The organism is Amycolatopsis sp. NPDC031561 (assembly GCF_055580625.1).
The window spans coordinates 75,669-130,760 of the sequence record NZ_JBVILA010000016.1 but is presented as its reverse complement, the minus strand read 5'-3'; the positions used below and the strand labels follow the sequence as shown (position 1 = coordinate 130,760).

The 55,092-nt window shown below is 68.5% G+C and carries 57 protein-coding genes and 2 pseudogenes (1 of these 59 cut by a window edge); 27 read left to right on the top strand and 32 right to left on the bottom strand.

What is annotated here, in order from left to right:
- The 5 genes from ACZ5IK_RS27880 to ACZ5IK_RS27860 all read right to left on the bottom strand — a co-directional run.
- Positions 1-305 carry the 5' portion of an ester cyclase gene (locus ACZ5IK_RS27880; RefSeq protein WP_465490386.1) on the bottom strand. Its footprint begins 130 nt before the window's first position, so the window shows 305 of its 435 coding nt (coding positions 1-305); the start codon lies at positions 303-305; the stop codon falls past the left edge of the window.
- Positions 306-331: 26 nt separating this feature from the next.
- Positions 332-802: a carboxymuconolactone decarboxylase family protein gene (locus ACZ5IK_RS27875; RefSeq protein ID WP_465490385.1), complete on the bottom strand. Its 471-nt coding sequence runs from the start codon at positions 800-802 to the stop codon at positions 332-334.
- 123 nt (positions 803-925) lie between these two features.
- On the bottom strand, positions 926-1,741 hold the full coding sequence (locus ACZ5IK_RS27870) for a serine hydrolase (protein WP_101607932.1): 816 nt from the start codon (positions 1,739-1,741) through the stop codon (positions 926-928).
- A 155-nt stretch (positions 1,742-1,896) separates the two neighbouring features.
- Entirely contained in the window at positions 1,897-2,358 is a 462-nt protein-coding gene (locus ACZ5IK_RS27865) for a hypothetical protein (RefSeq protein WP_465490384.1), read from the bottom strand.
- Positions 2,348-4,507 carry a DUF6461 domain-containing protein gene (locus tag ACZ5IK_RS27860; protein ID WP_465490383.1) on the bottom strand — a complete coding sequence of 720 codons (2,160 nt, stop codon included), beginning with the start codon at positions 4,505-4,507 and terminating at the stop codon, positions 2,348-2,350. Before ACZ5IK_RS27860 ends, ACZ5IK_RS27865 begins: the two co-directional genes overlap by 11 nt.
- A 123-nt stretch (positions 4,508-4,630) precedes the next feature.
- Between ACZ5IK_RS27860 and ACZ5IK_RS27855 the strand changes: the two genes are divergently transcribed.
- Positions 4,631-5,014 carry a hypothetical protein gene (locus ACZ5IK_RS27855; RefSeq protein WP_465490382.1) on the top strand — a complete coding sequence of 128 codons (384 nt, stop codon included), beginning with the start codon at positions 4,631-4,633 and terminating at the stop codon, positions 5,012-5,014.
- A 65-nt stretch (positions 5,015-5,079) separates the two neighbouring features.
- On the opposite strand, the gene ACZ5IK_RS27850 is transcribed toward ACZ5IK_RS27855, so the two are convergent.
- Positions 5,080-6,237, bottom strand: coding sequence for an HAF repeat-containing protein (locus ACZ5IK_RS27850; protein ID WP_465490381.1), 1,158 nt, complete (start codon positions 6,235-6,237; stop codon positions 5,080-5,082).
- Positions 6,238-6,770: 533 nt separating this feature from the next.
- Entirely contained in the window at positions 6,771-6,902 is a 132-nt protein-coding gene (locus ACZ5IK_RS27845) for a hypothetical protein (protein ID WP_465490380.1), read from the bottom strand.
- A gap of 200 nt (positions 6,903-7,102) precedes the next feature.
- Here ACZ5IK_RS27845 and ACZ5IK_RS27840 point away from each other — a divergent pair, with 200 nt between their 5' ends.
- A complete protein-coding gene (locus ACZ5IK_RS27840; protein ID WP_465490379.1) occupies positions 7,103-7,273 on the top strand; it encodes a hypothetical protein in 171 nt (56 codons plus the stop codon).
- A 90-nt stretch (positions 7,274-7,363) separates the two neighbouring features.
- Here the strand turns inward: ACZ5IK_RS27840 and ACZ5IK_RS27835 are convergent, their stop codons facing one another.
- Positions 7,364-8,047 carry an ABC transporter ATP-binding protein gene (locus tag ACZ5IK_RS27835; protein WP_465490378.1) on the bottom strand — a complete coding sequence of 228 codons (684 nt, stop codon included), beginning with the start codon at positions 8,045-8,047 and terminating at the stop codon, positions 7,364-7,366.
- Entirely contained in the window at positions 8,044-9,126 is a 1,083-nt protein-coding gene (locus ACZ5IK_RS27830; protein WP_465490377.1) for an ABC transporter permease, read from the bottom strand. Before ACZ5IK_RS27830 ends, ACZ5IK_RS27835 begins: the two co-directional genes overlap by 4 nt.
- A gap of 171 nt (positions 9,127-9,297) precedes the next feature.
- Here ACZ5IK_RS27830 and ACZ5IK_RS27825 point away from each other — a divergent pair, with 171 nt between their 5' ends.
- Positions 9,298-10,473 carry a sensor histidine kinase gene (locus ACZ5IK_RS27825; protein WP_465490376.1) on the top strand — a complete coding sequence of 392 codons (1,176 nt, stop codon included), beginning with the start codon at positions 9,298-9,300 and terminating at the stop codon, positions 10,471-10,473.
- Positions 10,470-11,105: a response regulator gene (locus tag ACZ5IK_RS27820; RefSeq protein ID WP_465490375.1), complete on the top strand. Its 636-nt coding sequence runs from the start codon at positions 10,470-10,472 to the stop codon at positions 11,103-11,105. Before ACZ5IK_RS27825 ends, ACZ5IK_RS27820 begins: the two co-directional genes overlap by 4 nt.
- Positions 11,106-11,647: 542 nt before the next feature.
- Here the strand turns inward: ACZ5IK_RS27820 and ACZ5IK_RS27815 are convergent.
- The gene (locus tag ACZ5IK_RS27815) at positions 11,648-12,229 is read right to left on the bottom strand and encodes a TetR/AcrR family transcriptional regulator (protein ID WP_465490374.1); all 582 of its coding nucleotides are present in this window, start codon (positions 12,227-12,229) and stop codon (positions 11,648-11,650) included.
- A gap of 87 nt (positions 12,230-12,316) precedes the next feature.
- On the opposite strand from ACZ5IK_RS27815, the gene ACZ5IK_RS27810 reads away from it, so the two are divergent.
- The gene (locus ACZ5IK_RS27810) at positions 12,317-12,778 is read left to right on the top strand and encodes a nuclear transport factor 2 family protein (RefSeq protein WP_465490373.1); all 462 of its coding nucleotides are present in this window, start codon (positions 12,317-12,319) and stop codon (positions 12,776-12,778) included.
- Between the two features lies 1 nt (position 12,779).
- On the opposite strand, the gene ACZ5IK_RS27805 is transcribed toward ACZ5IK_RS27810, so the two are convergent.
- The 4 genes from ACZ5IK_RS27805 to ACZ5IK_RS27790 form a co-directional block, all read right to left on the bottom strand.
- The gene (locus ACZ5IK_RS27805; protein ID WP_465490372.1) at positions 12,780-13,538 is read right to left on the bottom strand and encodes an ABC transporter ATP-binding protein; all 759 of its coding nucleotides are present in this window, start codon (positions 13,536-13,538) and stop codon (positions 12,780-12,782) included.
- Positions 13,535-14,557, bottom strand: coding sequence for a taurine ABC transporter substrate-binding protein (locus ACZ5IK_RS27800; protein ID WP_465490371.1), 1,023 nt, complete (start codon positions 14,555-14,557; stop codon positions 13,535-13,537). Before ACZ5IK_RS27800 ends, ACZ5IK_RS27805 begins: the two co-directional genes overlap by 4 nt.
- A gap of 17 nt (positions 14,558-14,574) precedes the next feature.
- Positions 14,575-15,378 carry an ABC transporter permease gene (locus ACZ5IK_RS27795; RefSeq protein WP_410663691.1) on the bottom strand — a complete coding sequence of 268 codons (804 nt, stop codon included), beginning with the start codon at positions 15,376-15,378 and terminating at the stop codon, positions 14,575-14,577.
- 75 nt (positions 15,379-15,453) lie between these two features.
- Entirely contained in the window at positions 15,454-16,146 is a 693-nt protein-coding gene (locus ACZ5IK_RS27790; RefSeq protein WP_465490370.1) for a class I SAM-dependent methyltransferase, read from the bottom strand.
- 51 nt (positions 16,147-16,197) lie between these two features.
- Here ACZ5IK_RS27790 and ACZ5IK_RS27785 point away from each other — a divergent pair, with 51 nt between their 5' ends.
- Together ACZ5IK_RS27785 and ACZ5IK_RS27780 are read left to right on the top strand one after the other, a co-directional pair.
- Complete coding sequence (locus tag ACZ5IK_RS27785) at positions 16,198-17,238, top strand: DUF2891 domain-containing protein (protein WP_465490369.1); 1,041 nt, start codon at positions 16,198-16,200, stop codon at positions 17,236-17,238.
- Positions 17,239-17,266: 28 nt separating this feature from the next.
- The gene (locus ACZ5IK_RS27780) at positions 17,267-17,761 is read left to right on the top strand and encodes a DinB family protein (protein ID WP_465490368.1); all 495 of its coding nucleotides are present in this window, start codon (positions 17,267-17,269) and stop codon (positions 17,759-17,761) included.
- On the opposite strand, the gene ACZ5IK_RS27775 is transcribed toward ACZ5IK_RS27780, so the two are convergent.
- Both ACZ5IK_RS27775 and ACZ5IK_RS27770 read right to left on the bottom strand, forming a co-directional pair.
- Positions 17,748-18,491 (bottom strand): SDR family NAD(P)-dependent oxidoreductase, encoded by a 744-nt coding sequence (locus ACZ5IK_RS27775; protein WP_465490457.1) that lies wholly within the window; start codon positions 18,489-18,491, stop codon positions 17,748-17,750. The two genes, ACZ5IK_RS27780 and ACZ5IK_RS27775, sit on opposite strands and share 14 nt — an antisense overlap.
- A gap of 45 nt (positions 18,492-18,536) precedes the next feature.
- A pseudogene (locus ACZ5IK_RS27770) lies at positions 18,537-18,758 on the bottom strand (Atu4866 domain-containing protein); the annotation flags it as partial.
- Between the two features lie 101 nt (positions 18,759-18,859).
- On the opposite strand from ACZ5IK_RS27770, the gene ACZ5IK_RS27765 reads away from it, so the two are divergent.
- From ACZ5IK_RS27765 to ACZ5IK_RS27755, 3 genes are all read left to right on the top strand, one after another.
- Complete coding sequence (locus ACZ5IK_RS27765; RefSeq protein ID WP_465490367.1) at positions 18,860-19,717, top strand: helix-turn-helix transcriptional regulator; 858 nt, start codon at positions 18,860-18,862, stop codon at positions 19,715-19,717.
- A 543-nt stretch (positions 19,718-20,260) separates the two neighbouring features.
- Positions 20,261-20,662, top strand: a complete 402-nt coding sequence (locus ACZ5IK_RS27760; protein WP_465490366.1) for a hypothetical protein — start codon at positions 20,261-20,263, stop codon at positions 20,660-20,662.
- A 133-nt stretch (positions 20,663-20,795) separates the two neighbouring features.
- Complete coding sequence (locus tag ACZ5IK_RS27755) at positions 20,796-22,271, top strand: chymotrypsin family serine protease (protein WP_465490365.1); 1,476 nt, start codon at positions 20,796-20,798, stop codon at positions 22,269-22,271.
- Positions 22,272-22,347: 76 nt separating this feature from the next.
- Here the strand turns inward: ACZ5IK_RS27755 and ACZ5IK_RS27750 are convergent, their stop codons facing one another.
- On the bottom strand, positions 22,348-22,881 hold the full coding sequence (locus ACZ5IK_RS27750) for a hypothetical protein (protein WP_465490364.1): 534 nt from the start codon (positions 22,879-22,881) through the stop codon (positions 22,348-22,350).
- Between the two features lie 316 nt (positions 22,882-23,197).
- On the opposite strand from ACZ5IK_RS27750, the gene ACZ5IK_RS27745 reads away from it, so the two are divergent.
- Entirely contained in the window at positions 23,198-23,455 is a 258-nt protein-coding gene (locus ACZ5IK_RS27745) for a hypothetical protein (RefSeq protein ID WP_101607958.1), read from the top strand.
- A 25-nt stretch (positions 23,456-23,480) separates the two neighbouring features.
- Here the strand turns inward: ACZ5IK_RS27745 and ACZ5IK_RS27740 are convergent, their stop codons facing one another.
- Positions 23,481-24,932, bottom strand: coding sequence for an aldehyde dehydrogenase (locus tag ACZ5IK_RS27740; RefSeq protein ID WP_465490363.1), 1,452 nt, complete (start codon positions 24,930-24,932; stop codon positions 23,481-23,483).
- 79 nt (positions 24,933-25,011) lie between these two features.
- Between ACZ5IK_RS27740 and ACZ5IK_RS27735 the strand changes: the two genes are divergently transcribed.
- From ACZ5IK_RS27735 to ligA, 3 genes are all read left to right on the top strand, one after another.
- Entirely contained in the window at positions 25,012-25,548 is a 537-nt protein-coding gene (locus ACZ5IK_RS27735; protein WP_465490362.1) for a TetR/AcrR family transcriptional regulator, read from the top strand.
- Between the two features lie 65 nt (positions 25,549-25,613).
- Entirely contained in the window at positions 25,614-26,711 is a 1,098-nt protein-coding gene (locus ACZ5IK_RS27730) for a calcium:cation antiporter (protein WP_101607961.1), read from the top strand.
- Between the two features lie 54 nt (positions 26,712-26,765).
- A complete protein-coding gene (gene ligA / locus ACZ5IK_RS27725) occupies positions 26,766-28,757 on the top strand; it encodes an NAD-dependent DNA ligase LigA (RefSeq protein WP_465490361.1) in 1,992 nt (663 codons plus the stop codon).
- Between the two features lie 399 nt (positions 28,758-29,156).
- On the opposite strand, the gene ACZ5IK_RS27720 is transcribed toward ligA, so the two are convergent.
- The 4 genes from ACZ5IK_RS27720 to ACZ5IK_RS27705 are packed head-to-tail and all read right to left on the bottom strand — an operon-like array spanning position 29,157 to position 34,058.
- Positions 29,157-30,308, bottom strand: a complete 1,152-nt coding sequence (locus tag ACZ5IK_RS27720) for a family 2 encapsulin nanocompartment cargo protein terpene cyclase (protein ID WP_465490360.1) — start codon at positions 30,306-30,308, stop codon at positions 29,157-29,159.
- 26 nt (positions 30,309-30,334) lie between these two features.
- Positions 30,335-31,198 (bottom strand): geranyl diphosphate 2-C-methyltransferase, encoded by an 864-nt coding sequence (locus ACZ5IK_RS27715; RefSeq protein ID WP_465490359.1) that lies wholly within the window; start codon positions 31,196-31,198, stop codon positions 30,335-30,337.
- 53 nt (positions 31,199-31,251) lie between these two features.
- Positions 31,252-32,640, bottom strand: coding sequence for a family 2B encapsulin nanocompartment shell protein (locus ACZ5IK_RS27710; protein ID WP_465490358.1), 1,389 nt, complete (start codon positions 32,638-32,640; stop codon positions 31,252-31,254).
- Positions 32,637-34,058 carry a family 2B encapsulin nanocompartment shell protein gene (locus ACZ5IK_RS27705; protein ID WP_465490357.1) on the bottom strand — a complete coding sequence of 474 codons (1,422 nt, stop codon included), beginning with the start codon at positions 34,056-34,058 and terminating at the stop codon, positions 32,637-32,639. Before ACZ5IK_RS27705 ends, ACZ5IK_RS27710 begins: the two co-directional genes overlap by 4 nt.
- A gap of 487 nt (positions 34,059-34,545) precedes the next feature.
- Here ACZ5IK_RS27705 and cmtR point away from each other — a divergent pair, with 487 nt between their 5' ends.
- From cmtR to ACZ5IK_RS27685, 4 genes are read left to right on the top strand one after another with little or no spacing between them, the layout of a single operon-like run.
- Positions 34,546-34,884, top strand: coding sequence for a Cd(II)/Pb(II)-sensing metalloregulatory transcriptional regulator CmtR (gene cmtR / locus ACZ5IK_RS27700; protein WP_465490356.1), 339 nt, complete (start codon positions 34,546-34,548; stop codon positions 34,882-34,884).
- Entirely contained in the window at positions 34,881-35,534 is a 654-nt protein-coding gene (locus tag ACZ5IK_RS27695; protein ID WP_465490355.1) for a cation efflux transmembrane domain-containing protein, read from the top strand. The genes cmtR and ACZ5IK_RS27695 overlap by 4 nt, the downstream gene beginning before the upstream one ends.
- A 10-nt stretch (positions 35,535-35,544) precedes the next feature.
- A complete protein-coding gene (locus tag ACZ5IK_RS27690; RefSeq protein WP_101607969.1) occupies positions 35,545-36,156 on the top strand; it encodes a class I SAM-dependent methyltransferase in 612 nt (203 codons plus the stop codon).
- A gap of 43 nt (positions 36,157-36,199) precedes the next feature.
- On the top strand, positions 36,200-36,658 hold the full coding sequence (locus tag ACZ5IK_RS27685; RefSeq protein ID WP_465490354.1) for an LppU/SCO3897 family protein: 459 nt from the start codon (positions 36,200-36,202) through the stop codon (positions 36,656-36,658).
- Between the two features lie 4 nt (positions 36,659-36,662).
- Here ACZ5IK_RS27685 and ACZ5IK_RS27680 read toward each other — a convergent pair whose 3' ends face one another.
- Together ACZ5IK_RS27680 and ACZ5IK_RS27675 are read right to left on the bottom strand one after the other, a co-directional pair.
- A complete protein-coding gene (locus tag ACZ5IK_RS27680) occupies positions 36,663-37,379 on the bottom strand; it encodes an oxygenase MpaB family protein (RefSeq protein WP_465490353.1) in 717 nt (238 codons plus the stop codon).
- A gap of 110 nt (positions 37,380-37,489) precedes the next feature.
- Positions 37,490-37,708, bottom strand: a pseudogene (locus tag ACZ5IK_RS27675) (oxygenase MpaB family protein); the annotation flags it as partial.
- 113 nt (positions 37,709-37,821) lie between these two features.
- On the opposite strand from ACZ5IK_RS27675, the gene ACZ5IK_RS27670 reads away from it, so the two are divergent.
- On the top strand, positions 37,822-38,463 hold the full coding sequence (locus tag ACZ5IK_RS27670) for a TetR/AcrR family transcriptional regulator (protein ID WP_465490352.1): 642 nt from the start codon (positions 37,822-37,824) through the stop codon (positions 38,461-38,463).
- 323 nt (positions 38,464-38,786) lie between these two features.
- On the opposite strand, the gene ACZ5IK_RS27665 is transcribed toward ACZ5IK_RS27670, so the two are convergent.
- Positions 38,787-39,380 (bottom strand): TetR/AcrR family transcriptional regulator, encoded by a 594-nt coding sequence (locus ACZ5IK_RS27665; protein WP_465490351.1) that lies wholly within the window; start codon positions 39,378-39,380, stop codon positions 38,787-38,789.
- Positions 39,381-39,450: 70 nt separating this feature from the next.
- Between ACZ5IK_RS27665 and ACZ5IK_RS27660 the strand changes: the two genes are divergently transcribed.
- A complete protein-coding gene (locus ACZ5IK_RS27660; RefSeq protein WP_465490350.1) occupies positions 39,451-40,344 on the top strand; it encodes an NADP-dependent oxidoreductase in 894 nt (297 codons plus the stop codon).
- 7 nt (positions 40,345-40,351) lie between these two features.
- On the opposite strand, the gene rraA is transcribed toward ACZ5IK_RS27660, so the two are convergent.
- Genes rraA through ACZ5IK_RS27645 form a run of 3 tightly spaced genes read right to left on the bottom strand, consistent with a single transcriptional unit; the run spans position 40,352 to position 42,011 of the window.
- Complete coding sequence (gene rraA, locus ACZ5IK_RS27655) at positions 40,352-40,828, bottom strand: ribonuclease E activity regulator RraA (protein ID WP_465490349.1); 477 nt, start codon at positions 40,826-40,828, stop codon at positions 40,352-40,354.
- Positions 40,825-41,388, bottom strand: coding sequence for a hypothetical protein (locus ACZ5IK_RS27650; protein ID WP_465490348.1), 564 nt, complete (start codon positions 41,386-41,388; stop codon positions 40,825-40,827). Before ACZ5IK_RS27650 ends, rraA begins: the two co-directional genes overlap by 4 nt.
- A 23-nt stretch (positions 41,389-41,411) precedes the next feature.
- Positions 41,412-42,011 (bottom strand): TetR/AcrR family transcriptional regulator, encoded by a 600-nt coding sequence (locus ACZ5IK_RS27645; protein ID WP_465490347.1) that lies wholly within the window; start codon positions 42,009-42,011, stop codon positions 41,412-41,414.
- A gap of 60 nt (positions 42,012-42,071) precedes the next feature.
- Here ACZ5IK_RS27645 and ACZ5IK_RS27640 point away from each other — a divergent pair, with 60 nt between their 5' ends.
- Entirely contained in the window at positions 42,072-42,308 is a 237-nt protein-coding gene (locus ACZ5IK_RS27640; RefSeq protein WP_184906577.1) for a hypothetical protein, read from the top strand.
- Complete coding sequence (locus tag ACZ5IK_RS27635) at positions 42,296-43,195, top strand: oxidoreductase (RefSeq protein WP_465490346.1); 900 nt, start codon at positions 42,296-42,298, stop codon at positions 43,193-43,195. Before ACZ5IK_RS27640 ends, ACZ5IK_RS27635 begins: the two co-directional genes overlap by 13 nt.
- Here ACZ5IK_RS27635 and ACZ5IK_RS27630 read toward each other — a convergent pair.
- A complete protein-coding gene (locus ACZ5IK_RS27630) occupies positions 43,179-43,799 on the bottom strand; it encodes an NAD(P)-dependent oxidoreductase (protein ID WP_465490345.1) in 621 nt (206 codons plus the stop codon). The two genes, ACZ5IK_RS27635 and ACZ5IK_RS27630, sit on opposite strands and share 17 nt — an antisense overlap.
- Positions 43,796-44,698 carry an EamA family transporter gene (locus tag ACZ5IK_RS27625; protein WP_465490344.1) on the bottom strand — a complete coding sequence of 301 codons (903 nt, stop codon included), beginning with the start codon at positions 44,696-44,698 and terminating at the stop codon, positions 43,796-43,798. The genes ACZ5IK_RS27630 and ACZ5IK_RS27625 overlap by 4 nt, the downstream gene beginning before the upstream one ends.
- A 79-nt stretch (positions 44,699-44,777) precedes the next feature.
- Between ACZ5IK_RS27625 and ACZ5IK_RS27620 the strand changes: the two genes are divergently transcribed.
- A complete protein-coding gene (locus tag ACZ5IK_RS27620; RefSeq protein ID WP_465490343.1) occupies positions 44,778-45,650 on the top strand; it encodes a LysR family transcriptional regulator in 873 nt (290 codons plus the stop codon).
- A 58-nt stretch (positions 45,651-45,708) separates the two neighbouring features.
- Here the strand turns inward: ACZ5IK_RS27620 and ACZ5IK_RS27615 are convergent, their stop codons facing one another.
- The gene (locus ACZ5IK_RS27615) at positions 45,709-46,563 is read right to left on the bottom strand and encodes an NAD(P)-dependent oxidoreductase (RefSeq protein WP_465490342.1); all 855 of its coding nucleotides are present in this window, start codon (positions 46,561-46,563) and stop codon (positions 45,709-45,711) included.
- A 10-nt stretch (positions 46,564-46,573) separates the two neighbouring features.
- A complete protein-coding gene (locus tag ACZ5IK_RS27610; protein WP_465490341.1) occupies positions 46,574-47,449 on the bottom strand; it encodes an NAD(P)-dependent oxidoreductase in 876 nt (291 codons plus the stop codon).
- Positions 47,450-47,544: 95 nt separating this feature from the next.
- Here ACZ5IK_RS27610 and ACZ5IK_RS27605 point away from each other — a divergent pair, with 95 nt between their 5' ends.
- From ACZ5IK_RS27605 to ACZ5IK_RS27590, 4 genes are all read left to right on the top strand, one after another.
- Positions 47,545-50,733, top strand: a complete 3,189-nt coding sequence (locus ACZ5IK_RS27605; RefSeq protein ID WP_465490340.1) for an AfsR/SARP family transcriptional regulator — start codon at positions 47,545-47,547, stop codon at positions 50,731-50,733.
- Positions 50,734-50,881: 148 nt separating this feature from the next.
- On the top strand, positions 50,882-53,458 hold the full coding sequence (locus ACZ5IK_RS27600) for an ABC transporter permease (RefSeq protein ID WP_465490456.1): 2,577 nt from the start codon (positions 50,882-50,884) through the stop codon (positions 53,456-53,458).
- A complete protein-coding gene (locus tag ACZ5IK_RS27595; protein WP_410601201.1) occupies positions 53,451-54,143 on the top strand; it encodes an ABC transporter ATP-binding protein in 693 nt (230 codons plus the stop codon). The genes ACZ5IK_RS27600 and ACZ5IK_RS27595 overlap by 8 nt, the downstream gene beginning before the upstream one ends.
- Positions 54,143-54,805, top strand: a complete 663-nt coding sequence (locus tag ACZ5IK_RS27590) for an ABC transporter ATP-binding protein (RefSeq protein ID WP_101607983.1) — start codon at positions 54,143-54,145, stop codon at positions 54,803-54,805. Before ACZ5IK_RS27595 ends, ACZ5IK_RS27590 begins: the two co-directional genes overlap by 1 nt.
- The last annotated feature ends 287 nt before the right edge of the window (positions 54,806-55,092 follow it).

Here is a 55,092-nt window from a genome sequence, read left to right as displayed (position 1 = left end):
GGGAGGCCCCTGAACTCGCCTTCATGGGTACCGGTCACGAGGTTCCGGCAGACGAGCTTGTCCCCGTCCTCGAGGACTTCCTCGACCGTGACCCGCAGATCCGGGAACGCGCGAAGCAGCACCGCCCACACTTGCTTGAGCGCCTGCGCTCCCGTCGTTTCCATCGGCACCGGCGCGTGGAACATCACGTCCGGCTCGACGACCTCGTCGATCGCCGTCTCGATGGCCTCGAGGTGGCCGCTGTTGGTCGCGTCGTGCAGGCGCGCGAACGCCGCCCGATTGCGTGCTGTCTTGGTGATGGTCATGGTCTCTCCCCAAGGTTCTCGTCCGGTCAGGCGAACTGTCCGGCCCGGTAGTCACCCGCGGGGTTCTGCACGATCGCGTTCACCCTGTTGAAGGCGTTGATCAACGCGATCACCCCCACCAGCGCGGCGAGCTGGTCGTCGTCGAAGTGCTTGGCGACGTTCGCCCACGCCTCGTCGGTGACCTCGCCGCCGTCTGCCATCCGGCAGGCCTGCTCCGTCAGCTCCAGCGCGGCGCGCTCGGCGTCGGTGAAGACCGTCGCCTCCCGCCACGCCGCGACCAGGTTGATCCGCACGGCCGATTCGCCCGCGGCGGCGGCCTCCTTGGTGTGCATGTCCAGGCATACGGCGCAACCGTTGATCTGGCTCGCACGCATCCGGACCAGCTCCTGGACGGTGACCGGCAAAGACGAGTCGAGCAGTCCCTTCCCTGCCGAGATGATGCCCTTCAGGAACTTTCCGCCGACGGGGTTGCCGAAGTAGTCGAGCCGGGTGTTCATGGCGATCTCCTTGTGTCGTGGTGGTGTTCTGCCCAACCGACGACACAGCCCGGCCAGATGTGAGTCAGGCCGCCCGCGCGGACCCGGACCGCCGAGCACGGTCCGGGTCCGATGTGGACGCGATCAGTTCCTGAAATACCCCTTGAACAGGATTTCGCTGATCTTGGTGGTGGTCTCCATGCCGGTTTCGAAGCCGTTCTGGATGACCTTGGTGTTGTTCATCAGGGCGAGGGTGTATCGCTCGTGCGGACCGACGAAGCCGACCGAGTTCATGATCCAGGAGCCGTCGTCGTTGTCGTCGGACCAACCGTCCTTGTTCCCCGGCCGCGCGGCCGGGCCCGCACCCCAGACTCCCCACTGCTGGTTGACATCGACGGTGCGCATCTCGCGGACGATGTAGTCGCGGTGCTGCCGGGGCAGCTTCGTCAGGACGTAGTTGACCAGCCGGTCGAGGTCGTTCGCGGTGGTGAGGATCCAGCCCCAGTGATGCGGATGCTGGTCGGTGAAGCGCATGTCGGTCATGCCGTAGGACGGGAACCGCTTGGCGAACTCGGCCTCCCCGCCGTACCGGGTCCACAGGGTGTGCGCGGCGGCGTCGTCACTGGAGTTGAGCATGCGGTGCATCAGGTCCCGGTCTTCGGCGGTCAACTGGACCGCCCCGGAGTCGTTGCGCAGCAACAGGTCGACGACCATGGCCAGCTTCGGGGTGGAACAGGCCCAGATCAGGGTCCCGGCGGCCGCACTCCGGTAGACGGCACCGGTCCATCGGTCCCGGAGGACGATCCCGGTGTCACCGGGCCTGCTGTCGGCATAGGCCTGGGCCTTGGCGATGCGCGTCTGGAGCTCCCTGTCGAAGCGGGTGGTCGCACCGGCGGGTGCGGCGGAGGTCAACGCGACCACGGCCAGCATCGCGGTCAGGATTACGGAAAATCTCTTCATGTGTTCCCCAGTTTTCGGAATCGGTCCTTCCTGAGCATGAAGGCGTTCCGAGGTGCCGGAGGTTGCCACGACTTGGTCGACAGTGACGACGGTCACTTACAGCAGCATCTCTTCGATCAGGTCCGGTGCGGAGACGATGCCGTACCCGATCAAGGTCAGCGGAACGAGTAGTGCCAGTGCTTTGCCGAGTTGACGGCGTGTCCGGCAGCGCCTGCCGTGGCGAGCGCTCCCGGCCAGCCGGGGTCCCCGATGTGACGGAAACCCAATCCCAGTACGACACCCGCGACGACGGCGAGAACACACCAGGTGCCGACGGTCGGCAGATCGATCCCATAGGACGGAGCATCGGGGTACTTGATGCCGTACACGACATTCTTGCCCAGGTAGAAGGCAAGCACGGCGGACAGGAGCGCGATGGTCGCTCGCACCACTGCCTGCCGAGACGAGCGCCGTGTGGTCACGAGGCTCACCAAGACGATCCAGATGACGAAACTGTGCGCCAACACCCGCAGATCCGTGTAGTAGGCGACGGACGCGAACGCGCCGGAAACTACGCCCGCGACGCTGATCAGAAGGTGAATCGAGGCTGAGCGGGCCAAACCGTCCTCAGCACTCACGGGCCACCTGCCTCGCGTGCTCCAGCAGTTCTTCTCCCGCCGGACCGGACGCGTACCGCGCCGCCGACAGCGAGCGAATCGCGCCGGACAGCGGATCCGGATTGGTGGCGTGGTGAACCGCCTCCCACAACCAGGCGTGGTCACGATACGCCCGCAGCTGCGATCGCCTGGCCAGGAGTTCCGCCTCGGCGCTCAGGCGGCGCTCCGCGAGTACGTCGGCGATGACCGGGTCGCCGGCGACGCCGACGTGCTCGGCCACGGCCGATGCCGCCAGCCAGGCCAGGTCCCGCAACGTTTCCTCCGGTACGAAAGCCAGCCGATCGGTTTCGGCGCCCAAAGGGCCATCACCGGGGAACGCCCGCGAACCGTCGGGATTGCGTGCCTCGGGATACAGCTCGGACAGGTGCGGAAGGATGCGATAACCGGCGTTCGCCTCGACCATCCGCTCGACGTCCTCCTTCCGCAGCCGGTTTCCGCTGTACCGCTCGACCGCGAGAACACCTTTTTCCAGGTTGTCGCGATAGCTCTCGAAATCGAGACCGGCCAGGGCTTCGTTCACGTCGGGATCCGTGATCTCCTCCGCGCAACCGAGCTCGTGCGAAGCGAGGACGTTCCCGTCGTCCGCGAAGGAAAGCCTGGTCACCGCGTTGATGTTCCAGAACAGGCTCGCCGTCCGGCCGGTCCGCGACAACGACTCCAGCACGGGCCCGCAGGAACCCTGGAACCCGTTGAACTCCACGGCCAGCACGCCACCCTCGACCGGCAGCACCGATACCCAGGGATCGAGATCGAAATCCTGCGAGAGTTCTTCCGCGGACTCCGGTTCGGCCGGGTCCGCGCCGAAGGCCAGGAGTACTTCGTCCGGAGAAGCTCCCCTGACCATCGTGACCGTCGCCGCGTCACCGAGCGCGCTCTCGTCGATCCACCGATACGCGGCTTCCGGCGGCGGCTCGATGTCGGGTGCGGGCTCACCTCGGAGGGCGTAGCCCAGCCTGTCACCACGCTTGTACACGATGTCCGGGCCCGGCGGCGCCTGCCACAGCACGAGTTCGTACCGCTCGCGCTCTTCGCCGTCCCGGCCGATCGCGTGCACCCTCACCCGGAAATCGCCGGGCCATGGCGGTGTTCTCGTGCGATGCGGGGTGCTTTCGCCCAGCGTGGCGTCACCTTGCTCGGCCCGCCAGGAGATCTCGGTGACTTCGTCCCACCAGTCGACGTCCACCGTGTCCGGCGGTCCCTCGAGAATCCGCATCGACACGGACAGCTGGCCTTCGCCGAGCCCGGTCCGCACGGCGACCCCTCCAGGAACCGCGACGGCCAGGCCGTTGCCGCTGAAGTCGGCCTCTCCGACGACGGGGCGCTCGGCGAGGACGAACTGATGTGCGTGCACCTCCGCCGAACAAGACGCCGTCGCCGGCAGCAAGTATTCGGCCTGGCGTTTCTCCAGCAATGCGGCCGCGTACCCGGGCGGCATCGGACTTTCGCTCAACAGAGCCGAAACGGCGGCGAGGGCGACGCCGACGACAGCCGCGGGGGTCCCCGCGAGCAGCGGAGCGTCCGTCCGCCGCAGGACCGGCGCGGCGACCGCGACGGCCAAGGCGAGATGCGCTTCTCCCTGTGCCGCCGCCAGTTCCTCCTCGCCGGTGAGTTCCGGTGCGACCGCCAGCAACGGCGCCAAGGTCTCGTGCTCGGCCAGCTCCGCGACCAGCGCCACGATCAGCGCGGAGATCCCCGGTCGCACCTGGTCGAGCAGGCGCACCGCGGTGACCGTCTGCGCGTTCGGCCCGTTCGACATCATGAAACCGAAGGCCTGCGGTGTCGCGTCCGGCCCCGGTACCGCCGCTTCGACCTCCTCCGGAACGACCACCACCAGCTCGTCCAAGGTCAGTTCGAGCGCGCCGAGCAGCCGCTCGGAAACGGGATCACCGAGCGAACGGAGCCTGCTCAACACCTCCGATTCGCCGGGCCCGGCCACCAGCCGGCCCGCCTCGAGCCCGAACGCGTCCGGCGTCACCTCGGGAACGCCCAGCCTGCCGAGCGCCGTCGCGGGGCCGCGCGGGATACGCCCGCGCAGCAACGGAATCAGGTCCGCCACCACCGGCACGAGCGCCTCCGCCAGCCTCGACGGCACCTCCGTGTGCTTCTCCACCCCAGTCCTCCACTTCGACGACGCGAGGCACGGTAGCGGGTCCCACCGACGATTTTCGGACATTGGCCGAGACTCCGTGTGGGACGCTGTCCGACCTGGCCGGGTGAAGGAAGGTCGTGGGTCATGACGCGGACGTTCTGGCTTCTCGCAGCCACGACGGTGGTCGGCCTGGGGTTGCTGTTCGGGACGTTGCTTCTGCTGCCTTTGCTGCTCTACCCGTCACTGGCGGAAGCCGAGTTGACGGGAGTCGGCAACCCGGAGACCCGGATCCAGCTGCGGCAAGCCCAAGGACAGCTGCAGAACAACGCCCGCTCCACCTTGCTGCAGGCTTTCGCCGGGCTGTTGGTCGTCGTCGGCGGCGCCGCGACCTGGCGCCAGGTCAGAGTCAACCGCGACGGGCAGTTCGCCGAACCGAGGCGATCCTCGTCGGCGCGCGCGCCGACGGCACGACCATCTGGCCCGAGGATTTCGGACCAGATGTCCGGCGAGAACACGGGATTTCCCTAACTGAATAGAGCGTGCGCTGGTCGAGCAGCAGCTCGACCAGCGCACACATGTCCTACATCGAGACGCTAGCCGAGGGTCCAGTACACCGCGTGATCTTTTCCGCCGGCAACGGTGGCGGTTCCGACGACGCGGCCGCTGTCGGTGATCCGGTAGGCCTGGCTGCGGCTACCACCCGGGAGCAGACCCAGTTGCCTGCGCTCACCGTTCCGGAACCAGGCGGTCGCCTGATTCTTGAAGGTACCCACCGCGGTTCCGACCGAGTCGACTGCTTCGACGTCGGCGCCGAGGCCGTCGTCAGCCAGGATGGTGAGATCGCCGGCGGGATCCCAGAGCACGGCCTGCCGCTTGGGCGGGTAGGCGTAGCCGGTACCGACCGCGTAACCGGTGGAGCCGATCTGGTAGACCCAGACCGAGTGCGGGCTGGGCCAGTCCAGGCTGTGCCTCGTGCCGCTTTGATCCCAGGTCGCCGGGATCCGGGGCCCGGTCTTGGTCTCGCTCAGCACACCTGCGGCCACGCCGGGCTTGTTGATCTTGCTGGCTCCACTGCTGTATCCCAGGGGCTCCAGTTCGGTGATCGGCCCGCCGTTCACCCACCGCACGGCTTGGTTCGCGCCCGTGCGGAAACCGCTGCCCACGATGATGCTGCCGTCGGCGGAGATGCCGTCGGCCATGCTCCAGGTCTCGCCGGGCAGCGCGCCCAGATCGGTGGCCTGGCCGTTCGGATCCCAGCGGACGGCGTGATACTGGTTGTCCGGCGTCGTCCAGTTCCCGACGACGACACCGGTGTCACTGATCGCCGCAGCGGTGCCGTTGCGATAGCCGGGTGGGACCTGCAGCGTGGTCGCCACGCCGTCGGCGTCCCATCGGGTCGGCACGGCGGCGGTCGGGGTCAGCACATAGCCTGCGGAAACCCCCTGGTTGTTGATGTCACGAACCTGCCCCTCGGTACCGCCTGGGGTGGGCAGGGCCATGATCTGGCCATCGGCGTTCCAGCGAACCGGAAGACTGCGCCGCGCGGGTCCCGCGAAGGACAGTCCGACCATCACCCCCGCGTCATTGACCGCCAGAACGGTGCTGGCGTCGTCGCCGGGCAACGTACCGAGGTCGACCGGCCCGGCCTGGGTGGCCCGCGCCGTCCCGGCCATCGCGCAGGTGAACACGACAAGAGCCGCCGTCAGCGACCAAAACGGTCTTCGGCCACCGGCCACACGATTCCCCATCATGATGACTCCCCATCCTGATCCAGTAGCGGGTGACGGACATCGGGCAACACGACGCCTCACCGATCACCCCCTGCGGTGACGGCGAGTGTCCCACTGACCGGGTATCGAATTCGCGACACAAAGCGATTCGCGCGTATCCCCCGAATGACCCCTCACCCAGTTTTGACGCGAGGCGACGCCTCGCCGTCCGCGGATCACAATGCCCTCACTCACAAGTCGGAAGTAACCGCCACTCGGGCGAATTCGACAGGCCGAGTCGTCGGCGGAGTGTTCATATCATTCCGGCAACAACAACGAATCGATCATAAAAATGCCCTGGTGGACGCCACGCCCCGTCCTCTGAGGACCGGAGCAGCGCGGGCGACAAGGCTTGCCGGAAATCGGCGAACGCGGCATTAAAGTAATAACAACCCCATGAATGGGATTCGGAGAATCCTATTTCGCGACATCGTTCTCTTCCCGGCCTGGGCCGAGCGCCTCCTCGCCAACGGCGAAATGGCCGGAAGTGAGGGCCGTGGCCGGATCCACCGGGATCAGAGCTGGTGGAGGTCCTCGAGAGTCAGCTCGGCGCGGGTGGCTTCCGACGGGCCGTGGCCCGAACGGCGATAGTGCACGGAAACGACGCCGGCGCACCCGTCCGGACCGCAGATCGGGATGCTGTGCACGGCCCGGACTTCTTCGGCGACAAGGGCTTCGAGCGCAGGGCGATCGAAAATGCCGCACGTGGTGACGTCCCCCTTCGACGTGGGCGAAGTGCTGGAAGAACTCCGAGGAGAATCCCTTGGCTCGTTGCAGTTTCAGGCCGGTATTGCCCGTCGTCACCGTTTGGATGTCACCTTGGGCGGTCTGGGCACGATCGGCCACGGTGTCCAGGGTCGCCCGCAGGAGCCCCGACGGCCGGATCGCGGGCAAGGCAGGCAGGAAGTCGAGCCCGGGCGTGCTCCGCCAGACGCGAGGCGAGAACCAGCGCCCGTTCCGCCAGGGGCGAGGCGCGACGAGCAACGCCCTCGCCAGCGTGTCCGGGGCGATGTGGTGACGGCGAGCGGCGGTTCCCAGCGCACGCATCGCGGTCGTGGCGTCGGAGACGCCCTACCTCGCCATCAGCACACTGGCGGCATGGCCGTACCTAGCCCACCGGTGAGGGAGTGCTCAGCCTGCCATCGTGGACTTCGGTGATCCGGTCCACGGCGGCGAGGTGGACGCGGTCGTGGGTGACCAGAACCGTGGCGGTGTCGCGTTCGTGGGTGAGCCGGGTGATCAGCTCGATGACCGCGGCGCCGCGCTCGTGGTCCAGGGCGCTCGTCGGTTCGTCGATCAGCAGCACGGTGGGTTCGTTCATCAGCGCGCGGGCGATGTTCACCCGCTGCCGTTGGCCGCCGGAGAGCTGATGCGGTCGACGACCCGCCAGGGGCGCGAGCCCGACGGCGCCGAGCAGTTCCATCGCCGCGCCACGGGCTTTCGCCGGGGAGCGGCCGTCGATCCGTGCCATGACCTGGAGTTGCTCGGCGGCGGTCAGGGACGGCAGCAGATTGGGCTGCTGGAAGACGATCCCGATCTTCCGGCGGCGCAGTTCGGTGAGTTCGCCGCGGTTCAGGCCGGTGGTCACGACGCCGTCGACGGTGACGGTGCCGTCGTCCGGGCTGATGAGGGTGGCGGCGACGGCGAGCAGGCTGGACTTGCCGGAACCGGAGGGCCCGGCGACGGCGGTGAGCGAACCCGGCGGAACGTCCAGCGTGACGTCGTCGAGGGCGGTGAGGCGGGAGTCGCCGTCGGGATAGGTGAGGGTGACACCGGTCAGGTTCAGGCTCATCGGGCACTCCCCAGTGCGGTCAGCGGGTCGACGGAGGTGATGCGGCGGACGGACAACGCGGCTCCCAGCGCACCGAGCAGGATCATCACGGCGGCGGGAACGAGCACGGTGGCCGGAGTCAGCAGGAACGGCACGGCGGAGCCCGCGACGACGGCGCCGAGCAAGGCGGCCAGTCCGGTTCCGGCGGCGGTGCCGCCGACGAGAAGCACGACGGCCTGGCCGAGCGCGTCCTTCAGCAGGAAGGCCGTGCTGGCCCCCAAGGCCTTGAGAACGGCGATGTCTCCGCTGCGCTGGATGGTCCAGACGGTGAAGAAGGCGCCGATCACGAGTGCGGAGATGGCGAACAGGAAGCCGCGCATCAGTTGCAGGGAACCGTTTTCCGAGGTGTAGGAACCGATGGCGGACAACGATTCGTCCTTCGACACCGTCTTCGTTCCCAGGGCACGGTCGACGGCCGCGAAATCGACGTCGCCGGCGGTGGTCAGCGCGAGCACGGTCGCGCTCGGCTCACCGCCGGTGGGCGGCGCCGTCCTCGCCCAGACGTCGATGCCCGCCCACACCACCGGGGTGTGGCTGAACCAGGCGTCACCCGACACGGCGGCGACCGTCAGCGGGCGCCCGGCCACGGAAATGGTGTCCCCGCTCCGGACGTCCAGCTCTTCGGCGGCGGAGGACGAAAGTGTCACCGAGTCGCCGGTGAGCATTCCGCTGTCCGGGGCGAGCGCGGAGCCGGGACGGACTCCGAACACGGAGATCCCGGCGCTGCGGTTTCCCGCGGTGGCCTTGGTGGTGGCGATGCCCAGCGGTTCGGCTCCGGTGACGCCCGGTGTCGCGGTCCACTGCCGCAGCTGTGTCTCGCTGACCGCGGAGTTGGCGAAGGAGAGGCTCTGTTCGTCACCGGGAGCGGCGAAGACGATCTTGTCCGCCGGCAGGCCGGTGACGGCGGAGATGTTCTGCTCCCCCAGCCCGGCGGTGAGCCCCGATAACAGACCGACCAGCAGGGTGATGAGCACGACGACGGCGCCCATCAGGGCGAACCGCCCTTTGGCGAATCTCAGGTCTCTCCAGGCGACGAACACGGCTCTGGTCTGTCCTTTCCGGCGGGTGGGCTGGGTACCTCTCCACGATCGCCGTCGAGTCCCGAATGGACATCTCGCCGGAGTTGGCACTTCACGAGCCGGAAGGCGGCGCGCCGCTTCCACCTTTCGATAGAGGCGATTCCCGATCCGGCTCCGTAGCCTGGACATACTGTGAACGCCGCGCCCGTCCTGACCCCGACCAGCCGGGTGCTGACCTGGTGTCTGCACCTGCTGCTCCTCGCCCTGCTCGCACTGGCGGCCGCGCGGGCGGTGGCCGACGACTCTCCCCGGGCGGGAGCGGTCGTCGTGACGGCGGCGCTGTGCGCTGTGGTGTACGCGGCCGGGCCGCTCCTGCCCCGCGTCCGGACGTCACGACGAGCCGCCACGTGGTGGCTGACCGCGGTGGGCACCGTGTGGCTGGCCCTGCTGGTGCTGACCGCCGACGGCGTGTGGGTCGCCTTCCCGCTGTACTTCCTGCAATTACACCTGCTGCCGCGTCGCCAAGGCCTGCTCGCGGTGATCGTGACCGCGGTGGCCGCGATCACCGCTTTCGCCGCCCATCAGGGCTCCTTCACCCCGGCTGCGGCGATCGGCCCGGCACTCGGCGCGGCCGTCGCGGTCGCTGTCGTTTGGGGATATCAGGCGCTTTACCGCGAGAGCGAGAGCCGCCGGAGCCTGATCGAGGAGCTCACCGCCACTCGCGCCGACCTCGCCGAAGCCCAGCACGCGGCCGGAGTGCTCGCCGAGCGGGAGCGGCTGGCCCACGAGATCCATGACACCCTCGCCCAAGGGCTCTCGAGTATTCAACTCTTGTTGCGTGCGGCCGAAAGGACGCTGCCCGACACCGCCGGGAACGCGGCCCGCTACGTCGAACAAGCGCGCCAGGCGGCCGCGGACAACCTCGCCGAGGCTCGCCGCTTCGTCGTCGCGCTGAGCCCTCCCGCGCTCGACGACACCACGCTGGCCGACGCGCTGGAACGGTTGTGCGCCACCACCGGCGCCCGGCACGGAATCACCACGCGCTTCCACCTCACCGGCGCACCCGTTCCGCTGCCGACCACGCACGAGGTGGCGTTGCTGCGCATCGGGCAGGCCGCCCTCGCGAACACCGTCCGGCACGCCGACGCGGCCGCCGCCGAGGTCACCCTGAGCTACCTGGGCGAGCAGGTCGCCCTCGACGTCGTCGATGACGGCATCGGTTTCGACCCCGGCGCCAGTGGCTTCGGTTTGACCGCGATGCGGACCCGAGTCGAGACGCTGGGCGGAACCTTCGCCGTCGAGTCCTCCCCCGGCCACGGCACGACCTTGTCCGTGCGGTTGCCCGTCGAACCGGAGGACCGCTCGTGACCGACACCCCGATCCGCCTCCTCCTGGCCGACGACCACTCCATCGTCCGGGCGGGTCTCCGCGCCGTGCTCGAAACCGAACCTGGTCTCGTCGTCGTCGCCGAAGCCGCGACAGCGGAGGAAGCGGTGGTCCGCGCCGCCGAGGGCGACGTCGACGTCGTGCTGATGGACCTGCGCTTCGGCGCCGGAATGACCGGTGCCGAAGCCACCGCCGCGATCACCGCGCGGCCCGGCGCACCCCGCGTCCTGATCGTCACCACCTACGACACCGACGCCGACACCCTGCCCGCGATCGAAGCCGGAGCCACCGGCTACCTCCTCAAGGACGCCCCGCCCGAAGACCTGGCCGCCGCCGTGCGCACCGCCGCGGCCGGACGCACCACCCTGGCCCCGACGGTCGCCGACAGGCTGATGAACCGCATGCGGATGCCCACCATCGCCTTGACCCTGCGCGAGATCGAGGTCCTGGGGCTGGTCGCCGACGGCCTGTCCAACCGGGCGATCGCCGCACGGCTTCACCTGACCGAAGGCACCGTGAAATCCCATCTGGCGCGCAGCTACACCAAACTCGGCGTCGACTCGCGGACCGCCGCCGTCGCCACCGCGACCGACCTCGGCCTCATCCGCCGCTGATCACCTCGTGAGTGGTAAGGACGGTTCTAGCGGACCCGTATTTGCCTACCCACTGGATCCTGATGTCAGCTCGGTGGGCTTGTAGAGCTTGTTCTGGATGGTGATGTGGGCGAGTGGGGAAGATTTGGGACGTTGAACGTCCGGAATCTTCCCCACTCGGCTGCCGTCCGCGAGGTTGTGGGGTGGCACGTCTTTATCGACGGAGGATCGGGGACGTTGAGTGTCCCCGATCCTCCGTTGATAAGACCGGGACCGGAACACCCGCCTCGACGATGTAGGAATCGGGACACTCAACGTCCCAATTCCTTCATCGTCAACACCCCACACGCTGAGCCGCCACCCCGTACTGGTCAGGTGGCCGTGTGAACCGACCGTGGAGGATTTAGGACGTTGAACGTCCCGAATCCTCCACACTCGAACCCTGTCGCGGTGAGATTCCGGTGTCATCAAGCTCCGAGACCGAAGCGACACCTCGACCCCCGCACCTCGCCTTCGCCCTGGTCACACGTAGCTAGGCAAATACCGGTCCGTACTAACCGTCCTTACCACTCACGAGGTGACGGACCGCCGAGCAGTGCCGCGACAGCCTCGCGCGCCCGACGGGCCGGAGCCGGATCACCGCTGATTCCGGCCGTCACGATGGCCCCTTCGGCGAGCAGGAACACCGGCTCGGCCACCGCGAGTCCCGTGGCCCGCACCCAGGTCTCGATCTGCTCGTGGAACGCCCGCTTGTGCGCCCGTACCTCGGCCAGCACCGCCGTCGACGAGGGCCCGACCTCGCCGTGGGCGTTGATCCAGGCGCAGCCGCGGAAGCCGGGTTCGGCGAACCATTCGGCGAGCCAGTCGAAGATCGAGAGCACCCGCTCCCGGGGATCCGCGACTTCCTCCACATGAGCGGCGAGGCTGCCCCTCCATCGCGCGTCACGACGTTTGAGCATCGCCACCACCAGGTCCTCCTTGGCTTCGAAGAACCGGTAGATCCGCTTCAACGAAAGGCCGGACGCCGCGCGGACCTGGTCCATACCGACCGCCTGGATGCCGTTCTCGTAGAAGAGCTTCTCGGCCGCATCGAGGAGGGCTTCGCGGTCCAAACGGTTCTGCTCGTCGGTGACGGCGGCCGGCATCGGAACTCCTTGACGTTGAGAACGGTCGTTCCCTACTCTAGGCGTCAGACGTGGAGAACGCACGTTCTCAACCTGAGGAGGCCGACAATGCCCGAAGATCGCCCACCCTTCCCGCCGTTCACCCAGGAGACGGCCCTGCGGAAGGTCCAAGCCGCCGAGGACGCTTGGAACACCCGTGATCCCCGCCGGGTGGCATCGGCGTACACGCCGGATTCGGTGTGGCGTAACCGGGACACCTTCGTCCAGGGCCGCGAGGAGATCGTCACCTTCCTTACCCGGAAGTGGGAGCGTGAACTGGACTACGCGCTTCGCAAAAACCTCTGGGCGTTCCACGACAACCGGATCGCCGTCCGCTTCCAGTACGAATGGCACGACCAGGCCGGACAAGGGTGGCGTAGCTACGGCAACGAACTGTGGGAGTTCGACGAGCACGGTCTCATGAGCCGTCGTGAGGCGAGCATCAACGACGTCGCCATCTCCCCCGGCGATCGGCGCATCCACGGTCCCCGGCCCGCGGACGAGCACGGTGCAGAGTTCCCGCTCCGGTAGCTCAGCTCGGCTGGATCGCCCGGACCGCGGTGGCGACCTCGCCGCGAAGAGCCGCGTACTCCGCCCAGCCCCGCAGTTCGGCCGCCGGGACACCGGTTCGCGGCAGGTCGACGGACAGGTCCAGGACGATCCGGCCCGGCCGGTCGCTGAGCACGATGATCCGGGTGGCGAGGAAGACGGCCTCGTCGACGCTGTGCGTCACGAACACCGCGGCCTGCCCCTCCGTGTCGGTCAGCCCTCGCACGTCCTCCTGTAGTCGCTCCCTCGTGAGGGCGTCGAGCGCGGCGAACGGTTCGTCCAACAGGAGCAGCCGCGGCCGGGTGGCCAGCGCGCGGGCGATCGCCACCCGCTGCTGCTGCCCGCCGGAGATCTCCCACACCCGCCGCTTGCCGAGTTCGCCGAGCCCCACCTTCGCCAGCAACGAGGCCGCGGCGGCCGGGCGCTCGGCACGCGGGACACCCGCCCACCTCAGCACCGCGGTGATGTTGCCGTTCACCGTGTGCCAGGGGAACAACCGCGGCTGCTGGAAGACCAGGCCGACGTCGCGTCCCGGCCGGGGCGGCCGTCCGGCGAGCGTCACCGACCCCGTCGCCGGCCGCTCGAACCCGGCGACGAGCCGCAGCAGCGTGCTCTTGCCCGATCCGGACGGACCGACGATGACCAGGAACTCCCCCGCGTCGACCTGGAGGTCCACCGGGCCGAGTGCGACGACGTCGCGGTAGCGGTGCTCGACACCGTCGATGTCCAGGAGCGGGCTCATGCCGTCTCCGGGACACGGAGTGCGGATCGGAAGGTCTCCAGAGCTGGGACGGCGTCGACCTTCTTCTGTGCTCGCAGGAATTCGGCGGTGTCGCGCAGCCGATCGGCGAGCGCGCCCGGCGCCGACGCCGAGCCGAAGTACTCGGGCGCGCGCTGCTGGGCGTGGTCGAGATAGATGTTCTGTTTCAGTTGCGCGAGCGCGTCTTCACGGGTGCTGCCGATCTGACGGGCGACCGCGTCGGCGACCGTGCCCGGATCCTTGGCGATCTGCCCGAGTGCCGCGTTGGTCGCCTTCAGCCACTCGGTGACCACCTGCGGATTGGCGTCGATGAATTCGTTACTGGCGACGGTGAAGGTCAACGTCGGCTTGCCCGCCTTGGCCAGCTGGGCGCTGTCGATGAGGGTCGTGCCGTCCTTCTGGATGCTGGACAGCGTCGGCGTCCACACGTAGGCCGCATCGATGTCACCGCGCTGCCAGGCCGCGAGGATGTTCTGTGGTTCCAGGTCGACGATGGTGACCTTCGCGGGATCGACCCCGGCCTGCTGCAGGGCGGCGAGCAGGCTGTAGTGCGCGGTCGAGCTGAACGGAGCGGCGACCTTGCGGCCCACGAGGTCGGCGACCTTGGTGATTTCCTTGCGCGCCACCAAAGCCTCGCTGTCGCCGATCACGTTCAGCAGTTCGATGATCCGGTACGGGATGGCCAGCGGCGGGCACAACGCCTGTGCGGTGGGACTGCTGCCGATCACCGCGAGATCGAGCGAGCGGCCCAGGAAAGCGGTGTTGATGCTGGCGCCGGAATCGAAGGCGGTCCACTGGATCCGGTAGCCCGGCAAGGCTTTTTCCAGTGTTCCCTGGTCTTTCACCAGCAGGGTGCTGTCGGCGAACTTCTGGTAGGCGATGCGGACGGTCTTGCCGTCGGCGCTCGGCGAGGACCCGCCGACTCCGCAGGACGCGAGCAGCGGACCGGCGGCGAGCCCGCCGAACAAGGACAGCGCGGATCGCCGGGTGAACTGAGGCAAGGGTTTCTCTCCTGGTTTCAGACCCGTCCCCGCCACGGGGACAGCAAGCGGGCGAGGGCGACGATCACCGAGTCGATGAGCAGACCGGTGATCCCGATGACGAACAGGCCGAGGATGACGACCGCCGTCTGGTTGTAGCGCTGGGCGTTGAGCACCATCCCGCCGATACCGTCGGCACCATTGACCGTTTCCGCGGCGACGACCGAGCTGTAGGCGACACCGACGGCGAGCCGGATCCCGGTCAGGATCTCGGGGGCGGACGCGGGCAGGATCACCGAAGCGAGCACGTGTGCCCGCCGGGCGCCCAGTGCTTGCGCCGCTTCGACGTACTGCCGGTTGACCCCGAGGACGGCCGCGGCGGTCGCCACCGCCACCGGCGGGAACGCCGCGATCATCAGCAGGTAGACCTTCGGTTCCTCGTCGATGCCGAGCCAGATGACCAGCAGGCTCAGGTACGCCAGCGGCGGAAGGGCGCGCAGGAAGGTGACCAACGGCTCAAGCGTCACGCGGACGACCGGTACCAGCCCCATCACCAGCCCGAGCCCGATGCCGATCAGGATCCCGTACCCCGCCCCGTACCCGACGCGCCGCAGGCTGACGCCGAGCCGTTCCCACAGCGTGGAACCGGCATAGCCGCCTTGACCGTTCGCGGAGTCCGAAGTGGACAGAAGCTGATCCCAGACCCGTGCCGGGGCGGGGACGATCTGTTCCGGCCACAGCTTGGCGAGGGTGACCAGCTGCCAGAGCACCACCAGGACGACGATGGCGGCGAGCGCCAGAGCGGGCCTGGTGAGCGCGGCGGCCCGGCGCGACGAGGACATGCCGGGGAACTTAAAGCAGGGCGCGGCGGACGCAGTAGGGGTTCCGCATGCTGGGAGCGCGGCCGTCCGGCGCGCTCAGTCCACGATCGCGGCGATCTCCCACAACCCCAAGGACTTGTCTGCGTAGGCACCGTTCTCCTCGGTGCATCCCTCGACCAGTACCGCCAGCGGCTCGGGGAACCCGAACGGTTCCCGGCACAGGTTCAACGGCCGCCAGTCGCCGGTCGCGATGTCGGTGTTGGTGCCCAGCTCGGTGAAAGTAGTGGTGAGGAGGTACCGGGAGCCGCTCCGCCGAAGGTTGCGCAGTGCGCGCTCGATGTCGGCAAAACTCAGGTGGACCAGACAATCCCGGCACAGCACCAGGTCTGCCGAGGGCAGCGGATCACCGGTCAGGTCGAGCACCCGGAACTCCCGCACCGGATCGTCCCGGAACCGCGCGGCGTTCAGCTCGACCAGTTCCGCGACGATGTCGGCACCGATGTAGCGCTCGAGATCGAGATCCACCTCACTGAGCCAGCCGAAGTCCCCGCACGGCAGATCGAGCATCGTGCGCACTCCGAAACGGTCGAGCAGCCCTGGTAACCGGTCGTGCAGCTGTCTGGTCTGAACCGCCTCGGAACCGGGCCCGGAGACCGAGCCGGAACTCCACAGCCTGGATCGGAAGATGTAGGTGAAGCGGTCCTGGTTCTCCATGCTTTCGAGCTCTTCGGCGACTCGCCGGTAGTTGCGCTGCGCAGTGGTGATCGGCCGTTCGTCCACGCCCTTCATCATAGATCGATAGGGTTGTTCGGGAGCCAAGGCGAATCCAGGGGGCAGCCGATGACCGGGTGGGACACCGAAAGAGACCACTTGCTGAGGGCGAATGCCGGCGATCTGGCAAGGACGGCGTTGACGAACGTCGTACGCGAGTATCCGCACCACGAAAGCCACTGGCAGTTCGAAGGTGTGTCCGTTCCTGCCCCGCGACTGTCGCACCCGTGTTTCTACGGCAGTTTCGACTGGCATTCCTGTGTGGAGATGTTCTGGGTGCTGGTTCGCCTGCTGCGGCATCACCCCGAGCTCGTGCCGGCCGCGGAGATCCGCACCACGCTCGACGCGCATCTGACCACCCAGGCACTCGCCGGCGAGGTCGCTTTCTTCTCCCCCGATGAACACCGCACCACCCAGCGCCCGTACGGCTGGTCCGCGCTGCTGGAACTCACCTTCGAGATCGCCACCTGGGAAGACCCGGACGCCGCGCGCTGGTCGGCCGCCTTGCAAGAGTTGAGCGCGGTCTTCGTCAACCGCTACCTCGACTGGCTGCCGCGAGCCGCCTATCCCATCCGGTACGGAATACACGAAAACGGCGCGTTCGGACTGTCCCGCGTCCTGCCTTACGCCCGCCACCTCGCGGACGACGGTGACCCGCGGCTGCACGAGGCCATCACCGAGACCGCCTGGCGGTGGTTCGGATCGGACCGCGACTATCCCGGCGCCTGGGAACCCTCCGGAGCCGACTTCCTGTCCCCCGCCCTGGCCGAGGCCGAACTCCTCTCCCGTCTGCTGCCCGCGCCCGAGTTCGCCGACTGGCTGCACGGTTTCCTTCCCGGCCTCGCCGACCGGACACCCGCGACGCTCTTCACCCCGGCGGCGGTGTCCGATTCCTCCGACGGGCAGATCGCCCACCTGCACGGCCTCAACCTGCATCGCGCCTGGTGCTGGCACCGCCTCGCCCAGGCCCTGCCCGACGGCGACGCCAGGATCACCGCCCTGCTGGACACCGCGCGCGTCCACACGCAGGCGTCGCTCCCACAGACCACCGGCGGCTCGTACATGGTCGAGCACTTCCTTGCCTACTACGCACTTCTCCTGCTCAGCTGAGCGAATCGAGCCGACAATGACCTGGTCGATGGCGAAGACCACCACCGGCGCCGAACGTCGTCTGCTCGAGTACATGCTCGACCGCAACCGTGCCGAGGTCGTCGGCGCGGTGCGCGGCCTGTCCGAAGCCGACGCCCGCCGCCGTCTCGTCGCCTCCATGACCACGCCGATCGGCTTGCTCAAACACGCCGCGGTCGCCGAACGAATCTGGTTCCAGCACGTTCTCGCGGGCCTGCCCGAGGACGAATGTGACGGCGGCACGACACCGGGCGACGCCAGTTTCGTCGTCGCCGACAACGAGACACTGGACGAGGTGATCACCGAGTTCGAGCGCGCCAGTGAGCGTTCCCGAGCGATCGCCGCCGGTTTCGACCTCGACGTCGTCAAGACGCACCCCCGCGCCGGTGATGTCAGCCTGCGGTTCATCTACCTGCTCTTGATCGAGGACTTCGCGCGGCACGCCGGGCACGGCGACATCCTGCGCGAACAGATCGAGGATCCCGAGGCGTTCAGTAGGCGGTGAGACCGCCGTCGACGACGAGCTCGGTCCCGGTGACGAATGAGGATTCGTCACCCGCCAGGAAGAGCATCACGGAAGCGACCTCGGTGGGGAAACCCGCGCGGCGCATGGGAGTGCGCACGATGTCCGGCTGCCGGTCGCCCTGCTCATCGAGGAGATCCTGGATCATCGGGGTGGCGATGACCCCGGGATGCACCGAGTTGATCCGGACGCCACGGGTCGCGTATTCGACGGCGGCGGTCTTGCTCAGCAGCCGCACCGCTCCTTTGGACGCCTGGTACGCCGCGGCGGCGCCGCTGCCCACCAGCCCGAGCACCGAGGAGGTGTTGATGATCGAGGCGTTGCCGGAGGCGCGCAGCAGCGGCATGGCGGTCTTCATCCCGAGCCAGGTGCCGGTCTGGTTGACCGCGATCACCCGTTCCCAGGAATCCTGCGTGGTGTCCTCGATGCCGGGCCAGTCCACGACACCGGCGAGGTTGACCAGGATGTCGAGCCTGCCGAAACGCTGCCCGGTCAGCTGGACGACCTCGCTCCAGTTCTCGGGCGACGAGACGTCCAAACAGGCAGCCAGCACCTCCGCGCCTTCCGCGATCAGGCGTTCGGCAAGCTCTTCCGTGGCGTCCTCGACGAGGTCGGTGACGATCAGGCGGGCGCCTTCGCGGGCGAACAGTTCGGCGGCGGCTTGTCCGATACCGCCGGTCGCGCCGGTGATCAACGCGACCTTGCCGTCCAGCCGTCCAGGCGGGTTTTCCCTTCCGGCGGACTCTCGATAGAGGACGAGATGCTCGTGATAGAGCACGCCGTCGCGGATGTCACCCGTCGCGGTGAAGCCGGTGTCGTCCACGTAGTCGAGATGGTTCCCGGTCACCGTGTAGCGCCCGGTGTAGGCGCTGCGCCGTTCACCGCGCGCCTCGTCGTACCGCCCGTCGGCGCGCAGTTCTTGCCGGATGTGCCCGTCTGCGGTGACCCACATGCCGACCACGTCAGTATTCCTAGTCATACCGATCAGCGTCGACGACGGCGAAAGCCGGTGGCAGGACACCTGGCGCCTGGGTGTGCCACACCCAGGCACCACCACAGGCGGCGACCTACCCTGGCCCCATGGGCACAGGCGAGCTGGGAACGTTCCTGCGTGCACGCCGCGCGGGGCGGACCCCCGAAGACGCGGGCGTGCGCTATTCCGGCAGGCGCCGGGTGCCCGGCCTGCGCCGCGAAGAGGTCGCCGTGCTCGCCGGGGTGAACGCCGACTACTACACCCGCCTGGAGCAGGGCCGCGAAACCCGTCCGTCGCCGCAAGTGCTCGATGCTCTCTGCCGCGCCTTGGACCTCGACCCCGACTCCCGCGAGCATCTCTACCGGCTGGCCGGGGCGACACCGGACGGCGCACCCGCGCCGGTGCATCGGACCGTCAGCCCCGAACTGCGGCAGCTCATGGACGGCTACCCGAACACCCCAGCCTTCGTGCTCGACCGCGTCCTGGACGTACTGGCCACCAACACCCTCGCCGACGCGCTGTTCTCACCGTTCCGCGCGGTGGACAACCTCGCCAGGATGACTTTTCTCGAGCCCGCGGCACGACGGTTCTACGAGCGATGGGACTGGACCGCGCAGGCCACCGTGGCAAATCTGCGGGTGGCCGCGGGCTTCGACGCACAGGACTCCGGCCTGCGAGATCTGGTGGCCGAACTCGGCGAAGGCAGCGCGCGTTTCCGCGAACTGTGGGAAACCCATCAGGTGCGCGGCAAAACCCGCGAACCCAAACACCTCGTGCACCCCGACGTCGGCCCGCTGACCCTCACCTATCAGGCTTTCGACGTCCGAAGTGCTCCTGGCCAGCAGTTGATCATCTACCACGCAGAACCCGCCACCCCCAGCGCCCGGGCTCTCGCACTGCTGAGCAGCCTCCACGCCACGGAACGCCGCGCGCGGACGGCCGACGACGACATGTCCGGAGTGTGACCACCTGATCAGAGCAGTCACTCGCTGTTCGTGAGCCAGGCGAGGCGACGAAAGGCAGCCAGCTACCTGTTCGGGTGAACTCACCGTGAGCGCAAATGCTCGAATCCCGTCGGTTTTGGCTGAAGTTGACCGTACCCGCCAGTTGCGATCAGCATCTTTCATTCCTGCGGAACCGGTGCGCGCAACGTCGTCGACATGGTTCTCCACCTGCGAAGATCACTGCGTCGGCGCAAGTCGCGGTGACCAGGCACGGCGACAAGAAGACAGCCCGCCGGGCTGCCGGATCCGGTTCACGGGTCTGGTCCATTCGATGCCGCCGACTACTTTGAGTAGCTTCAAGAGTCACTCGGACCGCTGAGCGACGCGTGCATACCGTTCAGCGCGACACACGCTGTACTACTGAACGGTCACAGTCTGCTTTCGACAAGATGTCTTCAGCTGCACCGAGTGAAGACCCGGTAACGCACGCGTGGCCCCCTGCTGTAACAGGAGGCCACGCGGATGTCCCAATCGCCCGCTCGCTAGAACAAGGACAGGACAGCCGTGACCCTACAGCCTGATAACGCGAAGGCACCAGACAGCGACCCGCCCCAACGGGTCAAAGTTGTCATAGAGCACATCGAAAAGCCGCCGCCTCGGGTCGCCACCTCCGCGGAAATGATCCGCGCGGCGCGACCTCTCCTGAGGAGCCCGGGCCGCCACCGCAAAGTGCAGGACCGCGACAGCTGGCTTTGCCTGGCGATGGCGGTCCTCGCCGGCTGGGCTCCGACACTGCGGATGTGTCTCCTCCTGACGATCGGCGGCGGAATCATCGTCGGTCTCGTCAAGATCAGCACACCGGAGATCGGTGCGTCGGCAGGGACCTGTGTCGGTCTCCTGACTCTCTTCGGCGCCTGGATTGTCAAAGCGCGCCAAGGTAAACAGCGCCGGGAACCGAGCTTGTAGCCCGATTCGCCCCGTGTCGGCCGGATTGTCGGCACGGGGCCCGCGATTCCGCCGCATTGTTGGAAAATCTCCCCATCTGCCCGACGTCCTCCGGTTAAATGATCGCGAAGTCCCTGACATGTGAGGAGATCTCGTGCGGAGAGCTAGAAGACTGGGGGCCCTGGCCGTTTCGGTGCTGGTAGCGACCACAGCACTGGGCAGCCCGGCGTTGGCCGACACCGTGCAGTCGTTCCACACCTCGCTCGACCCCGCCACGGTGCGGGAGTCGGTGCAATACCTGGTCGAGACCTACCAGGTGAACGAGCAGGAAGCGTTGCGCCGTCTGGAATTGCAGACCGACGGCGCCAAACTGGACGAGCTGCTGCGACGTGATCGTGGCGCCGAATACGGGGGCATGTGGCTCGACCAGGGTAAGGGCCAGCTGGTCGTGGCCATGACCGAACCCGCCAGGGCCGAGCCGTATCTCAAGGCGATGCCCGTCCGGGCGGATGTCCGCACTCAGCGGGTCCAGCATTCGTTGCAGCAGCTCACGGCGGCGAAGGAACGCGTCGCGGCCAAGGTCGGCGCGGGACCGGAAGCGGTCTACCTGTCGTCGGTGAGTGAGTCCGAGAACCGCGTCGTGCTGTGGGAACGCTCCTGGGTGGCTCAGGAGAAGGTGGCCATGCGCGCCGCCGGCGAAGTCGTGACCGCCGAAGTGAACACCGCCCACCAAGCCGCGGCGGCGGAACCCGGCGTGGTCGTCTCCCGCGTGCTGGCGAATCCGAACGCGCTCGCCACGCCGAACGTGGACCTGGGTTTCTGTCATCCGCTCTACTGCACCAATTACGGCCCCATGCGGGGCGGCATCCGGTTGGACATGAAGCGGGACGACGGCACCTGGGGCGGCTGCACCAGCGCCTTCAACCTGCGGTCCACCGGCGGCGGGTTCCCCGGCAAGGGCTGGGTTCTCACCGCGGGGCACTGCATGAGGACGAAGACCAACAACACGCCGACCCAGCACAACGGCAATGCCGTGCTGCAGCAGCACGGCATCGAGAAGAGCTCTTATCCGTACGACTACGCGGCTCTGCCGTACGTCGACAACGCGGCGGCCACGAAGTGGCTCGAAGGCCAGACCGGCCGTAACCGGGTGCTCAAGTACTGCCGTAACGGTGGCATGGACAGCAACGGTGACACCCCGTGCGGTGCGCAGGCCACCTCGGTGGACGAGTACATCACCGGTACCCGCAAGCTCACCGAGATCAAGGCCGGGTGGGTCGTCTGCGCCAGCGGGACGGCGTCCAGCGCGGTGAACTACCCGGATTCCGTCGACAGTGGCGCGGGCGCCGGCTACCTCGTCGGAACCCGCTGCGGCCGTGTCCTCTCCACGGACGTCGGCATCAACACCGACCTCTGCGCCCGTCCGGGCGACAGCGGCGGACCGCTGTTCAGCCAGGCCGATCACGCGGCACTGGGCATCCTGATCGGCAACCAGCAGTCCCGGTCCGGCCCCTGCCAGGCGGGCGAACTGAACAACTACGCGCCGATCGAGACGATCACCACCGATCTCAGCGAGCGGATCGCCGGCCAGGGCTCGAAGTTCGCGGTCATCACGACTTCGAACGGCTGATCTCCAAGTACGTGAAGGCCCCCTTCATTGCGTCTAGCGCAGTGAAGGGGGCCTTCACGTATTCACACCCGCTCGGTCATCTGGTCAGCAAGGGACCTTCGTACCGCAACTCGTCGCCCTCGCCGTACACCCGGACCGTCAGCTCCGGCGGCTCCCACGGCGCGAACACTTCGTCCATGGTCTGGGGCGTCGGCCCCAGGTCGACGTCCACGGCGAAGGTGTGGGCCACGATGTCGGCCGGGACGACCACGCCGTCCGTGTCGGCCACCTCCAGCCGGGTCACCCCGGCATCGATCGCGCCGAGCACGCCCGGCCGCGAACTCCACACCGCGAACCCTCGCTCGGTGGTGTCGCTCCCGTACCCGGTGCTCATGATGTTGAACAGCGTGCGTTCTCCCTCACGGAAGATGCACTCCGCCTCGACACCCGACTCGTTGTAGGCCAGCAACCGCCCGCTCGCGGTGTCCGGCCCGAGCCTGGCCCCGGCATGCCACCCCGCGTGTGACACCGCCTCCGCCGGCCCCTCGGTCTCCGCCGCCCGGTAAAGCTCGGTGAAGGCCGTCAGTTCCTCGATCCACTCCGCGACTACTTCATCCCTTGGTGGGGCCACTACGCGTGCGCCCTCCTCTCTGACTGTCCACAATGGTCATTACCGAGGCTGACATACGCGGATGCCGATCGCATCGGGGTTTCCCCGGAGATCACCCGGGGCCGCTGCACGGTTCCATGCAACCGATGTCGGACCGCTCGGTGCTCACGCAGACGCCATCGAGCGGGCACGGAACGTGGGTTTCCGGGGCCTGGGGAACAACAGATTGCGCCGAGTAGAGCAATCTCGCGGCTTTGCCGTCATGGGGTTTCCCATCGCACGTCGGAGTGTCGCCGGGACAAATCCGGCGGCACTCCGACGCAGAGGGGCAAGGCTGATGACCGCGCAACGCACGATCACGGACGAGATCGGCGAAATCGGTGTCTGGCTGATGGGCGAATTCGGCGGCCGCGTGCCCGCTGCCGTGATCAGCCGCGTGCTCAACGCGAGCAGGCGCGACCTCGAAGGCCGCATCGACCCTGAGGAACTGGGCGAGATGTTCCATACCCTCTGCCGGTTCCGGCTTCAGCGGATCTTGGCGTCGGACCAGCGGATCACGATCAAGATCCCCGCGCCCGCGTCTCGTGAGTGGTAAGGACGGTTCTAACCGTCCTTACCACTCACGAGTTCGACACGGTGACGGTCTTGAGCTCCACGTACTGGGCAAGGCCGGCGGCCCCGTATTCACGGCCGACGCCGCTGGCCTTGAACCCGCCGAACGGGCCGTCGAAGCCGATCGGCGCCCCGTTGACGGTGACCGTCCCGGTGCGCATCCGCCGGGCGACCGCGAGCGCGTGCTCCTCGTCGGCCGACCAGACACCGCCGGAAAGCCCGTACTCGGAGTCGTTCGCGATGCGGATCGCGTCGTGCTCGTCGTCGTAAGGCAAAACGACGAGCACCGGCCCGAAGATCTCATCCTGGGCGATCCGCATCGCGCTGTCGACGTCGGCGAACAACGTCGGCGTGACGTAGTTGCCCTTCTCGAGGCCGTCCGGGATCTCGGGACCTCCGGTGACCAGCCGCGCGCCCTCGGCGACGCCGATCTCGATGTAGTCGCGCACCCGTTGCTGCTGGCCGGGCCGCACCATCGGGCCGATGAAGGTCTTCTCGTCGGCCGGGTCGCCGACGACGAGAGACTCCATCATCTCCTTGAGGCCGGCGACGACCTCGTCGTATCGGCTACGCGGCGCGAGGATCCGCGTCTGCGCGATGCACGCCTCGCCGTTGTTGAGCAGCGACCCGAACTTCAGCCCGGCGATCGCGTCCTTGAGCACAGCGTCGGGCAGGATCACGGCCGCGGACTTGCCGCCCAGTTCCAGGCTGACGCGCTTGAGTTGCACACCCGCCAGCGACGCGATCCGGCGCCCCGCGGCGGTCGATCCGGTGAACGCGATCTTGTCGACGTCGGGATGCTTCACCAGGTACTCGCTGGTCTCCCGGTCCGCGGGCAGCACGCTGATCACCCCGGACGGCAGCCCGGCCTCCGCCAGCAGGTCCGCGAACAGGCTCATGCTGAGCGAGTTCTCCGGCGAGACTTTGAGGACGACCGTGTTCCCCGCGAGCAGCGCCGGGACGATCTTGGCCATCGACGCCGAGAACGGCGAGTTCCACGGGATGATCGCGGCCACCACGCCGATCGGCTCCCGGCGCACGATCGAACGGAACGACGCGGACGGGTCCGACGGCGTGAGCGTCTCCTCCCAGCCGAACTCCTCGGCCGCCTTCAGGTACGAGACGGCCAGCCGTCCCACTCCGGGCTGACCGGCCCGCGTGAACCACAGGGCCGAGCCGTTCTCGGCCGAGATCAGCTCGGCGATCTCGTCCGCCCGGGTCTCCCTCAAGGCGTTCAGGCGCCGGAGTACGGCGATCCGTTCCTCCGGCGGGGTCCGCGGCCACGGTCCTTCGTCGAAAGCGGTCCTGGCCGCGGCGACGGCACGGTCGATGTCGGCGGGAAGGGCCTGGACGACGCGCCCCAGCACGGACTGGTCGTGCGGGGACACGATGGCCAGCGGTACCGGATCGCTCGGCGTCGTCCATTCGCCTCCGATGAAGAGCTTGTCGTTCGTGATCACCGTTCCGCCTTCCTTAACTGTCACATCAAAGTAGCACTTAGGGCGGTTAACGACACAGTCGTGTGATACATTCCCGGACGTGAGAGTTGATGCGGCGCGCAATCTCGAAGCGGTCCTGTCCACGGGCGCGCGGATGCTGGCGAGCGACCCATCGGCAAGCATCGGCGCGATCGCCGCCGAAGCCGGCGTAGACCGGCGCACCGTCTATCGGCGCTTCGCCTCCCGTGAAGACCTTTTGGCGGCCATCTACGACTCCCGGCTGACCGCGGTCGAAGAGGTGGTCCGCGGCGCTCGGCTCACGGAGTCGGCGGTCCCCGTGGCTCTGCACCGCTACGTCGAAGGCATCATCGAGGTCAACCGCGCCTGGCCGGTCGAGCTGACCCGGATGCGCGCCGAACCGTCCATCCAGGAACGTCGAAGCCGGCTCACCGCCGACGTGGACTCGTTCCTCCGGCGCGCCACCGACGAGGGGTTCCTCCGAACGGACGTCCCGGACGGCTGGGCGAGCCGTCTGCTGATCCAGCTCCTCCATCTCGCCTCGCGCGAAGACCTGGACGCCCCGCGCGCCGCCGACCTCCTCATCGGGACCTTTCTGGACGGTGTCGGCATCCACTAAGAAGTTCGTCACCCTGCGCCCTGGATGGAGCGGCGACGTCACGCTGGGTGTGCGAAGGTGACGTCATGGCCGCCACGCGCAGACGATTCCCCGTGTCCTGGACCACCGTCACGCCGGTCCTCGCCATCGTCGTCTTGGCTCTGAGCTGGGGCCGCGATCTGGGCCCGGTGCCGGTGGCCATCGTCGCGCTCGCGCTGGGCGCGACAGTGCTGGCCGCAGTGCATCACGCCGAAGTGGTCGCGCACCGCGTCGGTGAACCCTTCGGCTCGTTGGTGCTGGCGATCGCGGTCACGGTCATCGAGGTCGCGCTGATCGTCACGATGATGTCCTCGGGCGGCCCCGAGGCGGGGACGCTGGCCCGCGACACGGTGTTCGCCGCGGTGATGATCACCACGAACGGCATCGTCGGCATCTCGGTCATGGTGGGTGCCCGCCGCTACGGCGAGACGCACTTCAACCCGGAGGGCAGTGGCGGCGCCCTCGCCACCGTGGCCACTCTCGCCGCCGTGACCCTCGTGCTGCCGACGTTCACCTTCAGCACCCCAGGGCCTGCTTTCAGCAGCACGCAGCTCACGTTCGCCGCCGTCGCGTCGCTGCTTCTCTACGGCCTCTTCGTGCTCACCCAGACCGTGCGCCACCGCGACTTCTTCCTGCCGGTCGACACCGACGGCACCGTCAAGGAGGAAGAGCACGCCGAGCCGCCGACGAACAAGGCCGCGCTGACCAGCCTCGGACTGCTGCTGGTCGCGTTGGTCGCCGTCGTCGGTCTCGCGAAGGTCGAGTCGCCCGCCATCGAGGCCGGAGTCAGCGCGGCCGGCTTCCCGCAGTCGTTCGTCGGTGTCGTCATCGCGCTGCTGGTGCTGCTGCCCGAAACCCTGGCCGCGACGCGGGCCGCCCGGCGCGACCGGATGCAGACCAGCCTCAACCTCGCTTACGGTTCGGCGATCGCGAGCATCGGGCTCACCATCCCGACCATCGCGCTGGCGTCGATCTGGCTGGACGGGCCGCTGCTGCTGGGTCTCGGCGCGACCCACATCGTGCTGCTCGCGCTGACGATCGCGGTCAGCGTGCTCACCGTCGTCCCCGGCCGCGCGACCCGGCTGCAGGGCGGTGTGCACCTGGTGCTGCTGGCCTCGTTCCTGGTTCTCGCCGTCAACCCGTGACGCGAGTCCTCTTCGGACGGTGTTCTGTCGGTGGTCACGGGTAATCTCTGCCCCGTGAACGCTCGGGACCGCATCCAAGAACTCGCCGATCAGATCGTCGTCCTTCGCGACGCCTACTACCGGGGCTCGCCGAAGGTGGCCGATGCCGACTACGACGCGGTCGAGGACGAGCTGCGGGGGCTCATCGAGGCCAACCCGGAGCTGGCCCCCGACCCGAACCCGCTGGATCAGGTCGGCGCGCCCGCCGTGCTGCACGCGCCCATCCGGCACTCGCGCCCGATGTTGTCGCTGGAGAAGGCGACCAAACCCGAGCAGGTCGCGGCGTTCTTCACCCGTTTCCCCGGTCAGTCGGTGGTCGTCATGCCGAAACTGGACGGCCTGTCGCTGGCCCTGGTCTACGAGAACGGGCGGCTCGCGCGGGCGATCACCCGGGGCGACGGCACCACCGGTGACGACGTGACCCCGCTGGTGCGGGCGCTGACCGACGGCGTCCCGGAGAAGGTCGACGCCCCCGGACGGGTCGAGGTGCGCGGCGAGGCCGTCATGCTGCGATCCACCTTCGCCGCGTACAACAAGGTGCATCCGGACAAACCGCTGATCAACCCGCGCAACGCCGCCGCGGGCACGCTGCGCGCGAAGGATGCGGCCACCGTCTCCGAGCGGCGCCTGCGGTTCTTCGCGTTCGACCTGTCCACCGAACCCGACAGCGCGGAAACCGATCTGGACGGCGCGCTGCGGACGCTCGGCTTCACCGCCGCCGACATGCGGCACTGCGAAGACGCGGAAGCGGCGCAAGCCGTCATCACGACCATCGAGGAGCAGCGCAACAACCTCGATTACGACCTCGACGGCGCCGTGCTGCGCCTGGCGGATCGCGACGCGTACGCGGCCGCCGGGACCCGGTCCAGCTCACCTCGCGGCGCGCTGGCGTTCAAGTTCGCCGCCGAGGAGAAGACCACCGTGCTCGCCGATGTGGTCTGGGATGTCGGCAAGACCGGCAAAATCGCTCCCGTGGCGTGGCTGGAGCCGGTGTTCGTCGGCGGGACCACCGTCACCAGGGCGACACTGGCCAACCAGGAGGTCATCCGCGCCCGCGGCATCAAGATCGGTGACACCGTGCTGGTACGCCGCGCAGGTGACGTGATCCCGTTCGTGGCGGGCGTCTTGGACGCTTCCAAGCGCACCGGTGAGGAACGCGAGATCGTGCCGCCGTCGGTGTGCCCGTCGTGCGAAGAACCGTTGACCGAACAGGGCAACAGCCGGGAACTGTTCTGCACCAACGTCGCCTGCCCCGCGCAGACCGTCCGCCGTCTGATCCACTGGGCTTCGCGAGCGGCCGCGGACATCGACGCGATCGGCGGGGTCTGGATCGAGCGGCTCGCCGAAGCCGGGATTCTCGAACACCCGTCGGACTTCTACCGGCTCACCAAGGAAACGCTGCTGGAATTCGACCGAATCGGTGACATCTCCGCCACCCGCATGATCGAATCGATCGACGCGAGCCGTGCCGTCGGCCTGCGCCGGGCGCTGATCGGCCTGGCGATTCCGATGGCTTCCGAGGGCACCGCCGCGCGACTGTGCCGGGCGGGGTTCGGTTCCCTGGAGGACGTCGCCGCGGCGGGCGAAGAAGGTCTCGTCGCTGTAGACGACATCGGCCCGAAGGTCGCCGCGTCCCTGATCGAGCACCTCACCCGACTGCGCCCCGAACTCGAGCGGCTGCGAGAGGTCGGTGTCTCGCTGGACGTGCGCGAGGAGGACCTCCCGCCGGTCGTCGTGGCCGGTGCGCCGCTCGAAGGCAAGACGGTCGTGGTCACCGGGTCGATCAGCGACCCCCGCTCGGGCGAGAAGGTGCCGCGCCCGACCTTCCAGCGGCTGTGCGAGAAGGCGGGCGCGACCACCGCGACGTCGGTCTCGGCGAACACCGACATGCTCATCACCGGCGCGGACGTCGGGGCGAGCAAGATCGCCAAGGCCGAGAAGCTCGAAGTCGAGGTCGTGGACCAGGGTGTGATCTGGCAGCAGCTGATCGCCGCGGGCGTCGTCTAGGCGTAGATCTCGTGAGCAGTGTCTTGAAAGCCACTTTCGCGACGCCTGATGTCCCGAAAGTGGCTTTCACGACCGGTTAACGCAAACGTGTCCTGTCGGACGGACTTGTATGTCACGTGGGTGGGTGCGAGGTGTCGCCGAGATCTGGCTACCCGCCTCTCGTGACCGGATCGGTCACGCGGGACTGTGTGGATTTCTGGTCATCCAACGCACCAAAATCCACACAGTCGGTACTAGAGGTCCGTGTCGCGTGCTTGATGACCGTTGGAGGGGCTGGTCGTGAGTGGTGAGGACAGTTCTATTGAGAGTTAACGCAAACGCGTCGGGGTCGGCGTAGCGAAAGCCACGTTCGCAACACACCACGGTCGACTTACCCCTCACGAAAACCCGAATCGCCACTCACGAGTCCGCGGGCTTCGTCCGATACCGCGGACTCGTCGAGTGCCATTCGAAACCGCCGCCCATCCACCCCCGCAACCCGCGCATGAACCGTTGCAGTTCGAGAGAAGGCACCGCGCTCAGCTTTTCGTGCGCCGCCTGGAAGTCCCGGACGACGTCGTTGTGCAGCTCGACGGTGATCACCGTGGCCTCCTCGATCGAGCACTTCCGGTCGTCGGCGATCAGCAGGACCGCATTGCACGGCGGCGACTCGTCCTCCAGATCCTTGGTCACCGAGTGCACGTCGTTGACGAGCACGGCCGCCGTACCCGCTTGGATCGCCGCCTCGCGGACCCGCGGGTCGTAGTAGAGGTTCGACGTCAGTTCATAGCCGCCGAGGACGTCGATCAACGTCATCGACGTGTAGAAGCTGTCGTGCTGCCTGGCCGCGAGATACTCCCAAGCCGGCGGGTACTTCCCACTGTGGCGCCAGGCCGCGTACGCCGTCCAGCTCACGAACATCGCGAACGTCGAATAGCAGACCCGCTGCACTTGCGCGGCGGTCCCGGACTGGCGCAGGAAGTCCGTCGCCGAATTCAGCGCCACCAGGACGCGGTCGCCCCGCAGTGTTTCATCGAGTTCGGTGCTGAATTCGCCCAAGGACGGCACCGGGTCCATCGCCGCCATCGCCAGCGCGAGCTTCGGCGGCAGCTCCGCGGGCACCGCTCCGAGCGAGGTGTCGTCGGCGTAGAGGTCGTCGGCCGCCCACCAGGAGGCGTTGAGCTTCGCCGAGATCAACAGGCGTTCCGGATCCTCGCAGTCCGGGTGCGCGAGCATGACCAGCCTGCCGAAGCCGGCCTTCCCGATCTGTTCGCATTCCTCTTCGCCGAACCCGCACTCCCCCGCCCACGCGATCAGCCGCCGGTCGACCTCCTCGCCGAGTGGGTCGTTGATCCGTTCGGTGACGGGGCAGTACAACGGCGGTGCCGACCCGTCACCCCACGGCCGGAACGCGTACGCCGGATCGAGGCCGGGGCCCTCCGGCGGCGGAGCCTCCTCCACCGCCGGAGAAATCGCGGCGGGCTGAGCCAGCCGGGCCGCCAGCCGGGCGGCGGACGTGCCCAGTCCGCTCGGACCGGCCAGCAACGTGGCCAGCGCACCGTGTTCCGTCATCACTTCACTCCGGTGGTCTCGCGGGATCAGACGCGGTCCGCGGCGATGAGCAGGTAGTGGAAGCTGCCTTCCCGGTAGGCGTCGAGGAACGGCCCTTCGATCCCGGTCGCCACCGACGACTTCGCCCGCAGTTCCCAGTACGGGATCGTGTCCGCCGTCAGGTCCACCACCGAGATCGGCACCAGGTCGTTCGCCGTCATCGCCTTGAAGTACTGGCTGCGCGGATGGATGTTGCAGGTGTAGTGCTGGTCGATCTGCGCGACCGCCTTGGACCGGCCACCGGTCACGTCGTTGTAGCACCCGGTGATGGTGACGTAGCGGCCGCCGAACTCCAGCTGACGCGCGTGCTCGGCGAACAGCTCGTGGAGGTCCACGTACATGGTGCTTTCGTTGTTCCAGATGCCCTTGCGCGAGCCGGTTTCGAAACCGGTGTCGAGCATGTTGCGGAAGTGGTAGCGCACCCGGTCGGCGACGCCCCTGATCTCCGCCTGGTGGTTGGCGAACTCGACCTGCTTCTCCGAGATCGAAATCCCGTCGACCTGACAGCCGAACCGTGCGTTGGCCATGATGCTGGAACCGCCACGCCCGCAGCCGGCGTCGAGGAGCCGATCGCCCGGTCCGACGTCGCCGAGGTGATCGAGCAGGACGTCCGCCTGCGCGGTCTCCAGGCGGTGCATTTCGGCGATGATCCGCTCGTCACGGGTGCTCTCGGGCCCCTCCAGCACCGACCAGTCGACCTCGCCCACCCCGTAGTGGTGGTGATACAGCCCGTCCACGTCACCCAGCCGCAGGTTGACCGGGTCCTTCTCTTTGTTCCAGTACGACGCCACCGACTTCTGGTACTCGGTGCGCAGCACCTTGGCGGGAACGGGGGTACGGGCGATGGTCACGTGGGTGGTCCTTTCTGGAGCATTGGTGTTCGTTGTCGTGGCAGGACTGGACGTCACCGAGCGACTTCGACGTTCTCCAGAACGCCGAGCGCGTCGGGCACGAGAACGGCGGCCGAGTAGTAGGTGCTGACCAGGTAGGTCGCGACCGCCTTCTCGGTGATGCCGTCGAAACGCACGTTCAGGCCCGGCTCGTATTCGTCGGGCAGACCGGTCTGGTGCAGGCCGATCACGCCGTTGTCCTCCAACCCGGTCCGCATGGCGAGGATCGAGGACGTGCCCGCCTCGGTGACCGGGATCTTGTCGCAGGGCAGGATCGGCACCCCGCGCCACGCGGCGACCACCTTGCCGTCGACCGTGGTGCCTTCCGGGTAGAGACTGCGGCGCGTGCATTCCCTGCCGAACGCGGCGATCGCGCGCGGATGGGCGAGGAAGAACTTCGTCTTGCGGCGTCGGCTGACGAGTTCGTCCATGTCGTCGGGCGTCGGCGGGCCCGACCTGGTCTGGAACCGCGATTTGAGGTCGGCGTTGTGCAGCAGCCCGAATTCGCGGTTGTTGATCAGGTCGTGCTCCTGCCGCTCCCGCAGCGCCGCCACGGTCAGCCGGAGCTGCTCGTCGAACTGGTTCATCGGCCCGTTGTAGAGATCGGTCACGCGTGTGTGCACGCGCAGCGCCGTCTGGGCGACGGCGAGGTCGTACTCGCGCGGCGAGATCTCGTAGTCGACGAAGGTGCCCGGCAGCAGCGGCTCCCCGTCGTGCCCCGACGACATCCCGATCTCGGACTCGCCCTTGGCGTTCTGTGGCTTTCCCTTGTGCGCCAGCATGTCCTGCACGTGACGGCGCATCGCCTCCGACCGGCCGTTGAGGTCGGCGAAGTCGTCGGCGCGCAGGGTCAGCACCGTCACCGGGGTGACGGCCTTGACGGTGAACGGCCAGTTGCGATCGATGCCGGCGAGCATTTCGTCACCGAAGTGGTCACCGTCGGCCATGCTGCCGATGGCGGCTTCGGTGCCGTACTCGCCCGGCGCCACCTTGGCGACCTTGCCGTGCGCGACCAGCACGACCTCGTCGAGCGGCGACCCATGGCTGACGATCGTCTCGCCGGGCCGGTACTCGTGCTGCACGAACCGGTCGGCGAGCGCGGTGAGCGTGTCCTCGTCGTCGAAACCGCGCAGCAGTGCCAGTTCCGCGAGTTCCTGCGGGACGACCCTGATCTCGGTGCCGACGTTGGTGAAGCTCACCCGCCCGTCGCCGATGGCGTAGGTCAGGCGCCGGTTGACCCGGAAGGTGCCACCGGTCGCCTCGACCCAGGGCAGCATCTTCAGCAGCCAGCGCGGCGTGATGCTCTGCATCTGCGGCCGCGTCTTGGTGGTCGTCGCCAGGTTGCGCGCGGCGGCGGGGCCGAGACTGAGCCGCCGGTCGGCCTCCGGCGTCGTGGCGGTCATCCTTCGCGGCCGAGTTCGGCGGCTTCGAGCACGGCGAGCGCGTCCGGCACGAGCACGGCGGCGGAGTAGTACGTGCTGACGAGGTAGGAGATGATGGCCTGCTCGGAGATCCCCATGAAGCGGACGTTCAAGCCTGGCTCGTACTCGTCGGGCAGGCCGATCTGACGCAGGCCGATCACACCCTGGTTCTTCTCGCCGGTGCGCATCAGCAGCACGGAGCTGGTGCTGGTCTGACTCACCGGGATCTTGTTGCACGGCAGGATCGGGACCCCGCGCCAGGAGGGCACCTTGTGTCCACCGAGGTCGGCGCCGGTCGGGTAGATACCGCGTTTGCTGCACTCGCGGCTGAACGCGGCGATCGTGCGCGGATGCGCGAGGAAGAAGCCGGGGTCCTTCCACACCAAGGCGAGCAGGTCGTCGAAGTCGTCCGGAGTGGGCGGACCGGTGCGCGTCGGGATGCGCTGGGTGAAGTCGGCGTTGTTGAGCAGGCCGAAGTCCGCGTTGTTGATCATTTCGTGCTCTTGGCGCTCGCGCAGCGCCTCGATGGTCAGGCGGAGCTGCTGCTCGGTCTGGTCCATCGGCTGGTTGTAGAGGTCGGAGACGCGGCTGTGAACTCGCAGCACGGTCTGGGCGACGCTCAGCTCGTATTCCCGCGGCGAGGTCTCGTAGTCGACGAAGGTGCCCGGAAGCAGCGGCTCGCCGTCGTGACCGGAGGAGATGTCGATCTCGGCTTCACCGAAGTCGTTGGCACGCCCGGAGTCCTGCGACGCCTGCTCGATCTGCGCCTGCAGCGATTCGGACTGCTCCAGCACGCGCTCGAAGGCCTGGCGGGTCAGGGTCAGCACGGTGCAGGCCGTGGCCGCCTTCGCGGTGAACTCCCAGATCCCGTCGTCGGCGACGAGGGCCTGCGCACCGAAGTAGTCACCGTCCTTGACGACGCCCAGCGCGGTCTCGTCACCGTAGTGACCGGGCCCGGTCTTGGTGATCTTGCCGTGGGCGATGAGGTAGACCCGGTCGGCCCGGTGCCCGAACTCGACGAGCACGTCGCCCGCCGATACCTCCTGCTGTTCGAAGCGGCGGGCGAGTTCTTCGAGCACCTCTTCGTCGTCGTACCCCTTGAGCGGCTTCAGTTCTCCCAGCTCCGCCGGGATCACGCTCACTTCGGTGCCGGCCTTCGAGAACGTCACCCGTCCGTCGCCGACCGCGTAATTGAGCCGCCGGTTGACCCGGTAGGCGCCACCATTGACCTGAACCCATTCGAGCATCTTCAGCAGCCACCGGGAAGAAATTCCCTGCATCTGCGGAACGGATTTGGTCGTTGTCGCCAGGTTTCGCGCGGCGGCCCGGCCCAAACTCAGCTGCGGATTTCCCGGCCCCTGGACACCTTCGGCGGAAGTGTCCGATTCGGTCACGGTCACAGCAAGGTCCACCCTTCAATAGTCGCGTGAGTAAACAAGATCCACCAACCACGGTGTGCCGACTGTGCCCCGAGGTGCGGCCCCCGCAGGGATCAACATAGCAAGGCGGTTTGCCCGCACAAGCGCACTTTCGGGTAATGAGAAAAGGCCACCCGAATGCCGATTTCGCCATTATGCGAGAAGGTCTCCATCACCATTACTCGGTGCTTTAAGGCACCCACACAATCGGTCCAGCGATTGTTCTGAGGTGTCATGCGCCGCCGCCGCAGGACTCCCGGGCGTACGCGCTATGCGGCCGTTGGAGGGGTGCGCCGTGTCCTTTCGGGTCACCCGCGCGCCCGTGTTCGGCGATGGCTTGACAGACAGCGACGAAACAGAGGGTCGCGTCCGGACACTCCGTCGTGTCAAGCAGCCGTTCCACCTCGACGCACCCGGCTCCCAGTTCACCCGTTGCCGACATGTCAGCGAGGGCTGTACTGTTCTCCCCGTGCTGACGTGTGAAACCCAGGGCGCCGCGCTCGCGCGGCTCGGTCGCGCCCTCGCCGACCCGAACCGGTGCAGGATCCTGGTCGCCCTGCTCGAGGGCGTGAGCTATCCCGGCCAGCTGGCCGGGCAACTCGGCCTGAGCCGCTCCAATGTGTCCAACCACCTCGCCTGCCTGCGAGGGTGCGGGCTGGTCGTGGCGACTTACGAAGGCAGGCAGGTCCGCTATGCGCTGGCGGACGCCCACCTCGCCCGCGCGCTGCGGGAACTGGTGCAGGTCGTGCTCGCCGTCGACACCGCGGAGCCCTGTGTGGACGACGCCGGTATCGAGGCGCTCCGATGAGTGTGGAGAGCGGATCCTGCGCGGACGGCTGCTGCGCCACGACATCCACAGTGGACGAGGATCGCCGCGTCGTGTTGTCGCGCCGAGTGCGGATCCTGGTCGCCGCGACGATCACCTACAACGTCGTCGAAGCGGTCATCGCCATCTCCGCGGGCACCATCGCCTCCTCGACCGCGCTGATCGGCTTCGGCCTGGACTCGGTCATCGAAGTCGCCTCCGCCACCGCGGTCGCGTGGCAGTTCTCCGGCAAGGACCCCGAAGCCCGCGAACGCACCGCGCTCAAGGTCATCGCGGTGTCCTTCTTCGCGCTGGCCGCCTATGTGACCGTCGAATCCGTACGCACCCTGTTCGGCGCCGACCCCGCCGAGCACTCCACCGTCGGGATCGTGCTCGCGGCGGCCTCGCTCCTCGTGATGCCCTTCCTGTCCCACGCCCAGCGTCAGGCCGGGCGCGAACTCGGCTCCGCGAGCGCTGTCGCCGATTCGAAGCAGACCTTGCTCTGCACCTATCTTTCCGGTGTGCTGCTCGTCGGGTTGCTGCTCAACAGCCTCTTCGGCTGGTACTGGGCCGATCCGCTGGTCGCCCTCGTCATCGCCGCCGTCGCGATCAAGGAAGGCCGCGAAGCCTGGCGCGGTGAGCACTGCTGCTGAAAGGAACGCCATGACTCCGCCCGCGCGCTGGAACCGTTACTGGGACGGCAAATCCCGGAACTACGACCGGGAGATGCAGTTTCTCGACCGGAAACTCTTCGGCGATTCGCGAGCGTGGGCCTGCGGCCAGGCGACCGGCGACGTCCTCGAGGTCGCCGTCGGGACCGGCCTGAATCTGCGGCTCTATCCCGGCGACGTCACGCTCACCGGCATCGACCTCAGCGACGGCATGCTCGCCATCGCCCGCGACCGCGCCGAACGCCTCGGCCACCCGGTGACGCTACGGCGTGCCGACGCGCACGACCTGCCGTTCGACGCCGGTTCGTTCGACACCGTGGTCTGCACCCTCGGACTCTGCGCCATCCCGGACGACGGCAAGGCGTTGCGGGAAATGGCCAGGGTCCTGCGGCCCGGCGGCCTGCTCATCCTGCTCGATCACATCGCGAGTTCGTCGCGTGCCGTCCGCGGCCTGCAATGGCTCACCGAAAAGATCACCGTGCCGATGGCGGGCGAGCACTTCCTGCGGCGCCCGTTCGACAAGATCGGCGACCTCGGCCTGACGGTGGAGCACCGGGACCGGTTCAAGCTCGGGCTGGTGGAACGGCTCGTCGCCCGCAAGTGAACTCTGTCATCGGAATTTCATCGACGCCGTCGATCCTGATGACGTGACCTACCCCCAGCAACCGCCCGTCTGGCAGCAGTACCCCGCCCCGTCACCGAAGAAGTCTCCGAACACGGGGCTGATCTTCGGGGTCGCGGCGGCCGCGCTCGTCGTCGCCGTCGGAGGGATCGCGGTGACCGTGGCGATCGCGACCGGTGACAACACCATCAGTGGCACCGCCACCAGCGGCAGCGCCCCCGAGGTCGACCCCGACCCGTTCTCGGCACAGTCCGGAGACTGCATCTCGGCCGACGAAGACGCCGGGACGAACGGCAGGTTCAGCGCCAGCGCGGTCCGGGTCCACTGCACGGACGATTCGGCCAACTACACGGTGATCGCGCAGCTGGCGTCCGGTACCGGCTCGGACTGCAAGGAAGTGCCCGGCTACGAGTACGGCAACCCGGTCGTCTACGACTTCAAGTCGGGATCGTCCAGGGAACTCTGCGTCATGCCGAGGAACTGACGGCTCAAGACAGCGAGCCCAGAACGGCTTGGGACTCGAGGAGACCGTCTTCGCTGGGTGCTTGCCCGGCGCCGAACACCCGCTGGTGCTGCTTCGCCCGGATGTCACGGTGGGCGTCGGCCGGCCTGTCGTAGCCGTAACGCCGTCGTGCTTCTGCCGGGGTCAAGACCTCTTCGGACAGCGGCGGGACGCCGAGAACGTACGGAGCGACGATCGGCACCGCGGAGGGCGCCAGCAGTCGGGCCACCGCCAGTTTCAGCCGCGGGTTGCGATCGACGACGCCGTAGCCGAGCCGCAGGACCGGCCGGACCAGCAGATCGACGATCCGCGGTTGGGTGAACCCGCTCAGCTTCCGCACCCAGCGCGGCATGGTCGCGATCGTCCCGGCACGCAGGAACCAGTTCACGATCCAGAGGGCCGGAGCGAGCACCCTCGGCGCCGGCGGCAGGACCACCTTCGCCGTCAACAGGTGGTCCATCATCTTCCGGGCCGCCTCACTGACCGCGAGCCGGGGACGCATCCGCTCGAAGTACTCCCGGACGCCGTCGCGGCTGCGGGGAACGTCCGAGGGGTCGCAGGTCTGGAACTCGGCTGCGATCGCGCACTCCTCCCAGTACCGGTTCTCCTCGGCTGGCGTGAGCCGGCCTCTGGCGTGAGCCGGCCTCCGCCGTACAGCTCGTAGGCCTTGAGCACCGAATGCCAGCCGGTGAGCAGGATCCACAGCTGCGAGTGCGGATCGTTGGCGTCGTAATGGTTGCCGCTGACGGGCTCGACGCCGATCGCCTTGGCATGCACCTTCACCAGCACGTCCGCGGCCTGGGAAACCTTCTGGCTGTCGGCGAACGCGACCATGGCGAAGTAGCGGACCGTGCGGTCGTAGCGGGTGCGAGGCCGCGCGTAGTTCGCACCGGTCTTGTCGACGGCGGCGATCAGCGCCGGGTCGAGTTCCTCCACCACGACGGATCGCTGCAGCCCGGTGACGGCGGCCGTCACATGCCCCCACACCTTCCAGGTGACCGATCCGGGTCCGAAGAACCCGTGGTCCAGCATCGGTTCCACCGGTTTCATCGCCACGTCGACCTCCCGTTCCCGCAATTAATACTGATGCGTAGCAATATCCTACGCTAGAGTAGCTTTGTCCAGAGTGCGCTTGAGGAGGGCCGTTGAACAGCACGACACCGCGGAAACGCCGCGCCTACGCCGCGCGCGTGCCCGCCGAGCAACGCCGCACGCAGGTGCTCGACGCGGCCCTGCACCTGGTGGTCACCCGAGGTCACAACGCCACGACCATGGACGCGGTCGCCGAACAGGCCGGCGTCACGAAACCGGTGGTCTACGGCCAGTTCCGCAGCCGGAACGAGCTGCTGGCCGCACTGTTGCGGCGCGAGCAGGAAGCCGCGCTCCGGCAGTTGCTCGAAGTACTGCCGGGTGACCCGGGCCGGTTCCTCACCGAGGACGCCCCCGAGTTCATCGCGCGGACGCTCGCCGACTTCCTCAACGCCGTCCAGGAAACGCCGGACCGGTGGTACTGCATCGTCATGCCGATGGCGGACATGCCCGCCGAGTTCCACGCCGCCCGCGAAGCCGCGCGCACCATCGCCCTCGACCGGGCGGAATCGCTGACGCGATGGCTCCTGGAAGCCATCGGTGCCCCGGCGGAGCTCGATCCGGAAATCGTCGCGCACACCGTGACCGCGCTGTTCGAGATGGCCGCGCGGCTCGTGCTCACCGATCCCGGACGGTACCGGCCGGAGCGGTTCGTCGGCGCGATCCGGGCCGCGGTCGGCCTCATTCAGCCACAGTGAAGGTCTTAAAGGTGTTCCTAGCAGGCTTCGCGACATCGGGATGGCGACCGTGTTCAAGGCTTGAGTCGCGCGTCGGTCGGGTGGGGCCGGGGTTTGCGGCGGAGGTCCCGCTGCCCAGCCGCAAGTAGTCCTCTGGATGCGGTCGATGAGAGCGCCCGGTGTCTTGAAGGCCACCGTTGAGACGTTGAGCGTCCTGAAGGTGGCCTTCGAGACACCTGCGACAGGCACCGAACCGGGCGGCGCTCCGGCCGGAACCCGGGACCGGCAGCCGAGCAGGGAAGATTCCGGCAGGTCGGCAAACACGGATCACGACCACCGCGACCTCAGCCCGCCGGTTGACTCGAAGGACTGACAACCTTCCAGGCCGCCTCGATCATGCGGAAGATCTCGTCCACCGCGGCTTCCGGATCGGCCGCCTCGCGACCGAGCGAATGGGCGTCGACCACGAACCGCGCGATCGTCCGGCAAGCCGTCGCGGAATGCGCGAGGTCGGGATCGGCCGCGATCGCCGCCGCCAACGACTCCGCGTGCCGCAGCCTCATCGACTCCTCGTACTCCCGCAACGCGGGCGATCCGTCGATCATGCGCCAGATCGGCGCGGCACCGTCCGCCGTGCAATGCCGCACCATCGCGTGGATCTCGCGGCGCAGTGCGGGAATGAGCGGCTCGTGCGGGGCGCGGCCGGTGACCGCCCGCGCGAGGCTGTGCTCGAAATTCGCGTCCCGCTCGAACACCAAAGCCTCTTTCGAGGCGAAGTGGGAGAAGAGCGTGGTGACGGCGACGTCGGCCTCCGCGGCCACCTCGCGGATGCCCACCGCGTCGTATCCGCGCTCCAGGAAGAGCCGCAGGGCGGTGTCGGCGATCTTCTGCCGGGTCGCGGCCTTCTTGCGCTCACGACGCCCGGGAATCTCGGTCATGCTGCAACGCTATCAGATACAAAACACCAACAGTTCCAAAACACTAACGGTTAGTGCTACGGTCGATCTCATGAAGAAAGTGATCTTCACCGAGTTCGGTGGTCCGGAAGTCCTGCAGCTCGTCGACGCCGAGGACCCGCACGCAGGTCCCGGCCAGGTACGCATCGCGGTGCGGGCGGCGGGCGTGAACCCCTTCGACTGGAGGGTTCGCGAGGGCCAGGTCCTGGGCGCTCATCCGACAACGCTGCCGTCCGGGGTCGGGCTGGACGCCGCTGGAGTGGTCGACGAGGTCGGCGAGGAGGTCACGGATGTCGAGGTCGGCGACCGGGTGTTCGGCGAGGGCTTGAGCACCTATGCCGAGTTCGCCGTGATGACGGTCTGGGCCAGGATGCCCGAGGGCCTGACGTTCGAAGAGGCGGCCGGATATCCCTCCGTGGTGGAGACCGCGCTGCGCCTCATCCGCGAAGCGGGAGTGCGGCCCGGGGAGACGCTGCTGGTCAGCGGTGCGTCCGGCGGGGTCGGATCGGCTGTAGTGCAGATCGCCCGCGAACGCGGCATCACGGTGATCGGCACGGCCGGGGCGTCGAATCAGGACTATCTGCGCGGCCTGGGCGCCATCGCCACGACGTACGGCGAGGGATGGGTAGGACGGGTGCGAGAGCTCGGCCAAGTCGACGCGGCTCTCGACCTCGCGGGATCGGGCGTGATCCGCGAACTCGTCGAACTCACCGGGGATCCACTGAAGGTGCTCTCCATCGCCGATCTCGGCGCACCGGAGTTCGGTGTCCGGTTCTCCGGCGTCGCGGGCAGCGTGCCGGACGCGCTCGCCGAGGCCTCGGACCTCATTTCACGGGGCAAGCTCCATATCCCGGTCGAGAAGTCGTACACGCTCGCCGACGCCGCCGCCGCGCATGTCGACAGCCATGCCGGTCACAGCCGCGGGCGCCGGGTCATCGTCATCTGAGCCTGCTTCAAGCGGGAAGGATCACGACGCCGTCGTCGTCGGAGTAGAGCGTGTCGCCGGGAGTGAAGGTCACTCCCCCGAAACCGACAGGGACGTCGACGGCGCCGACGCCCGCCTTGGAACTCTTGCGCGGGTTGGTGCCGAGTGCCTTCACACCGAGCGGGAGTCCGGCGAGTTCGGCGCTGTCGCGGACCGCGCCGTTGACGACCACGCCCGCCCAGCCGTTGTCCACGGCGGATTTCGCGATCATGTCGCCGGTGAGCGCGCTGTGCAGGGAGCCGCCGCCGTCGACGACCAGGACGCTGCCCTCACCGGGGGTGTTCAGCAGCTTCTTGACCAGACCGTTGTCCTCGTGACAGGAGACGGTCCGGATCGGGCCGGAGAACCTCCGGTGGCCGCCGAACTGGCGGAACTGGGTGTCGCAGACGCGCAGCCGGTCGCCGTGTTCGTCGACGAGGTCGGCGGTGGTGAAGGAATCGATCACGGCGCCCGAGTGTAGGCGCTCCCGGCGGCCCGGTGCTGTGCCTGAAAGATCAGATTCGCCACATTCGCGGCGTCGGCGACGGCCCGCAACTCCAGCACCGGCGTCGCCCACGCACCGCGGAGTTCGTTCTCGCGGAGCTGATGATGGCTCCACACGCCGCCGAACGTGATCGTGCCGACGCCCGCTTGCTCGGCTTTGACCTTCGGCGACAGCTGGACGTGACGCAGCCAGACCCAGCGGAACTCGGTGCCGTTGGGCCAGCTCGCGACGAAGATGATCCGTTCAGTGGTGACCAGGTAGGACAGCGCGCGGTCTCGTGCTCGACGGTCGTTGATGCGCTGAAAGAGAAAGATACCGAAAGCCGACACCAGACCGGCGTAGACGGGCAACGCCGAGCCCAGATACCCGAAGGTGACCAGGACGGCGACCATCCCGATGGCGATGATCATCACCGTGTACTCGGGAAACCACTTTCGCGGGCGCTGCGACTGCCCTGTCCACAGCACTTCTTCGCCCTCTTGCAACGGATACGGCCGCATCGAACCCTCCCAGGTCGTCATCGGGAGTACGTCCGGACTGTCCGTCACGTTGCCTCGGACCGGAACAATGTGCCCAGCACGTGGGCGAGGATCGCGCCGGGGTCGGCAGCCGGGGCGACGGTCTGGCGCAGAGCGAGGCCGATCCCCAGTGCGCCCAGCATGACGACGGCCTGGTCCAACGGCATCGCGGGATCGAGTCGCAGGCGGCGGGAGTGCTCGGTCAGGAGGGCGACCACCTCGTCGTCGTGACGCCGCTGGATGGTGGCGATCAGGGCGGCGGTTTCCGGTTGCTGCGCCGTCGCGGCGAGCACTTCCGCGGCCGCCGCGCTCCATTTCGCCGCGTCCTTGTCCGCCACGTCGACGGGGTTCAGTGCGGCGATCACCTCGTCGCGCGTGGTGGCGCCGGCGAGAGCTTCCCGCAATCCCTGGAGATGACCTTCGGCGCCGGCTTCGATGATCGCCAGCCACAGCCCTTCCTTGCCACCGAAATGCTTGTAGACGGCGCCGCGGGTGTAACCGGCGTCGGCCGCGATCTCCTCGACCGTCGCCGCCAGGAAGCCACGCCGCAGGAAGACCTCTCGCCCGGCTTCCAGCAAGTGTCCGTGCGTGCGTTGCTGCTGCTCAGCCCGCGTCAGCCTGGTCATCGTCCCACTTTCAGTAACAGTACGTTTCTAGAAACACGATGTTACTGTATCGTCCGGTGCATGGAGTTCCTGGCCCCTGTGGCCGCGTTTCTCAGCCTTCCGCTCTTCCTGGCCGGGTTCGCGTGGTACGCCGTGCGTGCCCGCCGATGCGGCGTGAGCCAGTCCTTGCTGGCGCCGATCGAGGAGATCTGGGACCCGATCGCGCACAAGACGAACATCGAGATCCAGATCGAGGCCGAACGGAGTCCGGAGACGCCCTCCCCCGGCGACCCGCCGGAGCTGCTGTGGCGCCGCTGACCGGCCGGACAGCGATCGTCACGGGCGCCAACAGCGGGCTCGGGTACGAGACCTGCCGGGCGCTGGCGGCGCGTGGGGCGTCCGTCGTCATGGCTTCGCGTGACGAGCGCAGGGGCTCGGCGGCTCGCGATCGCCTGCGCGGCGAGGCCACCGGTGAGCTCGAGGTGCTGCGGTTGGACCTCGCGGACCTCGAGTCCGTGCGCGAGTTCGCCGACACGATCACCCGGCGGGCGGCGCCGATCGACCTGCTGGTCAACAACGCCGGGATCGGGATGCCGCCGCGTTCGCTCACCGCGCAGGGCTTCGAGGCACAGTTCGGGGTCAACCACCTCGGGCATTTCGCGCTGACCGGACGGCTGCTTCCCTTGCTGCGGCGTGGTGTCGGCGCCCGGGTGGTGACGATCAGCTCCGAGGCCTACCGCCAGGGCGGAATCGACTTCGACGATCTCGGCGGCGAGCGATCGTACCGGCCGCTCACGGCCTACCGGCAGTCCAAGCTCGCCAACGTCCTTTTCGGACTCGAGCTGGACCGCCGCCTTCGCGTGGCCGGGGTGCCCGTGGCGAGTGTGCTGGCACATCCCGGCTTCGCGTCGACGAACCTGCCGTCCTCCGGCGCCGCCGGGATCGGCGGGCTGCTGCTGCGGATCGGCAACGCGCTGGTCGCGCAACCGGCGGAGAAGGGCGCGCGGAGCCAGGTGCACGCGGCGACCGCGCCGGAGGTCGAGGGCGGCCAGTTCTTCGGGCCGGGCGGCCGCACCGGGATGTTCGGGGACCCGGTCCTGCTGCGGCCGACCCCGAACGCCACCGACCTCCGCACCGCCCGGCTGCTCTGGGAGGTCTCCGAGAACCTCACCGGCGTCCGGTACGAGTTCAATATCCGACGGTGAAATGCCGGTCCTGGCCCGGATTCTCGAGTTCGTCCACGATCGCGATGGCGAAATCCTCCGCCGAGATCCGGGACGAGCCGTCAGCCGCGGTGAGGATGGTGGTCGCTCCTCGCCGGTAGCCCCCGGTCCGGATCCCGGGCTCCAGCATCGCGGGCGGGCTGAGGTAGACCCAATCCCCCGCGTGCGCTTCGCAGGCTTCGAGCTGCGCCGTGCTCGCCGAGGCGATGGTCCGCCAGGCCACCGGCACGAACGCCGGGTCGTCGATGACGAGACCGCCGGAAGGCGAGCGCAGCGGTCCGGCACCGCCGACGACCAGGACACGCGTACCCGCCGCTGCGTCGAGCAGGGCCGTGATGGTGGCCGCGACAGTGTCTTCCGCGCCGGGCGCGGGTCTCGTGGCGCCCACGATGGCGTCGGCTCCGGCGAGGACCGCGGTCATGTGGTCGACGTCGGTGGCGTCGCCTCGCACGACCTCGACATCCGGGTGCGGGGATCCCACCGGGTTACCGCGGAAGACGGCGGTGACATGGTGCCCTCGGGCGACGGCCTCGGTGACGACACGGGAGCCGGTCATGCCCGACGCTCCGACAACGGCGATCTTCATCGGACGACGCCTTCCTGCTTGGTCTTCGGGGTGATCTGGCCCGCGACGATCGAGGCCAGGGCGAGTGCGAAACCGACGAGCTGGATGAAGCCGAGCGACTGGCCGAGCAGCGCGGCGCCGAGCAGTGCGGCGACCATCGGCGAGAGCAGGCCGAGGACGGCGACCGAGGTGACCGGCAGGGACGTGATGCCGCGGAACCACAGGACGTACGCGAGCAGACCGCCGATCAGGCCGAGCCAGAGGTAGCCGAGGGCCGCGTTCAGGTCGATGGCGGGGGGCGCGCCTTCGAACAGGAAGGTCACCGGTACCAGGAACAGTCCGCCCGCGGTGAGCTGCCACGAGGCGAACGCCGTCGGCCCGACGTCCGCCGGACGTCCCCACCGTTTGGTGAGGGTGACACCGAGCGCCATGGTCGCGGCGCCGCCGAGTCCGGCCAGAACCCCGATGACGTCGAAGCCCGCCGCCGGTCCGATCACGACCAGCCCGACGCCCACCATCCCGACGATTCCCCAGGCGAACCGCCACGCGGACGGGCTCTGCCGCAGCACGGCCACGGCGAGGATCGCGACGAGGAGCGGCTGGGCGGCACCGAGGGTGGCCGCGACTCCGCCGGGCAGCCGTTCCGCGGCGACGAAGAGCAGGGGGAAGAACAGCCCGATGTTGAGGATGCCGAGCGTTGCGGCCTTCAGCCACCAGCCGCCACGCGGGAGGGTGCGGGTGATGGCCAGCGCGATCAGGCCCGCGGGAAGGGCGCGCATGAGCCCGGCGAACAGCGGGTGTCCCGGCGGGAGCAGTTCGGTGGTGACGACGTAGGTCGTACCCCAGACCATCGGGGCGAAGGCGGTCAGCGCGGTGCCGGCTAGCCCGGCGGTGCGCGGTGTGGTCGTCAGCGTTTTCACGCTTCTCAGCTTCGGCGCTGCCGATCAATGAGTCCAACACATGTTTGTCACCTGATCCATCTTAATTCAAGATAGATCCATGGAGCTTCAGCAGATGCGGTACGTCGTGGCGGTGGCGGAGACGAACAGCTTCACGCGCGCCGCGGAACGATGCCTCGTCGTGCAGTCGGCGCTGAGTCACCAGATCGCGCGGCTTGAGCGGGAGCTCGGCGCGCGGCTGTTCGAGCGCACGAGCCGCAGGGTCCGGCTCACGGCCGCGGGCGAGGCGTTCCTGCCTGCCGCCCGTCAATGTCTCGACGCCGCCGAACGGGCGGGCTCGGAGGTGGCCGCGGCCGTCGGCGAGATTCGCGGACGGCTGACCGTCGGTGTCATCCCGACCGTCGCGGCGGTCGACGTCCCCGCCGCGCTGCAGACGTTCCACCGGCGGTATCCGCAAGTCCGGATCGGACTGCGGGTCGGCGCGAGCGGCCACCTGGTGCAGCAGATCAAGGACGGCGCGATCGAGGTCGCGTTCCTCGGGCTTCCGGTGTCGGACCGTCCGGAGGGCGTGGGTACCTGTGAACTGGGGCGTGACGACCTGGTCGCCGTGGTGGCACCCGGTCATCCGCTCGCCGCCGAGTCCGAAGTGGACTTGAAGCGGCTCTCGTCCGAAGTGTTCGCCGACTTCCCCGCCGGATCGGCGGGGCGGGCCCAGACGGATCAGGCCTTCGCCGCGGCCGGGGTGACCCGTGAGGTGGCCTTCGAGGTGACGGCCGCCGACTTCATGGCGCGGCTCATCCATCAAGGGCTGGGAGTGGCGTTGCTGCCGTCGAAGTACGTGCCGAACCTGAGCGGTGTGGTCACCGTGCCGGTGACGGACGCGCCCGCGCGGATCGAGCATCTGGTCTGGAACCGCTTCACGGTCACTCCGGCGGCGAAGGCGTTCCTGGAAGTGCTGGGCGTCGGTCCGTGAAGGCCTCCTTCCCTACTTTCAGGGTAGGGAAGGAGGCCTTCACGGACCATCAGCCGGGTCAGCCTTCCTTGATGACTTCGAACAGGCTGGTCCACGAGCTGCGCCCGTGTCCCGCGGCGATCGCCCGGTCGTAGTGCGACTTGACCGCCTCCGGCAGGAGGACGTCGATCCCCGCGTCCCGGCTCGCCTGCACGATGTGGTCGGCGGTCGCGCCCATCATGGTCACGTCGGCCTCGTCGCCGGGGTGGTCGCCCTTCTCGATCTGCTCGGCCGCGGCGTCCAGGTAGAAGTCCATCGTCGCGAACAGGTCCTTGGCGTACGGGACGAACTTCTCCACGGACGTCCCGGCAGAACGGACCAGCGCGCTCGCGTGCATGAACACCGAGAGCGAGTTCAGGAAGATGTCCAGCTGTGCCTGGTAGAAAAGCTGCGCCAGCCGGACGTCCTCGCCGAGGAAGTCCGCTCGCCCGATGAGCGCCAGGGTCTCGCGGTACTTCTCGAACACCTCGGCCGGACCGCTGTAGAAGACGTAGGCCTCCTCCTTGCCCACCAACGGCGCCGGGACCATCAGGCCACCCGCGAGGAACTGCCCGCCGCGGGCCTTGACCCAGTCGGCGGCTTCGCGGGTCTTTTCCGGGGTGTCCGAGCTGAGGTTGACGATCACCTTGCCCGCCAACGCTTCCTCCGCCTTGTCGAGGATGTCGTACATTGCCGCGTAGTCGGTGAGGCTCAGCAGCACCAGCTCCGACGCCGACACCGCGTCCGCCGGTGTCTCGGCGCGCACCGCACCCGCGGCGACGACGCCGTCCGCGCGGGCGGCGGTGCGGTTCCAGACCGTCACGCCGTGGCCGTTCTCCAGCAGCACCCGGACCATGGCCTGTCCCATCGGGCCGAGCCCGATCAGTGTGATCACTGTTCTTTCCTTACTTTTTCAGGAGTTCGATGATGCCGATCAGGTCTTCGGCGCCGTGTCCTGCCGCGACCCGTTTGTCCATCAAGGGCTGTAGCGGCGCGAGCAACTCGGCGCTGACACCCTGTTCTTCGGCGGCCTTCGCCAGGTTCGGGAAGGCCGCGGCCTGCATCGCGAGGTTCGACACGACGCCGGTCACGTAGTCACCGTCGTCGATCTGCTCGGCCGCGCGCTCCAGGAAGCCGCTCATCGCGTCCATCCAGCCGCGCAGCAGCGGAGCGAACTCCCTCGCTTTGGCTCCGGTGGAGCCGACGAGGGTGAAGGCCTGGATGACGCCGATGAAGTGCCCGTACATCCCGCTGAGGAGCGCGATGTCGTACAGCGGCGCCAGTCCGGGATCGGCCCCGAGGTAGTTGGTGCCGCCGAAGGTGTCGAGCGCGGTGCGGGCCCGGCCGAAGACGGTGCCCGAGCCGCTGTAGAAGATGAACGCCTGCGGCGAGCCGATCATCGGCGGGACGGCCATGATCCCGCCGTCCAGGTAGTCCGCGCCCAGTTCTCCGGCCCACGCGCTCATCTCGCGCGCTTGGCCGGGGGTGCCGTTGGTCAGGTTGATCAGCTGCCGTCCTTCGAGCCCGGCCGCGACCGGGTCCAGGACCTCGTGCACCGAGTCGTAGTCGAGCAGGCAGGCGATCACGACCTTGTTCGCCGCGAGAGCCTCGGACGCCGTCGAAGCGACAGTGGCTCCCTTCGCCGCCACGCCCTCGGCGCGGCTCGCGGTCCGGTTCCACGCGGTGACCGGATGCCCTGCGGCCAGCAGTGCCTCTACGAGCGCGGTTCCCATCGCGCCCAGCCCCAGTACCGTCACCGGGGTCTTGCCGTGTTCGGTCATGGGACCACCGTGACGCCGCCCGCGCACGGATCGCTGCGGGTTCGCGCACGGCCTCCCGCACGAGATTGTCGGTGGTCCGCGCTAACGTCGGTTTCGTGCGTTTCGGAGTGCTGGGACCGCTCGCCGTGTGGACGACCGCCGGCGAGCCCGTCGTCGTGCCCGAGGCGAAGGTCCGCCTCCTGCTCGCGGGACTGCTGAGCAGGGAGGGCAGGGCGTCGTCGGTGTCGTCGCTGACCGACGATCTCTGGGGTGAGCATCCGCCGGGCAACCCCGGCAACACCCTGCAGACCAAGGTCTCCCAGCTGCGCCGCACCCTCGACAAAGCCGAGCCGGGCGCTCGGGAGATCGTGACGCATCAACCTGCCGGATACGTCCTCGCCGTCGAACCCGGAGGCCTGGACGTCCACCGGTTCCGCGCGCTCACCGCCCGGGCCCGCGAGGCCGTCGATCCACGCGCCCGGGCCGCACTGCTGGCGGACGCGCTGGCGTTGTGGCGCGGGCCCGCGTATGCCGGGTTCGAGGACGAAACGTTCGCCGTGGCCGCGGCACAGCGGCTCGAGGAGGAACGGCTGCTCGCCGAGGAGGAGCGAGCCGAAGCCCGGCTGGCGCTCGGCGAGCACGGGGTCCTCACCGGGGAACTGGCCGGTCTGGTCTCGCGGCATCCGTTCCGGGAACGGCTCCGCGGCCTGCTGATGCGCGCGTTGTACACGGCCGGGCGGCACAGTGAGGCGCTCGAAACCTATGCAGAGCTGCGCACCCGTCTGCGTGACGAGTCCGGCCTCGAACCGGGACCCGATCTCGCGGCCCTGCACCAAGCGATCCTCACCCGGAGCCCCGACCTCGAACCCGTCCGTGCCCCCGCACCGGTGCGCGGGAACCTGCCGGAGGCACTGACCGAACTGGTCGGCCGCACGACGGCGGTCAAGGAGGTCGGAGCGCTCGTCACCGACTCACGGCTGGTCACCCTCACCGGTCCGGGAGGGGTGGGCAAGACCAGGCTCGCCATCGAGGCCGCGTCGAAACTGGCGATGGCCGACGGCACCTGGCTGGTCGAACTGGCGGGCCTGGACAACGTCGAGTGCCCCACGTGCCCGCCGGAAGACCTGGTCGCCGTCGTCCTGACGGCCGTGCTGGACGTCCGGGAGGAGGCCACTTCCGCGAAGACGCTGACGCACTCGCTGGCCGATGCGTTGCGCGACAAGGAGATCCTGCTCGTCCTGGACAACTGCGAACAGGTCGTCGAACCGGTCGCGGCGCTGGTGGAGAGGCTGCTGGCGGCGGCGCCCCGGCTGCGCGTGCTCGCGACCAGTCAAGAGCCGCTCGGTCTGCCCGGGGAGACCGTCTGGGCGGTCCCGCCGCTCGAACTGCCCGAGCAGGCCGATTTCGCCACCGTGCGGGAATCGAGTGCCGTCCGGCTGTTCACCGCCCGGGCAACGGCCGCCGCCCCGGGTTTCGCGCTCGACGCGGAGAACGCGGCCGTCGTCGCCCGGATCTGCCGCACGCTCGACGGGATCCCGCTGGCACTCGAACTCGCCGCCACCCGGGTCCGGACGCTCGGCGTGCACGAACTCCTCGCCCGCCTCGACGACCGGTTCGGCCTGCTGTCCTCGGGCAGGCGGGGCGGACCACGCCGCCAGCAGACCCTCCGCGCGATGATCGACTGGAGCTGGAGCCTGCTGAGCGAGCCCGAACAGATCGTGCTGCGCAGGCTCGCCGTCCATGCCGAAGGCTGCGGTCTCGACGCGGCTGAATCGGTTTGCGCGGGCGGCGAGATCGCCTCCGCCGAGGTCCTGGACCTGCTGTCCCGGCTCGTCGACCGGTCTCTGGTGGTCAGCAGGCCGGGCAGGTCGGGCGAACCACGGTTCCGCCTGCTGGAGTCCGTCTCGGCGTACGCGCTGGAACACGCCGGGCAGGCGGGCGAACTCGACGACCTGTATCTGCGGCATGCCCGTTTCCACGTCGAACTGGCCGAACGCGGCGACGCGGGATTGCGCGGCAAGGAACAGCGGCGCTGGCTAGACAGGCTCGACACCGAAGGCGCCAACACCCGCCGCGCACTGGAAACCCTGTTGCGACAAGGCGAACACCGGCTCGCGTCGCGGCTGGTGAACGCGACGACGTGGTTCTGGTTCCTCCGCGGCAGGCTGACCGAGGCCCGGCGCTCGTTGGACCTCGTGCTCGCCCCGGATTGCGCCACCGGCGACGAACACGCGCGGGCGCTCGGCTGGCGCACCGGCATCGCCGTGCTCGACGGCACCTGCACCGAGGGTGCGGAGGAGGAGGCCGTGTGGGGCATCGTCGATCCGGTCGCGCGGGCCCGATCGCTGTGGTTCCTCGGGTACGCGTGGTCCACGATCGGCGACCTGTGCCGGGCGGAGAAGCTCACGCTCGGCGCGCTGGAAACCGCCCGTGACGCCGGCGACGACTGGGGTGCCGCGGCCGCGCTGAGCGACAGGGCGGGCCACCTGATCGCCGGGGGCGATCTCACCGGCGGCGGCCGCATGGCCGCCCAGAGCGCCGGGGTCTTCGACGAGCTGGGCGAGCGCTGGGGCTGGCTTCAGGCATCGTTCGTCCTCGGCATGTTGGCCTCGATCGCCGGAGACTACGACCACTCCGCTCGCGTCCATCGGGAGAGCCTTCGCCGCGCGGAGGAGCTGGAGCTGTGGCCGGAGGTCGCCTACAAACTGTCCTGGCTCGGCCGGACGGCGCTGCTCACCGGAGACTTCCAGGAGGCCCAGGACTTCCACGAGCGGGCCAAAGCGCTGGCCATCGAACACAGCTTCACCCCGGGCGAGGTCTACGCCGAGACAGGGCTCGCGCTCGGCGCGCGACGCCAAGGGCTGTTCGACGAGGCCGAGCGGCGGCTGCTGTCCATTTTGGACTGGCATCGCCGGGTGGAGTCCGAAGCGGGCAGCACCCTGATCCTCGCCGAGCTCGGGTTCATCGCCGAGCAACGCGGAGACGCCGTGAAGGCGAAGAAGCTCCAATTGGACGGCCTGGCCGTCGCTCGCCCCAGCGGCGATCCTCGCGCGATCGCCCTCGGTCTCGAAGGCCTTGCCGGCGCGGAAGCGGCCGCCGGTTCGCATCGCCGTGCCGCACGCTTGCTGGGCGCCGCCGCGGCCTCCCGGGAATCGGCGGGTGCTCCCCTGCCGAAGGCCGAACGCGGCGACGTCGACAGGATCACCGGAGTCATCGTCGAGGCTCTCGGAGAAACCGCGTTCTCCGAGGAGATCGCGATCGGCGAAGCGGCCTCGATCGAGCAACTCGTGACAGACAGTCAGTAGCCGGGCACCCGCGTCACCACAATGGACCAAGGATTTACTTCACGTCGACAACAAAGGGTGATTTCTTTCTGTCGCCGGGCCTCCCCGACCGGTAGCGTGCGTATCCATGCGGGTGAGGTGGGGGGCTCCCGGCGGGCCCAAGGTGACGATGCCGTGGCGAGCGGCTCCGCGGGCGGCATTGACCAGCCCCTTGACTTTGATCATCGCCGCGGTGACCGCCTTACTGGCCTGTTTCCTCGGTACCGCCGCCGTCCTGCAGGCTTCCGCCGCGGGCGGGGCGGCGGTCGCGTACCAGTCCGGCATCGCCTGCCCGGATTACTACGGACCTGTTTTCAGCAAGGACAACGTCCCTGCCGCGGCTGCCCCGCAGATCATCGACTCGATCCGCCGCCAGGCTCCGGCGCACGGTTTCACCGCGCCGGTCACCTCCCGCTACACGACCGTTCTCGTCGGCACCGAGTTCAACGGTGATTCCAACTACAAGGTCACCCTCGCCCACCGGGACCAGGCGGTTCAGGGTCACCTCGACGTGACGAACGGATCTGCGGGCGCCGGGCTCCTGCTCGGCACCGTCGTGGCCAAGGCGGAAGGGATCAAAGCCGGGACCACCCCGAGCTTCCAAGGCGCCCAGCTCCCTCCGGTCACCGGGCTGTACCGCGACCTCGCCGACCCGGCACCGCGCTGGTGGTGCTCGCAGCAACGGAACGCGGTGGTCAGCAGGCTCGCCAACGACCCGCTCGACTCGGTCATGTTCGCCACCGACGGCAAGACGTTCGACGACGCCGTCCGCACGCTGGGCCTTCCGGCGATCAAGTCGCTGCACCTGTCGTTCTACGAGGCTCCGCCCAAGACCGTGAGCGAGGCAGAGGACCGGCTCGAACGCTCGAAGGCGCTCATCGCCGACGTCAAGGCGGACCTGGGCGCCCGCGGCCTCGGTGACGCGATCACCGGTTCGCTGCCGTTCGAGCGCTCCGTGGAAATCAGCAACCAGGCCGAATCGAATGTCCTGGTCTCGATCCTGCCGCTCGCGGCCATCAGCATCCTGGTCGGCTGCGCCGGTATCGGCACCGTCGCGTTGCAGTGGCACCAGCGCCGTCACCCGCAGCTGCGGCTGCTGGCCGCCCGCGGCAGCGCGCCAGGGGCGCTGGGGATGCTCGCGGTCGCCGAACTGGGACTTCCCATCGTGGCCGGTGGTGTGGCGGGCGCGCTGCTCGCCCGGCTGTTGCTCGGGGTTTACGGACCACCAGGGGAAATCGACGAGGGGGCGCTGCTGAGAGGGTCGCTCGTGGCGGCCGTGATCCTGCTGGTTTCGCTCGCGCTGCTGGCCGGGGTGATCGCCTTCCGCACGCATCGGGAGTTCGAACTCGGCCGGGTCAGGTCCGGACGCCGCAAGGGCATGAAGCTGCTGGCGATCTTCCCGTGGGAACTGCTCACCGCCGGCGTCGCCCTGCTCGGCTGGACCCGGCTCGTCGACTACAGCAAGGGATCCCGGATCGGGAACCCGCTCCCCCAGGTCGACCCGCTCGCGCTCACCTATCCGGTGTTCGTCGTGCTCACCGTCGGCCTCCTGGCAGCACGGCTGGCCTGGCTCGCGCTGCTCGCTTCACATCGCGCGCGGCTGTGGTCCCGGCCCGCGCTGCAGCTGGCGATCCGGCGGCTCGCCAGCGCTCGCGCGCCGGTCACCGGTGTCCTCGTGATCGGCACGCTGGCCATCGGCACCCTGGCGACCGGGATCGGGATCGCGCGCGGGCAGGAGGAGGCGCTGCACACCAAGTCGGCGATCTTCGTCGGCGCCGAGACCCGGGTGGACACCGAAAGCGTCATCGGCACCGGCCAGATCCCGCTGCCCGCCGAGATCAGCGGCAGCACCACGATCGTCGGCGAGCTCACCGGCACGGGCAACGTCGTGCTGGTCGTGGATCCGCAGACCTTCCGGCGCGCCGCCACCCTCGGCCCGCTCGACGGTGCCGAGGTCGACCGGTTGCTCGGCGGCCTGTCGGGTACCGGCAACGGTGTCCCGGCGATCCGGGTCGGGAGCGACGCCGCCCAGAAACCCCGGCTGGGAGCCGGTCTCCCGGACGCCAGGACGATCGGCGAGCTGCCGATGTTCCCGATCATCGGCACCAAGGCCGGGTACGTGATCTCCCGGGAGTCACTCAGCGCCGCGCAACTGCGCGCCGTGCCCAAGTGGAGCCTGTTGTCCGGCTCGTCGATGACGCAGGTGACCGAGGCGTTGATCTCCGTGGGAGTGGCCACGGCGGTCAACCGCGTCACCCGTGACTCCGCCCTCGACGCGCTTCCGTTCTACGTCGTGTCCTGGACGTTCTCGTTCATGGCCCTGCTCGGCGCCGTGCTCGGGGTGGTGGCGGTGCTGTCGCTGCTGGTCGCGGTCGAAGTCCGCCGACGCCAGAACGCGCTGGCCGGGGCGCTGGTCCTGCGGATGGGCATGCGACCGCGCGCCCTGCTGGCGAGTCACCTGATGGAACTGGGCGCGCTCAGCGGGCTCGCGGTGGTCATCGGCGTCGCCTGCGGGATTTCGGTCGCGGGACTTTCGGTGCCGCGCTTCGACCCGGCGACCTTCCTCGCCCCGCGGTCGGCACTGCCCAACCCGACCCCGATGGCCCTGACCGTGCTGGCCGTCGGCGTGCTCGTCGTGGCGCTGGCAGGCTGGATCGCGATGCGCTCGGTGCGCACCGCCCGGACCGCGGAGCTGATTCGTGCCTGAGAAACCGATCTTCCGGCTTCGCGGGATCGGCGTCGACTACCAGACGCCCGCGGGCACCGTCACCGGTGTCGACGACGTCACCATCGACATCCCCGCACGCGGGATCACCGTGCTGGCCGGGCCGTCCGGTTCCGGCAAATCCACCCTGCTGCGGACACTCGGCCTGTTCGAACAGCCTGTGCGGGGCACGATCTCCTTCCAGGGAACCGAAACCGCCACGCTGCGGCATCGCGAGCGGCGGGCGCTGCGGCGCAACCACCTCGGCCTGGTGTTCCAGAACCCGACCGACAACCTGCTCGCGTATCTGAGCGTCGCCGACAATCTCCGCGCGGCGGCGGAATCGGCCGGAACGGAATGCCTGCCCGACGACATCCTCGAACAACTGGGACTCGGCGGCACCGGCGCCTGGCAGATCTCCGCGCTGTCCGGCGGGCAGCAGCAGCGCCTCGCGTTCGGCTGCACCCTGGCGCGCCGCTCGACCGTCGTCCTCGCCGACGAGCCGACGTCGCAGCTGGACGAAGGATCGGCCGACCTGGTACTCGACACGCTGAAGTACTTGGCAGACCAGGATTTCGCCGTGATCGTCGCTTCGCACGACGACCGGCTCATCGAACTCGGCAGCCGTGTCGCGCGGATGCACAAAGGCAGCCTCGAAGCTGTCGAAGAACGGGAGGTCGTGCCGTGATGGCGGAACCCGCCCTCGAGGCCGTCGGGTTGCGCCGCCGGTTCCCCCATCCCAGCGGGGACGTCGAAGTCCTGCGCGGACTCGAACTGCGGGTGGCCCCGGGCGAACTGGTCACCGTTTCCGGCCGGTCCGGTTCCGGCAAGAGCGCACTGCTGGCCCTGCTGTGCGGCTTCGACTCGCCGGACTCCGGCAGCGTCCTGCTGGACGGCGTCCCGATAGCGGGCGCGCCGCCGTGGCACACCTGCGCCGTCCTGCCCCAGGCGCTCGGTCTCGCGAACGAACTGACGATCGCGGAGAACGTGGCGCTGCCGTTGCGTCTCCGGTCCGACATTCCCAAACCCAGCGCGAAGGACATCCACGCGCGGGTTTCGGAACTGCTGGAAGAACTCGGGATCGGTGACCTCGGCGACCGCTATCCCCTCGAGGTCTCCTTCGGGCAGCAGCAGCGGGTGGCGCTCGCCAGGGCCGTCAGCGGGCGGCCACGGGTCCTGCTCACCGACGAACCGACCGCGCACCTGGACGCCGGGAGCACGCCGCGGGTGCTGAGGTTGCTGCGACGCTGCGCGGAAGAGGGCGCCGCGGTCATCGTGGCGACGCACGACGACGACGTGCACCGGATCGCGGACCGGCGGGTACGGCTGCTGGACGGCGTCCTCTCGTAAGCGACCTCTCCGGAGTGTCATGAAAGGGGCTTTCAGGACGTTTTTCGTCCTGAAAGCCCCTTTCATGACACTTGCCGACCGGACCGGGGCGTGGTGCGGGTCAGTGGCTGCGTGACGTCCGTCCGATGACGCCGACTGTGTGGATTTTGGTGCGTTGGATGACCAGAAATCCACACAGTCCCGCGTGACCGGTCCGGTCGTGACGGAGACGTGGAGGTGTGTGGGAAAAGGGAAGGTTGAAATCCCCCCCCCCCCCCCCCCCCCCCCCCAAGCAACACCCCCCCCCC

Coding starts and splice junctions, on each gene's coding strand:
- ACZ5IK_RS27875 (WP_465490385.1), bottom strand. CDS start 802: ATGAACACCCGGCTCGACTACTTCGGCAACCCCGTCGGCGGAAAGTTC.
- ACZ5IK_RS27870 (WP_101607932.1), bottom strand. CDS start 1,741: ATGAAGAGATTTTCCGTAATCCTGACCGCGATGCTGGCCGTGGTCGCG.
- ACZ5IK_RS27855 (WP_465490382.1), top strand. CDS start 4,631: ATGACGCGGACGTTCTGGCTTCTCGCAGCCACGACGGTGGTCGGCCTG.
- ACZ5IK_RS27850 (WP_465490381.1), bottom strand. CDS start 6,237: ATGATGGGGAATCGTGTGGCCGGTGGCCGAAGACCGTTTTGGTCGCTG.
- ACZ5IK_RS27835 (WP_465490378.1), bottom strand. CDS start 8,047: ATGAGCCTGAACCTGACCGGTGTCACCCTCACCTATCCCGACGGCGAC.
- ACZ5IK_RS27815 (WP_465490374.1), bottom strand. CDS start 12,229: ATGCCGGCCGCCGTCACCGACGAGCAGAACCGTTTGGACCGCGAAGCC.
- ACZ5IK_RS27810 (WP_465490373.1), top strand. CDS start 12,317: ATGCCCGAAGATCGCCCACCCTTCCCGCCGTTCACCCAGGAGACGGCC.
- ACZ5IK_RS27805 (WP_465490372.1), bottom strand. CDS start 13,538: ATGAGCCCGCTCCTGGACATCGACGGTGTCGAGCACCGCTACCGCGAC.
- ACZ5IK_RS27795 (WP_410663691.1), bottom strand. CDS start 15,378: ATGTCCTCGTCGCGCCGGGCCGCCGCGCTCACCAGGCCCGCTCTGGCG.
- ACZ5IK_RS27790 (WP_465490370.1), bottom strand. CDS start 16,146: ATGAAGGGCGTGGACGAACGGCCGATCACCACTGCGCAGCGCAACTAC.
- ACZ5IK_RS27785 (WP_465490369.1), top strand. CDS start 16,198: ATGACCGGGTGGGACACCGAAAGAGACCACTTGCTGAGGGCGAATGCC.
- ACZ5IK_RS27780 (WP_465490368.1), top strand. CDS start 17,267: ATGGCGAAGACCACCACCGGCGCCGAACGTCGTCTGCTCGAGTACATG.
- ACZ5IK_RS27765 (WP_465490367.1), top strand. CDS start 18,860: ATGGGCACAGGCGAGCTGGGAACGTTCCTGCGTGCACGCCGCGCGGGG.
- ACZ5IK_RS27745 (WP_101607958.1), top strand. CDS start 23,198: ATGACCGCGCAACGCACGATCACGGACGAGATCGGCGAAATCGGTGTC.
- ACZ5IK_RS27730 (WP_101607961.1), top strand. CDS start 25,614: ATGGCCGCCACGCGCAGACGATTCCCCGTGTCCTGGACCACCGTCACG.
- ACZ5IK_RS27720 (WP_465490360.1), bottom strand. CDS start 30,308: ATGACGGAACACGGTGCGCTGGCCACGTTGCTGGCCGGTCCGAGCGGA.
- ACZ5IK_RS27710 (WP_465490358.1), bottom strand. CDS start 32,640: ATGACCGCCACGACGCCGGAGGCCGACCGGCGGCTCAGTCTCGGCCCC.
- ACZ5IK_RS27695 (WP_465490355.1), top strand. CDS start 34,881: ATGAGTGTGGAGAGCGGATCCTGCGCGGACGGCTGCTGCGCCACGACA.
- ACZ5IK_RS27690 (WP_101607969.1), top strand. CDS start 35,545: ATGACTCCGCCCGCGCGCTGGAACCGTTACTGGGACGGCAAATCCCGG.
- ACZ5IK_RS27665 (WP_465490351.1), bottom strand. CDS start 39,380: ATGACCGAGATTCCCGGGCGTCGTGAGCGCAAGAAGGCCGCGACCCGG.
- ACZ5IK_RS27660 (WP_465490350.1), top strand. CDS start 39,451: ATGAAGAAAGTGATCTTCACCGAGTTCGGTGGTCCGGAAGTCCTGCAG.
- ACZ5IK_RS27650 (WP_465490348.1), bottom strand. CDS start 41,388: ATGACGACCTGGGAGGGTTCGATGCGGCCGTATCCGTTGCAAGAGGGC.
- ACZ5IK_RS27645 (WP_465490347.1), bottom strand. CDS start 42,011: ATGACCAGGCTGACGCGGGCTGAGCAGCAGCAACGCACGCACGGACAC.
- ACZ5IK_RS27640 (WP_184906577.1), top strand. CDS start 42,072: ATGGAGTTCCTGGCCCCTGTGGCCGCGTTTCTCAGCCTTCCGCTCTTC.
- ACZ5IK_RS27630 (WP_465490345.1), bottom strand. CDS start 43,799: ATGAAGATCGCCGTTGTCGGAGCGTCGGGCATGACCGGCTCCCGTGTC.
- ACZ5IK_RS27620 (WP_465490343.1), top strand. CDS start 44,778: ATGGAGCTTCAGCAGATGCGGTACGTCGTGGCGGTGGCGGAGACGAAC.
- ACZ5IK_RS27610 (WP_465490341.1), bottom strand. CDS start 47,449: ATGACCGAACACGGCAAGACCCCGGTGACGGTACTGGGGCTGGGCGCG.
- ACZ5IK_RS27600 (WP_465490456.1), top strand. CDS start 50,882: ATGCCGTGGCGAGCGGCTCCGCGGGCGGCATTGACCAGCCCCTTGACT.
- ACZ5IK_RS27590 (WP_101607983.1), top strand. CDS start 54,143: ATGGCGGAACCCGCCCTCGAGGCCGTCGGGTTGCGCCGCCGGTTCCCC.